The 57,671-nt window shown below is 39.9% G+C and carries 40 protein-coding genes (1 of these 40 running past the window's edge); 12 read left to right on the top strand and 28 right to left on the bottom strand.

Annotated elements, in window-relative coordinates; genetic code table 11:
- From pyk to BIZ36_RS11310, 5 genes are all read right to left on the bottom strand, one after another.
- Nucleotides 1-718, bottom strand: partial view of a pyruvate kinase gene (pyk, locus tag BIZ36_RS11330; protein ID WP_187458023.1) — the 5' end (the start) only. The gene continues 725 nt to the left of window position 1, outside the view; 718 of the gene's 1,443 nt are visible here — the first part of the coding sequence; the start codon lies at nt 716-718; its stop codon lies beyond the left edge, outside the window.
- Nucleotides 719-722: 4 nt separating this feature from the next.
- Nucleotides 723-1,187, bottom strand: a complete 465-nt coding sequence (locus BIZ36_RS11325) for an IPExxxVDY family protein (protein ID WP_187458022.1) — start codon at nt 1,185-1,187, stop codon at nt 723-725.
- 111 nt (nt 1,188-1,298) lie between these two features.
- Nucleotides 1,299-1,973 (bottom strand): ribonuclease III, encoded by a 675-nt coding sequence (gene rnc / locus BIZ36_RS11320; protein ID WP_286174712.1) that lies wholly within the window; start codon nt 1,971-1,973, stop codon nt 1,299-1,301.
- A 68-nt stretch (nt 1,974-2,041) separates the two neighbouring features.
- On the bottom strand, nt 2,042-3,295 hold the full coding sequence (gene fabF / locus BIZ36_RS11315) for a beta-ketoacyl-ACP synthase II (RefSeq protein WP_187458020.1): 1,254 nt from the start codon (nt 3,293-3,295) through the stop codon (nt 2,042-2,044).
- Nucleotides 3,296-3,409: 114 nt separating this feature from the next.
- Nucleotides 3,410-3,643, bottom strand: a complete 234-nt coding sequence (locus BIZ36_RS11310; protein WP_008269813.1) for an acyl carrier protein — start codon at nt 3,641-3,643, stop codon at nt 3,410-3,412.
- 248 nt (nt 3,644-3,891) lie between these two features.
- On the opposite strand from BIZ36_RS11310, the gene purN reads away from it, so the two are divergent.
- The 4 genes from purN to BIZ36_RS11290 all read left to right on the top strand — a co-directional run bounded on the left by purN (nt 3,892) and on the right by BIZ36_RS11290 (nt 8,474).
- Nucleotides 3,892-4,467 (top strand): phosphoribosylglycinamide formyltransferase, encoded by a 576-nt coding sequence (gene purN, locus BIZ36_RS11305; protein ID WP_187458019.1) that lies wholly within the window; start codon nt 3,892-3,894, stop codon nt 4,465-4,467.
- Entirely contained in the window at nt 4,468-5,103 is a 636-nt protein-coding gene (locus BIZ36_RS11300; protein WP_187458018.1) for a ribonuclease H1 domain-containing protein, read from the top strand.
- Between the two features lie 494 nt (nt 5,104-5,597).
- On the top strand, nt 5,598-6,524 hold the full coding sequence (locus tag BIZ36_RS11295) for a PfkB family carbohydrate kinase (RefSeq protein WP_187458017.1): 927 nt from the start codon (nt 5,598-5,600) through the stop codon (nt 6,522-6,524).
- 51 nt (nt 6,525-6,575) lie between these two features.
- Nucleotides 6,576-8,474, top strand: coding sequence for an amidophosphoribosyltransferase (locus BIZ36_RS11290; RefSeq protein WP_187458016.1), 1,899 nt, complete (start codon nt 6,576-6,578; stop codon nt 8,472-8,474).
- Nucleotides 8,475-9,385: 911 nt separating this feature from the next.
- Here the strand turns inward: BIZ36_RS11290 and BIZ36_RS11285 are convergent.
- Nucleotides 9,386-9,994, bottom strand: coding sequence for a superoxide dismutase (locus BIZ36_RS11285; protein ID WP_187458015.1), 609 nt, complete (start codon nt 9,992-9,994; stop codon nt 9,386-9,388).
- Nucleotides 9,995-10,068: 74 nt separating this feature from the next.
- Here BIZ36_RS11285 and BIZ36_RS11280 point away from each other — a divergent pair, with 74 nt between their 5' ends.
- The gene (locus BIZ36_RS11280; protein WP_222937357.1) at nt 10,069-13,227 is read left to right on the top strand and encodes a UvrD-helicase domain-containing protein; all 3,159 of its coding nucleotides are present in this window, start codon (nt 10,069-10,071) and stop codon (nt 13,225-13,227) included.
- Here the strand turns inward: BIZ36_RS11280 and BIZ36_RS11275 are convergent.
- Nucleotides 13,224-13,361 (bottom strand): hypothetical protein, encoded by a 138-nt coding sequence (locus BIZ36_RS11275; protein ID WP_187458014.1) that lies wholly within the window; start codon nt 13,359-13,361, stop codon nt 13,224-13,226. The two genes, BIZ36_RS11280 and BIZ36_RS11275, sit on opposite strands and share 4 nt — an antisense overlap.
- Nucleotides 13,362-13,473: 112 nt before the next feature.
- Between BIZ36_RS11275 and kbl the strand changes: the two genes are divergently transcribed.
- From kbl to BIZ36_RS11260, 3 genes are all read left to right on the top strand, one after another.
- On the top strand, nt 13,474-14,667 hold the full coding sequence (gene kbl, locus BIZ36_RS11270) for a glycine C-acetyltransferase (RefSeq protein ID WP_187458013.1): 1,194 nt from the start codon (nt 13,474-13,476) through the stop codon (nt 14,665-14,667).
- Nucleotides 14,668-14,780: 113 nt separating this feature from the next.
- Nucleotides 14,781-16,121 carry an OmpA family protein gene (locus tag BIZ36_RS11265; protein WP_187458012.1) on the top strand — a complete coding sequence of 447 codons (1,341 nt, stop codon included), beginning with the start codon at nt 14,781-14,783 and terminating at the stop codon, nt 16,119-16,121.
- Between the two features lie 65 nt (nt 16,122-16,186).
- On the top strand, nt 16,187-18,931 hold the full coding sequence (locus tag BIZ36_RS11260; RefSeq protein WP_187458011.1) for a PD-(D/E)XK nuclease family protein: 2,745 nt from the start codon (nt 16,187-16,189) through the stop codon (nt 18,929-18,931).
- Nucleotides 18,932-18,965: 34 nt separating this feature from the next.
- Here the strand turns inward: BIZ36_RS11260 and BIZ36_RS11255 are convergent, their stop codons facing one another.
- Entirely contained in the window at nt 18,966-19,679 is a 714-nt protein-coding gene (locus BIZ36_RS11255; protein WP_187458010.1) for an SDR family oxidoreductase, read from the bottom strand.
- 235 nt (nt 19,680-19,914) lie between these two features.
- On the opposite strand from BIZ36_RS11255, the gene uxaC reads away from it, so the two are divergent.
- The 4 genes from uxaC (at nt 19,915) to BIZ36_RS11235 (ending at nt 24,170) form a co-directional block, all read left to right on the top strand.
- Nucleotides 19,915-21,321 carry a glucuronate isomerase gene (uxaC, locus tag BIZ36_RS11250; RefSeq protein ID WP_187458009.1) on the top strand — a complete coding sequence of 469 codons (1,407 nt, stop codon included), beginning with the start codon at nt 19,915-19,917 and terminating at the stop codon, nt 21,319-21,321.
- A 62-nt stretch (nt 21,322-21,383) separates the two neighbouring features.
- A complete protein-coding gene (locus BIZ36_RS11245; protein WP_187458008.1) occupies nt 21,384-22,388 on the top strand; it encodes a TRAP transporter substrate-binding protein in 1,005 nt (334 codons plus the stop codon).
- Entirely contained in the window at nt 22,388-22,858 is a 471-nt protein-coding gene (locus BIZ36_RS11240; RefSeq protein ID WP_187458007.1) for a TRAP transporter small permease, read from the top strand. The genes BIZ36_RS11245 and BIZ36_RS11240 overlap by 1 nt, the downstream gene beginning before the upstream one ends.
- 7 nt (nt 22,859-22,865) lie before the next feature.
- Nucleotides 22,866-24,170 carry a TRAP transporter large permease gene (locus BIZ36_RS11235; RefSeq protein ID WP_502709165.1) on the top strand — a complete coding sequence of 435 codons (1,305 nt, stop codon included), beginning with the start codon at nt 22,866-22,868 and terminating at the stop codon, nt 24,168-24,170.
- Here BIZ36_RS11235 and BIZ36_RS11230 read toward each other — a convergent pair.
- From BIZ36_RS11230 to BIZ36_RS11135, 20 genes are all read right to left on the bottom strand, one after another.
- Nucleotides 24,116-26,047, bottom strand: a complete 1,932-nt coding sequence (locus BIZ36_RS11230) for a metallophosphoesterase family protein (RefSeq protein WP_187458005.1) — start codon at nt 26,045-26,047, stop codon at nt 24,116-24,118. The two genes, BIZ36_RS11235 and BIZ36_RS11230, sit on opposite strands and share 55 nt — an antisense overlap.
- Before the next feature lie 3 nt (nt 26,048-26,050).
- Complete coding sequence (locus BIZ36_RS11225; RefSeq protein WP_187458004.1) at nt 26,051-27,124, bottom strand: phosphatidylinositol-specific phospholipase C1-like protein; 1,074 nt, start codon at nt 27,122-27,124, stop codon at nt 26,051-26,053.
- Nucleotides 27,125-27,213: 89 nt separating this feature from the next.
- Nucleotides 27,214-28,959 (bottom strand): RagB/SusD family nutrient uptake outer membrane protein, encoded by a 1,746-nt coding sequence (locus BIZ36_RS11220; protein WP_187458003.1) that lies wholly within the window; start codon nt 28,957-28,959, stop codon nt 27,214-27,216.
- A 42-nt stretch (nt 28,960-29,001) separates the two neighbouring features.
- Nucleotides 29,002-31,992 (bottom strand): SusC/RagA family TonB-linked outer membrane protein, encoded by a 2,991-nt coding sequence (locus tag BIZ36_RS11215; RefSeq protein ID WP_187458002.1) that lies wholly within the window; start codon nt 31,990-31,992, stop codon nt 29,002-29,004.
- Between the two features lie 329 nt (nt 31,993-32,321).
- Complete coding sequence (locus BIZ36_RS11210; protein WP_187458001.1) at nt 32,322-34,091, bottom strand: alkaline phosphatase; 1,770 nt, start codon at nt 34,089-34,091, stop codon at nt 32,322-32,324.
- A gap of 256 nt (nt 34,092-34,347) precedes the next feature.
- A complete protein-coding gene (locus BIZ36_RS11205) occupies nt 34,348-35,760 on the bottom strand; it encodes a GH1 family beta-glucosidase (protein WP_187458000.1) in 1,413 nt (470 codons plus the stop codon).
- Nucleotides 35,760-36,773, bottom strand: a complete 1,014-nt coding sequence (locus BIZ36_RS11200; RefSeq protein ID WP_187457999.1) for a glycosyltransferase family protein — start codon at nt 36,771-36,773, stop codon at nt 35,760-35,762. The genes BIZ36_RS11205 and BIZ36_RS11200 overlap by 1 nt, the downstream gene beginning before the upstream one ends.
- A gap of 25 nt (nt 36,774-36,798) precedes the next feature.
- Nucleotides 36,799-37,662 carry a UDP-2,3-diacylglucosamine diphosphatase gene (locus BIZ36_RS11195; RefSeq protein ID WP_187457998.1) on the bottom strand — a complete coding sequence of 288 codons (864 nt, stop codon included), beginning with the start codon at nt 37,660-37,662 and terminating at the stop codon, nt 36,799-36,801.
- Nucleotides 37,663-38,063: 401 nt separating this feature from the next.
- On the bottom strand, nt 38,064-39,146 hold the full coding sequence (locus BIZ36_RS11190; protein ID WP_187457997.1) for a phosphoglyceromutase: 1,083 nt from the start codon (nt 39,144-39,146) through the stop codon (nt 38,064-38,066).
- Nucleotides 39,143-40,729, bottom strand: a complete 1,587-nt coding sequence (locus BIZ36_RS11185) for a purple acid phosphatase family protein (protein WP_187457996.1) — start codon at nt 40,727-40,729, stop codon at nt 39,143-39,145. The genes BIZ36_RS11190 and BIZ36_RS11185 overlap by 4 nt, the downstream gene beginning before the upstream one ends.
- 15 nt (nt 40,730-40,744) lie before the next feature.
- On the bottom strand, nt 40,745-42,103 hold the full coding sequence (gene pbfA / locus BIZ36_RS11180; RefSeq protein WP_187457995.1) for a (R)-1-hydroxy-2-aminoethylphosphonate ammonia-lyase: 1,359 nt from the start codon (nt 42,101-42,103) through the stop codon (nt 40,745-40,747).
- Nucleotides 42,090-43,349 carry a ComEC/Rec2 family competence protein gene (locus tag BIZ36_RS11175; RefSeq protein WP_187457994.1) on the bottom strand — a complete coding sequence of 420 codons (1,260 nt, stop codon included), beginning with the start codon at nt 43,347-43,349 and terminating at the stop codon, nt 42,090-42,092. The genes pbfA and BIZ36_RS11175 overlap by 14 nt, the downstream gene beginning before the upstream one ends.
- Entirely contained in the window at nt 43,346-45,067 is a 1,722-nt protein-coding gene (locus tag BIZ36_RS11170; RefSeq protein ID WP_187457993.1) for an alkaline phosphatase family protein, read from the bottom strand. The genes BIZ36_RS11175 and BIZ36_RS11170 overlap by 4 nt, the downstream gene beginning before the upstream one ends.
- A complete protein-coding gene (locus BIZ36_RS11165; RefSeq protein WP_187457992.1) occupies nt 45,000-46,553 on the bottom strand; it encodes a SusD/RagB family nutrient-binding outer membrane lipoprotein in 1,554 nt (517 codons plus the stop codon). Before BIZ36_RS11165 ends, BIZ36_RS11170 begins: the two co-directional genes overlap by 68 nt.
- Nucleotides 46,554-46,579: 26 nt before the next feature.
- Nucleotides 46,580-49,756, bottom strand: coding sequence for a SusC/RagA family TonB-linked outer membrane protein (locus BIZ36_RS11160; RefSeq protein WP_187457991.1), 3,177 nt, complete (start codon nt 49,754-49,756; stop codon nt 46,580-46,582).
- Nucleotides 49,757-50,020: 264 nt separating this feature from the next.
- Nucleotides 50,021-50,938, bottom strand: a complete 918-nt coding sequence (locus BIZ36_RS11155) for an alkaline phosphatase family protein (protein WP_187457990.1) — start codon at nt 50,936-50,938, stop codon at nt 50,021-50,023.
- A gap of 4 nt (nt 50,939-50,942) precedes the next feature.
- Nucleotides 50,943-51,938 carry a metallophosphoesterase family protein gene (locus BIZ36_RS11150; protein ID WP_187457989.1) on the bottom strand — a complete coding sequence of 332 codons (996 nt, stop codon included), beginning with the start codon at nt 51,936-51,938 and terminating at the stop codon, nt 50,943-50,945.
- Nucleotide 51,939: 1 nt separating this feature from the next.
- Complete coding sequence (locus BIZ36_RS11145; protein ID WP_187457988.1) at nt 51,940-52,833, bottom strand: metallophosphoesterase family protein; 894 nt, start codon at nt 52,831-52,833, stop codon at nt 51,940-51,942.
- A gap of 94 nt (nt 52,834-52,927) precedes the next feature.
- Nucleotides 52,928-54,427 carry a SusD/RagB family nutrient-binding outer membrane lipoprotein gene (locus BIZ36_RS11140; protein ID WP_187457987.1) on the bottom strand — a complete coding sequence of 500 codons (1,500 nt, stop codon included), beginning with the start codon at nt 54,425-54,427 and terminating at the stop codon, nt 52,928-52,930.
- A 10-nt stretch (nt 54,428-54,437) separates the two neighbouring features.
- Complete coding sequence (locus tag BIZ36_RS11135; RefSeq protein ID WP_187457986.1) at nt 54,438-57,596, bottom strand: SusC/RagA family TonB-linked outer membrane protein; 3,159 nt, start codon at nt 57,594-57,596, stop codon at nt 54,438-54,440.
- Nucleotides 57,597-57,671: the final 75 nt, after the last annotated feature.

Here is a 57,671-nt window from a genome sequence, read left to right as displayed (position 1 = left end):
CACAATAGGCAACAATTTTATCAATATTTTCAACCGCCTCTGGCTTTTCAATTTTAGCTATAATTGGAATTTTTTCGTCTGAATGCTCCTTGATCAAGTTTTGAAGATCGATCAAATCTTGGCTAAAACGCACAAAGGATAGCGCGATCCAGTCTACATTTTTAGAAATAGCGAAAATGGCATCGTTGATGTCCTTCTCCGTTAACGCCGGCAAGGAAATATTAGTGTTAGGTAGATTAACACCCTTCTTGGATTTTAAGGGTCCACCCTGTACTACCTTTGCCTTTACTTCATCTTCCCCGTTTGTAGAAAGAACTTCAAAAATTAACTTACCATCATCCAACAAAATGCGCTCACCGGGCTTTACATCCCTTGGAAAAGTGGCGTAGTTCATATACACTTTTTCACTGGTACCCTCAAAAGGATCTCCGGTCATGAAGGTAATCTCATCTCCTGGATCAACAACCACCTCGCCGGCCATAACCCCAACACGTAGCTTGGGTCCTTGTAAATCTGCCAAAATAGAAGAATATGTGCCCAATTCTTCATTGAGCTCACGAATCATATTTATTCTCTCGGAAACATCATCATAGTTTGCATGTGAAAAGTTGATACGAAAGACATCTACACCAGCCTCTATCATATCTCGTAATACCTCTTTTTTGCTTGTCGCCGGGCCTAGCGTAGCTACTATTTTAGTCTTTTTTTTGTTAGGCATTGGTTCAAAAAATTAAGTTGTTTTTAGATTTTAGTTTGTTTATATCAATTTTGTAGGCCGTTATAATTTGGGGTACGGCCAACAATGATTTTAATAGTTCATCCGTGTCATTAAATTCATCTTGCTCTAGCTTAAGAAAATAGTCTACATCCTTATGTTCCGGAACCATTGTAAAATTGGAATACACAGGCTCATTGCTAAAAAGATCCGTTCTAGCGGTCTGGTCTTCTTTTAAGCAATTGTTTGGAAAAAATGTCCAGTACCTGTCGTTAATATCATCCTTCCATTCAAAAATTGGAACCGTAGTATGGGTTGAAATATCAAGATCCTTGCGCCTTCTTCTAAAGGAAGCTTTAAGCGTAAGGTTTAAGGCGTAAGCTATGGCATAATCCTCAAGACTACTGTGCAATGCAATTAAATCGAAAGAATCTTCGTAAAAGTCCGCCGAAATTTTATGTACTGCCACCATAAGCACGGAAAGGAGCAAATATACTATTAATACGACACAACGCCTAGGTATGAACAGTCTAAAGCTAAAAATAGATAATCTATAACGTTTTAGTTACTTTGGCCGGTATTTTTAAGACTTTTCCATCTTATCTTGAAGTGCATAATAAGCCCTTTTTGAGGCTCTTTCCTCCGCTTTTTTCTTGGAGGTAGCTCTGGCCTTTGCCATTACCCTGCCACCAATACTTAATTTTACGGCAAAATGTTTAAGAGTGTCATTTCCGGTGTCTTCATAAACGTTGTAATCAAACGTTTTTTTCTGTTTTTGGCACCATTCAATAATAAGGCTTTTGTAACTAATGACCTTACCCTCTAATTGCTCAATATCCACATACGGTTCAATAACCCGTTGGGCAATGAATTTTTCACAATATTTATAACCGCGGTCAAGGTAAATGGCTCCTACCAAGGCTTCAAAAACATTACCATGGATATTTTCTCCAAAGTGGGATTTTGGGATGCGACTTTGAACAAAAGAAATAAGTCCCAAGTCTTTTCCAAGTTCGTTCAAATGCTTTCTACTTACAATTTTAGAGCGCATTTTGGTTAGGTAACCCTCATCACCTTCGGGAACTTGGTCATACAGATGTCTGGAGATAATGGTCCCAAGCATAGAGTCTCCCAAAAACTCAAGTCTTTCGTAGTTCATGGGCGCACCATTTTTATCTTTTTTGTTAGCCGACCTGTGTAGAAAAGCCCGTTTATAGATCTCAAGGTTTTTGGGTTTGAACCCCAAAATTTTGGTCATCCCCAAAAAAAAATCCCCATCCTTTTTGGAATGGGAATTGAATATATTGGAAGGAAAACCCATGGGAATTACTCGCTTATTTTTTTGAAGATAACGCAAGCATTGTGTCCGCCAAAACCAAATGTATTGCTCAGTGCTACATTGACCTCCCTTTCTTGTGCCTTGTTCAATGTAAGGTTGAGGCTAGGGTCTATATTTTCGTCTACCACCTCATGGTTAATGGTAGGCGGGACCAAACTATGTTTCATCGCCAAAATGGAGGCAATGGCTTCAATGGCACCTGCCGCACCCAATAAGTGACCTGTCATGGATTTGGTAGAGTTGATGTTGATGTTTGGCGCGTGGTCACCAAATACCTCACTTATGGCCTTGAGTTCCGCAACGTCACCTAAGGGTGTAGAAGTGCCGTGGGTATTGATGGCATCTACATCTTCGGGTTTTAAACCTGCGTCTCTCAAGCAATTTTCCATAACACGTACAACCCCAATACCATCAGGATGTGGAGCCGTCATATGGTATGCATCACTGGAAAGTCCACCACCGGCTACTTCCGCATAAATTTTTGCCCCTCTTGCCTTGGCATGCTCGTATTCCTCAAGGATAAGAGCTCCGGCCCCTTCGCCTAAAACAAATCCGTCTCTAGTAGCATCAAAAGGCCTTGATGCTGTTTCAGGGCTTTCATTTCTGGTTGAGAGTGCATGCATGGCTCCAAAACCGCCCATACCCGCAATAGTAACGGCAGCTTCACTACCACCTGTTACTACTACATCACAATGGCCTAAACGTATATAGTTCAAGGCATCTATAATGGCATTGGCAGAAGAAGCACAGGCCGATACCGTAGTATAGTTAGGCCCCATAAATCCATGCTTGATAGAAATATGTCCGGGAGCAATGTCGGCAATCATTTTAGGAATGAAAAATGGGTTAAATCGTGGTGTACCGTTTCCTTCGGCAAAATTCATTACCTCATTTTGAAAAGTTTCTAGACCACCAATTCCGGCTCCCCAGATTACACCTACCCTAAATTTATCCAAATTTTCTAGCTCCAGGCCAGAATCTGCAATGGCCTCATCAGAAGAAACAAGGGCATACTGTGCAAACCTGTCCAATTTGCGAGCTTCCTTGCGATCAAAGTGATCCTCGGCATTAAAGTTTTTAAGTTCACAGGCAAATTTTACCTTGAATTTTTCAGTATCGTAATAAGTTACGGGCGCCGAACCACTTTTACCGGTTTTCAGACCTTCCCAATACTCCTCAATATTGTTACCAATAGGCGTTAATGCTCCTAGACCGGTAACCACTACTCGCTTTAATTGCATTGAACTTAATTTTTCGTTTTGATTTAAGCCAACCGTAAATTAAAAAAAATTATCCATGCGATAAGGTTACCGCATGGATAATTTTGAATTCTCTATTTAAAGAATCATTAAAGATTACTTCGCTTCTTCTATATAACTAATGGCTTGGCCAACTGTTGCGATATTCTCAGCTTGATCGTCTGGGATTTGGATATCAAATTCTTTTTCGAACTCCATAATCAATTCCACTGTATCCAAAGAATCTGCCCCTAGGTCGTTTGTAAAGCTAGCTTCCGTTACAACTTCGTTTTCATCTACACCTAATTTATCAACGATGATAGCCTTTACTCTTGATGCAATGTCTGACATAATAAAATTGGTTTTAAATTTAAATTGTTGGCAAAAATAAAAAACTTTAGTTGAATTACACCATTTGCCGATAAAATGTCTTCTAAATTACTAAAATTAAAAATACAGGTATTACTTTACTTGCAATTATTTTTAACGATTATAGCATTAGCCTCATCTCCAATCTTAAGTGTTTTAACATGCCCAGATACCATAAAAAATATGGTAATTTGCATTGTAAATAGATAAACTTCTTAAGTAAGGTATTTGTGGAGACCAAGAAAATTGTACTATTCGCATCTGGTTCCGGTTCAAACGTCGAGAACATTTTCAATTATTTTCAAAATAATCCAAGGGTAGAGATTAGCTGCGTTTTTACCAATAAACGGGATGCTCAGGTCATTGACAGGTGCAACCGTTTAAAGATCAATGCTCTTTATTTTAACAGGCATTCATTTTACAATACAGGTCTTGTTTGCTCGATTCTAAAAAACTTGCAACCTGATTTAGTTGTTCTGGCTGGCTTTCTTTGGAAAATACCTCAGGACCTTATTGATGCCTTTCCTCAGAAAATAATCAATATTCATCCGGCATTGCTACCTAAGTATGGGGGGAAGGGCATGTACGGAGCCCATGTTCATAAGGCCGTGAAGGAAAATGCCGAAACGGAAACCGGTATTACTATACATTACGTAAATGAACATTATGATGAGGGCGCCATTATTCAACAGGCAAAAACAACTCTTACCGGTGAAGACACACCTGAAAGCATTGCAACTAAAGTACATGACCTGGAGTATGAATTTTTCCCAAAGGTAATAGAGCAATTGTTGAAAGAAGGTTAAATGGCAAAAAAGGAAAAATTCTATACTGTTTGGAAGGGTAAACACCCCGGCATATACGATACTTGGAAAGACTGTAAGGCCGCCATAGATGGTTTTAAGGGTGCGCAGTACAAGTCTTTTGGCAGTTTTGCCGAAGCAAAAAAGGCATATAATGGCAATTATTCCGATTATAAGGGAAAGAAAAAGCAGCCCGCTAAACTTTCCGCAGCCGATGCCCTAAAATGCGGAACTCCCAATTACAATTCCATTTCCGTTGATGCCGCCTCTAGTGGAAATCCTGGGGTTATGGAATACCAAGGGGTAGATACCAAAACAGGTAAAAAGCTCTTTAAACAAGGTCCGTTTCAACAAGGAACCAACAACATTGGTGAGTTTTTGGCCATTGTACATGGGTTGGCCTATTTAAAAAAGAATAATAGTGACCGTATCATTTATACTGATAGCCGAACCGCAATGAGTTGGGTACGCAAGAAAAATTGCAATACCAAATTGGAAGAAAACGCCAAGAATAAAGAACTTTTTGTGATGATTAGAAGGGCCGTGGAATGGCTTAAGACTAATTCTTATGGTACCCCGGTGGTTAAATGGGAAACCAAGGTTTGGGGTGAAATTCCGGCTGATTTTGGAAGAAAGTAAAATTTAACTCTTTTTTAAACCCCTAATTCACCACAAGGGAGGAGTAACGGGGGACATGAAGTAATACGATCTTTTTTGCATTGCCCAAAAAATGAACCAAAAAACGCTAAGCGGATTTAATCTTTTTTCAAATTTACCCGCATCGCCCAGAACGCTTTTGTGTGGGCAAAATGCTCTTAGTACACCTTCCTTTGTAGGCAGGCGCCTGCTCCCTTCTATGAAAACAGCTTGATTTCCTAGAAAAGCCTAAATAGGTCATGGTCTTTTACGTGGATTCCATATGTTATGCAGGCTCTAGTAACTTTTAACTACAAACTATCTATTTGAAACCATCAACCACCAAAAAGCTTTGCTTAAACATGGAGTAGATACAAGATAAATTTTACTATTTCTTACCGATAACATCCCGTTTACCGAATTTTATTATTTGATATCCGCCAGAGGGTATATTCGCTTTGCAAAAGCTTATATTTGCAGCAAAATTGCAAAACCTTATGGGTAAACTTTTAATTGTAGGAACCGTTGCCATTGACGAGATTGAGACCCCTTTTGGAAAAACAGGGAGGGTATTGGGCGGTGCCGCAACTTTTATTGGGCTGGCAGCCTCACAATTTCAGGTAGAATCCGGTATAGTGTCCGTTGTTGGTGATGACCTGCCAGATGCGTACCTAGATTCATTAAGGGCCAAGAATATAGATCTTGAAGGTGTGGAAATAGTAAAAGGAGGCAAGACCTTTTATTGGAAAGGAAAATACCATAACGACTTAAACAGTAGGGATACCCTAATTACCGAATTAAATACGTTGGCCGATTTTCAACCAAAGGTTCCCGATCATTTTAAGGATGCAGAAGTGGTCATGTTGGGTAATTTGCACCCATCCGTTCAGTTAAGTGTAATTAATCAGATGGAAAAGCCACCAAAACTTATTGTTTTGGATACCATGAATTTTTGGATGGATAATACTCTTCAAGAACTGAAAGAGGTCATTAAGCACATAGACGTTATAACCATCAACGATGAAGAGGCACGACAGTTGACCGAAGAATATTCATTGGTAAAGGCTGCAGCGGCAATCCAAGAAATGGGTCCTAAATATGTGGTCATTAAAAAAGGGGAGCATGGGGCACTGTTATTTCATGATGAAAATGTATTCTTTGCGCCCGCCCTGCCTTTGGAAGAAGTATTTGACCCTACTGGGGCCGGTGACACATTTGCCGGCGGCTTTACCGGATATTTGGCCGCGACGGACAACCTATCTTTCAAGAATATGAAAAATGCTGTTATCCATGGGTCCAATTTAGCCTCTTTTTGTGTAGAGCGATTTGGAACCGAACGAATGAAGGATTTAAAAAAAGAAGAGGTGAGCAGAAGGTTGCTTGAGTTCAAGGCCCTCACCCAATTTGATATAGAATTAAAGTAACACATGCCCCTATCTAAACAGGGGCTTTTTTAATAGAGAAAGGATAGTGTAATGAGTGATGCTATAAAACACGAATGTGGTATTTCGGTAATTCGTCTACTTAAACCATTAGAGTATTATAAGGAGAAATACGGGACCGCATTTTATGGGGTGAACAAAATGTATTTGATGATGGAAAAGCAGCACAACCGTGGGCAGGATGGCGCCGGCTTTGCCAGTATTAAGTTGGATGTAGACCCAGGAGAGCGGTATATGAGCAGGGTGCGTTCTTGTGCCCAACAACCCATTCAAGATATTTTTGCCCAAATAAACGACCGAATAAATAATACGCTAACGGAATTCCCAGAATACCAAGATGATGTTGCCTTACAGAAAAAGCACATACCTTATATTGGGGAAGTTTTGCTTGGCCACGTTAGATATGGAACTTTTGGAAAGAACAGTATTGAAAGTGTGCACCCTTTCCTGCGCCAAAATAACTGGATGCACCGTAATCTAATCGTTGCCGGTAACTTTAACATGACCAATGTGCACGAACTCTTTGATAATTTGGTGCAGCTGGGCCAACATCCTAAGGAGATGGCAGATACGGTGACGGTAATGGAAAAGATAGGTCATTTTTTAGATGATGCCGTTGCCAAATTATACAAGCAGATAAAAAAGGAAGGGTATACGAAACAGGAAGCTTCTCCCTTGATTGCAGAAAGATTAAAACTTAATAAAATACTTAAGCGGGCCTCTAAAAATTGGGACGGTGGCTATGCCATGGCAGGATTATTAGGTCATGGAGACGCCTTTGTACTCAGGGATCCGGCAGGCATTAGGCCAGCGTATTATTATCAAGATGATGAAGTGGTGGTAGTTGCTTCGGAAAGACCGGCCATACAAACAGTTTTTAATGTAAAATATGAAGACGTAGTGGAGCTGGATCCCGGTAACGCTATCATCATCAAGAAAAACGGAAGCGTATCCATCAAAGAAATCATTACTCCCGTAGAGCGCAAAGCTTGTTCTTTTGAACGGATCTATTTTTCTAGGGGAAGTGATAAGGAAATTTACCAAGAGCGTAAAGAATTAGGTAGATTGTTGTTTCCTCAAATCTTGAAGTCCATTGACCATGATATGAAAAACACCGTGTTTTCGTATATACCAAATACGGCTGAAACTTCCTTTTTTGGTATGGTCAAAGAAGCTCAAAACTATCTTAACAAGAAAAAGGAAGAGCAGATTCTAGAATTAGGACCAAAAATCACCAGCGAAGAATTACATAATATTTTATCCATTAGACCTAGGATTGAAAAGGTGGCAATCAAGGATGCCAAGTTGAGGACTTTTATTGCTCAGGACAGTGGAAGGGATGATTTGGTAACCCACGTATATGATATTTCTTACGGGTCTGTAAAAAAGGGTGATAATCTGGTAATTATAGATGATAGTATCGTTCGCGGCACAACTTTAAAAAGAAGTATCCTTCGAATTTTGGATCGACTTTCTCCTAAGAAAATTGTGGTGGTGTCTTCCGCTCCGCAAATTAGATATCCTGATTGCTATGGGATCGATATGGCCAAGCTGGAAGATTTCGTGGCTTTTAAAGCTGCCTTGGCACTTCATAAAGAAAGGTTGACCATGAACGTAGTGGATGACATATATGATAAATGTATTCAGCAAGTTTCTTCAAAGGATACAGAGGTGGTTAATTACGTTAAGGAGTTTTATGCCCCTTTTACAGATGAGGAAATCTCGCAGAAAATAGGAGAGTTGTTGAGTCCCGAAGGTATTAATGCTGAAGTACAGATTATTTACCAAAATATAGATAATTTACATCAGGCTTGTCCTAAGAACTTGGGCGATTGGTATTTTACGGGAGATTACCCTACACCTGGTGGTAATAGAGTGGTCAATAAGGCCTTTATCAATTTTTATGAAGGTAAAAACGAAAGGGCGTACTAACCCTTTTTATCGATAAAAAGCATGAACGAGGGTAGTTTGTCGATCATCTAAGTCGTTTAACGGCTTTTTGATTGTAGGAGAACTACCACCCTATAATTTTAAACTTGCCATAGCATAAGTAGGTTAAGTTCATGGTAAGATTTGGGGCAAAAAAGGTGGAGTCTTCTCCACCTTTTTTATTTTCAAGGACTTAGAACCTTGCTATAATTTTTCTGAAGCACATTTTTGACTTTAGAGTAGTTCATCTTATTTATAGGTCATTTGACAAAGAACTTTTAGCCCCAACGCATGTCGCTCTATATTTGGAGGACCATAGCATAAGTAGGTTAAGTTCATGGTAAGATTTGGGGAAAAGGCGGAGCAATGCTCCGCCTTTTTATTTTTTACTTTTCAGTCGATCGAAGCATTTTTCTCAACCATCTGTTATATTCGTATATTTTTTTGCTAACGTCCGTCAATTGCTAAAAATGGTATTTTGACCATGTATTTGTACGTTTATCCAATACCTTTTTCGCCGCTACTTATTCGCTTTATATTTGGAGGACCATAGCATAAGTAGGTTAAGTTCATGGTAAGATTTGGGGAAAAGGCGGAGCATTGCTCCGCCTTTTTATTTTATAGAATTATCACTATTTCACCATGTTATGGGTAAAAGCGACCCAATATGTTAACAAAATGCATTAAAATTTCTTAAAATTCTTTTTTTATTTCCCACAATACCAGTATTTTAGTCTTGCCATAGCATAAGTAGGTTAAGTTTATGGTAAGATTTGGGACGAAAAGGGTGGAGATTTCTCCGCCCTTTTCTATTTTTAATATTCGCTGTTTTAGAAACAAATAGCTGCTTTACATTAGCAAAAAAAAAAGCCGGTAGAAATTAATCTAACGGCATTCTTTTCAAGAAGATTTATTTATTTACCTGAAGCATACAGTTCAGAAACTTTATCCCAATTAATTACATTGAAAAATGCACTGACGTATTCGGGTCTTTTGTTCTGGTAATTGAGATAGTAAGCGTGTTCCCAGACATCCAAACCTAAAATAGGTAATCCTTCGCAACCAACTCCTGGCATTAAGGGATTATCTTGGTTGGGGGTACTGCAAACCTCTACTTTTCCACCTTTGTGAACACATAACCATGCCCAACCAGAACCAAATTGTCCGCCCGCGGCACTACTAAACTTTTCTTTAAAAGCATCGAAAGAACCAAAGGCATCGTTGATGGCATCTGCCAATTCGCCAGTTGGTTCTCCACCTCCATTAGGAGACATTACTTCCCAAAAAAGTCTATGGTTATAGAAACCTCCACCGTTGTTTCTTACGGCACTATTGCTTAAGTCAAGGTTCTCTAGAATTTCTTCTATGGACTTGCCAGCCAAATCTGTTCCTTCTATGGCACCGTTAAGTTTTGTAGTATATCCGTTATGGTGCTTCGTATGATGTATCTCCATGGTACGAGCGTCAATATGTGGTTCTAGCGCGTCGTAAGCATAGGGTAATTTTGGTAATTCAAAAGCCATTTTACTTATGTTTTTAGATTATTATTTAGTAAACTGAAAAGTACGGTTTTTAACAGTCAAAATACCTTAATTATTTGTTAAGAACTCTTTTAGAATCCTTATTTTGCGTAAAAAAGCACTTGGAAGATATTCCGTATAAAATATACAATGCATCGGCCGGTTCGGGAAAGACCTATACACTTACAAAAGAGTACCTTAAAATTGTTTTAGGATCCAAAGGTGGCTATAGGAAAATATTGGCAATTACCTTCACCAATAAGGCCGTAAATGAAATGAAATCCCGGATTTTACGGAGTTTGGAGGATTTTGCCACAAATGGTAGCCAAGGTTCATCTGCTAACTTGTTCAAAGAGGTGCAAGCGGAGCTTTCAACAACAGAAGAAGAACTTAAAAATAGGTCGGCCGTAACCCTTAAGGAGATACTTCATAATTACGCTTTTTTTGATATCTCAACCATAGACAAGTTTACCCATAGAATAATAAGAACTTTTGCAAAGGATTTGGGCATTCCACAGAATTTTGAAGTGGTTCTAGAAACGGATTTATTGCTAGATGAAGCTGTTGGCAAATTGTTGCAAAGGGCTGGAACGGATGAAAAGATTACAAAGGTATTGTTGGATTTTGCTCTAGAGAAAATAGATGATGATAAGAGCTGGGACATTTCCCAAGACTTATTTAATATTGGAAAGCTCATTTTTAATGAAAACCATTCCGGACATCTTGAAAAACTTAAAAACAAGAGCATCGATGATTTTCTTGAGTTAAAATCGGAGTTACGCAGAAATCAAAAGCTACTAGAGGAGAAATTAATTTCCACGGCCAAAAATATTTTAAGCTTAATTGATAAAACCGGCTTGGAGTTTTCAGATTTCACTAGAGGCTACTTTCCAAAATTTATTGAAGGGATAGCAAACGGCAATTTAAATCTAAATTTTGATGCGGGTTGGAAACAGAATTTTGAATCCACCGCGTTGTACAATAAATCTGCGCCTGAAAATATTAAAGCCACTTTAGATGATTTGCATCCAACTTTCAGCAAGGGATTTTTAGGTGTCAAAAAGTATTATTATCAACTTCAATTTTCCAAAAATATATATGGTAATGTGGTTCCACTTACCGTATTGAATTCTATAAGAAAGGAAGTGAAGGCCTTGCAAAAGGACCGTGATCTACTTTTAATTTCCGAGTTTAACGAGCTTATATCCAAAGAAATTAAAAATCAACCAGCTCCTTTTATTTATGAACGCTTGGGAGAAAAATACCGGCATTATTTTATAGATGAATTTCAAGATACCTCTTTGTCCCAATGGGGCAACCTTATACCATTGATGGGCAATGCCATGGAAAGTATGGATGCACAAGGTAAAAGCGGCTCCATCTTTTTGGTGGGGGATGCCAAACAGGCCATCTATCGCTGGAGAGGTGGTAGGGCAGAGCAGTTTTTAAATTTAGTGGGGCTAAGGACTAATCCTTTTGTAATTGAACCATCAACCTACAACCTTCCCGTAAACTATCGTAGCCATGAGGAGGTTATCAACTTTAATAATGACTTTTTCACCATCACGAGCCCGTTTTTGAATAATCAATTATATCGTGCTCTTTTTGAAGAGGGCAATAAACAGAAGACCAATTTTAAAAAGGGAGGACATGTAAATATTAGTTTTATTGAGGAAGAGGAAGGTTTTTTAAAGGAAGAAGTTTTCGGAAAAGAGGTTATAAACAGAATAGGGGAAATTACGGATAAGGGCTATAGCCTCCATGATATTTGTATATTGGTACGAAGCAATAGACATGGGGTTTTCCTTGCAGATTTCTTGACCCAAAATGACATTCCTACTATATCCTCGGAAAGTTTATTATTAGTGAGTAGCGATAAGGTGCGTTTTCTAGTAAATCTTTTACGTTTTGCGATTGACCCACAAAATAGTGAGGTGGCTTATGAACTAGTGAAGTTTCTCGGTAGTAGAGAAGATAAGGGCCATTCTTATTTATATGCTAACTTGGATAAAGTTGAGGGCTTATTTGTTGATGGCTATGATTTTGATATTAAAAAATTGTCCCGTATTTCTGTTTATGACGGGGTGGAATGGGCCATTAAACAATTCAAGCTCGCGGAATCATCCGATGCATATTTGTCGTTTTTCCTTGATGAAGTTTTTGATATTGAAAAAAAGGAAGGCACTGGCATCTATTCTTTTTTGGATAATTGGGAAAAAAGAAAGGAAAGATTAAGCGTAACTGCTCCCGAAAATTTGGATGCAGTTAGGATTATGACCGTTCATAAGTCCAAAGGACTGGAATTTCCTTTTGTTATTTTTCCCTTTGCCAATGAGCATATTTATAAACGGATAGGAGGTAAGAAAATGTGGCTTCCGGTGGCGTCTGATTTTGTTAAAGGTTTTGAGGAGGTGTTGGTCAATGAAAAGAAGGAACTTACGGAATATGGTCAAGATGCAGAGGACCTATACCATCAAGAAGAACATTTAATGGAACTCGATTCCTTCAATGTACTCTATGTGGCTTTGACCAGAGCTGAGAAGGGGCTGTATATTATAAGTGAGTTGGACCTTGATAAATCAGGTCAGGAAAAACCTGAGTATTATTCCGGACTTTTCATTCATTTTCTTAAAAGTAAGAATCTATGGAGTGAGTCAAAGAGACATTATGATCTTGGCTTTTTGGATATGAATACAAGGGAGCCTACAATATCCAGGGAGAACCATGTAGATTTCGCCTACACCTTTAAAGAACGCGATGCTTTTAAAATATTAACGCAATCTGGGTCACTTTGGGATACAGAAGTGGAAGAGGCTAGAGCCAAGGGAAATCAGATTCATCATGTTCTGGGGCTCATAGAAACGAAGGATGATATAGAGAGTGCGCTAAAAAAATCCATTGCAACCGGAGTTGTAAATCAAGATGAGGTCTCAAGAATTGAACAGGAACTACTGGCAGTTATGCAACATCCCAGTCTACAACCTTATTATAGTAAAGGGAAGGTTTATATGAACGAAAAAGATGTGATTACCTCAACCGGAACTATTTTGAGACCGGATCGTGTTGTTATAGAAGGTAAAAAAGCTGTTCTCATCGATTATAAGACTGGTAAAAGAAATCCAAAATATACAGAACAGATTTATTCCTATGCCGATGCCCTTCAAGAAATGGGGCTTGAGGTAACCCATAAAATCTTGGTTTACATCAATGATACCGTAAAACCGGAATTTGTTTAACCCTTGGATTTATTTTTCTTTTTATCCTTGATGTATTTATAACCTAAGTATGCAAATTGTGCCCCTACCAAGGCTAGTGTGTATTTTCTGCTGCGTACCAATGTAGACGCTAATCCTAATAGTTTTGACTTCATAAGTTCTGTTTTTATTTACATGATAGATATTTTTTACATTTGAAAAGAACCCAATCAGTTCAAAAAATATCTTATTCATTACAACAAATTAGTTGAAAAACACCTATATAATATGTACGGGAAGATTAAAGACCATCTACAGGAAGAATTATCACAAATAAAGGAAGACGGGCTTTTCAAAGAGGAGCGTATCATAACCTCTATGCAGGGTGCGGATATCCAATTAGCCGATGGGACGGAAGTAATAAACTTTTGTGCCAACAATTATTTAGGGCTTTCCTCCCATCCGGAAGTTATAAAAGCTGCCAAAGATACTTTGGATACCCACGGATTTGGAATGTCATCGGTCAGGTTTATTTGCGGTACCCAAGACATCCATAAAAAACTTGAGAAAACCATTGCTGATTTTTATGGCACTGATGACACCATATTATATGCAGCCGCATTTGATGCCAATGGCGGGGTCTTTGAACCTTTGCTTACCTCGGAAGATGCTATAATTTCAGATTCTTTGAACCACGCGTCCATAATTGATGGGGTGCGCTTATGTAAGGCTAAACGTTACCGCTATGCAAATAGTGATATGGCAGATTTGGAAAAGCAACTGAAGCAGGCCAACGAAGATGATGCAAGGTTCAAAATAATTGTTACGGACGGTGTTTTTTCTATGGATGGGTTGGTCGCTCCATTAGATAAGATTTGTGATTTGGCAGATGCTTACGATGCTATGGTCATGATAGATGAGTGTCATGCTACTGGCTTTATTGGTGCTACTGGTAAAGGTACATTGGAAGAAAAGGGGGTCATGGACCGTATAGACATTATTACCGGAACTTTAGGAAAGGCCCTGGGTGGTGCAATGGGCGGTTACACCACTGGGAAAAAGGAAATTATTGAAATGTTGAGGCAGCGTTCTAGGCCCTATTTATTCAGCAATTCCTTAGCGCCTGCTATTGTTGGCGCTTCCATAAAAGTTTTCGACCTGTTGCGTAATGATACTTCGCTAAGGGATAAGCTCCATGAAAACACTAATTATTTTAAGGAAGGTGTCAAAAAAGCCGGTTTTGATATCATTGATGGGGAATCTGCTATTGTACCAATCATGCTTTATGATGCCAAGCTCGCACAGGAGATGGCCAATCAACTTTTAAAAAGGGGAATTTACGTTATCGGTTTCTTTTATCCGGTAGTTCCTAAAGGTAAAGCAAGAATTCGCGTACAACTCTCTGCTGCTCATGAAACTAGACATTTAGACCGCGCAATCGCAGCATTTACGGAGGTGGGCAAGGCTTTAAAAATCGTTTAAATGCATTATTTTTCCCATAAAAAGCGTTAAAAAAAATAGGAAATTGATTTTGTTAATAATATTTAACAACTTACATTTGCAGCTAATAAACACTTAAACTTAAAAATTTGAACATGAAACATCTTAGCAAATTATTGGTTGTTGTCCTACTAGTTGTAGGGGCTAACAGCATACAAGCGCAAGACGAGAATAACCCTTGGCAGGTTAGCTTTGGGGTTAATGCCATAGACACCTACCCAACTGGTGACGATGGCGGTTTCGGTAGTCAGCTTTTCAATGCTACTGACCACTGGAACATTCTTCCTTCTATCTCTTACGTTGGTGTATCAAAGTACGTTGGTAACGGTTTCTCCGTAGGAGCCAGAGGTTCTTTGAACAAACTTGACAAGCTTGGAGATACAAGTGTAGACGATCTTTCTCACTACGCTATAGATGGTACTGTAAAATATAACTTTATTGAAGGAACTGTAATCGACCCATTCGTAGAAGTAGGTGGGGGTTATACTTGGGTAGACGAGATTGGCGCCGGTACTGTTAATGGTGGTGTTGGTATCAACTTCTGGTTTACTGATAACATCGGTTTAACTGTTCAAACTACTTACAAGCACGCTTTCGAAGATTATTTGGCTAAGCACTGGCAGCACCTTGCTGGTATCGCTGTTAAATTTGGTGGTACTGATACTGATGGTGACGGTGTGTATGACAAAGATGATGCATGTCCAGAGGTTGCTGGTCTTGAGGCCTTCAACGGTTGTCCAGATGCAGACGGCGATGGTATCGAAGACAGCAAAGATGCTTGTCCTAACGAAGCTGGTTCTGCTGAAATGAACGGTTGTCCTGATTCAGATGGGGACGGTGTTGCTGACAAGGATGATAAGTGTCCAGATGTTGCTGGTCTAGCTAACTTGGCTGGATGTCCTGATGCTGACGGTGACGGTGTTGCCGATGGTGACGATGAGTGTCCTAAAGAAGCTGGTCCTGCCGAGAACAAAGGTTGCCCATGGCCAGATAGCGATGGTGACGGTGTTCTTGACAAAGATGACAAGTGTCCAGACGTTGCTGGTACTGTAGCTAACCAAGGTTGTCCTGAAGTTACTGAAGAGGTACAGAAGCAATTGAACGACTATGCTAGAACTATCTTGTTCGATACTGGTAAGTCTTCTATCAAAGCTGAGTCTACTTCTGTAATGGTAGATATCATCACTATCTTGAAAGAGTACCCAACAGCTAAGTTTACAGTTGAAGGTCACACTGATAGCGTAGGTAGCCAGAAATTGAACCAAAGTCTTTCTGAGTCTAGAGCTCTTTCTGTGAAAGAATTCTTGGTAGACAAAGGAATTGAGGAGTTCAGATTATCTGCTATCGGTTACGGTGAGGATAAGCCAATCGCTTCTAATGCTACAAGAAGCGGTAGAAAAGAAAACAGAAGAGTTGAAATTAACTTGGTGAAGTAATTCAACCCTACTAAATAATTTAAAAAGCCCCGACATAAATGTCGGGGCTTTTTTATTTTTGGACTATGCAGAGTTTTTTAGAACAGGTAGCCCAAGAAGTAAGGAGCAGTAAACTTCCTTTAGATAAAACCGTTTTTGTACTGCCCAGCAAAAGGGCCGGAACCTTTCTCAAGACCATATTGGCTAAAACGGCTAATGCTACCTTTTTCTCTCCTGATATCTATAGTATTGAGGGCTTTGTAGAAGAAATTTCAGAGCTTTCATTTGCGTCACATACAAAACAGTTATTTACCCTTTATGAGGCTTACCTAGAACAAACTTGGGAACGAAAGGATGACTTTTTTGCTTTTTCCAAATGGGCATCTACTCTTTTGCAGGATTTTAATGAGATTGATAGGTATCTAATAGAATCCAATAGCCTATTTGGTAATTTAGCAGCAATTCAGGAGTTGAATCATTGGTCTCTTCAAGCCGAAAAAACCGAAATGATGAAAGATTATCTAAGTTTTTGGAATAATCTGGATAAGCTATATAATCGGTTCAATGATAAGTTACTCAGTAGCGATTTAGGCCATCAGGGACTAGTGTATAGAATAGCTTGTCAAAAATTAAGTTGGTACTTGGAGTCCAACGCAGATAGCCATTTTGTTTTTATAGGTTTCAATGCTCTTAATACTGCGGAAAGCACCATTATACAAGAGGTACTTAAGAAAGCCCAAGCAAGAATCTATTGGGATTTGGATGTATATTTTCTTAATGACGAGATACACGATGCAGGTTTGTTCATACGCCAACATAAAAAAGAGTGGTCTTATTTTGAGCACAATGAATTGAAGGGAATTAGTTCTAATTATCTTCAGAATAAAGCGATAAAAGTCATTGGCGTGCCAAAAAATATATCCCAGGCTAAATATGTAGGGCAGTTGTTAAATGAAATTCAAAGTGGTACTTCCATCGATTTAAAGAAAACGGCAGTTGTATTGGGTGATGAGAGTTTAATGAACCCCCTATTGAATTCAATTCCCGAAGAAATTTCAAGGGTTAACATCACTATGGGCTATCCTTTGGTTCAAACCCCTATGGCTTCCCTTTTTGATCAATATTTAAATCTTTATTTAAACAGAACTGACCAAGGTTGGTTTCATAGATTGTTGGAGTCGTTTTTATCCCATCCCTATATTCAACTGACTTTGGATTTTGAAGAGGAAAATAAGGTAAACAGCTTGTTGTCCTATCTTAAAACCAATAATTACGCCTACATAGGTTCTCAAAAACTTAGATATCTCGTTAACAGTGATTTGAGTGAAATTTTGTTTTTGGATAATACTCCAACACCAATTCAATGGATAGAAAATTGCCAAGCACTCATCTTACAAATGAAAGGAGTACTTCAACAAAAGAACGATTCCTTAGGTATGGAATACCTCTATAGATTTCACAAGGTCTTTAATCAATTACGGGACGTTATCAAGGACCATCAGTTTGTAAACGATTTGAAATCTTTACAATCGCTTTTTAGGGAAGTAGTGGGAGCTGAATCTTTGGATTTTCAAGGTGAACCTTTGGAAGGTTTGCAGATTATGGGAATGTTGGAGAGTAGAAATTTGGATTATGAAACGGTCATTATCACTTCAGTGAACGAAGGCATCCTTCCTTCAGGGAAATCCAATAATTCATTCATACCATTTGACTTAAAAGTAAGGTTGGGTCTACCTACTTACAAAGAGAAGGATGCTGTTTATACCTACCACTTCTACAGGCTTCTTCAAAGGGCGAAGAATATCTTCATATTATATAATACGGAGCCCGATGTGCTTGAAGGGGGGGAGCGAAGTAGGTTGATACATCAACTTTTAACGGATGTCAATATGAAACCGTTTATGACGGAGTCTATTGCAGCACCGATCATTCAGCCTCAGGTTAAAAAAGAGGAAAAGGTGATTAAAGACCAACACTTGCTAAAATTAATTAAAGAACATGCAACCAAAGGCTTTTCCCCCACTTCCCTAACCAATTACATAAGGAATCCCATAGATTTTTATAAACGTAATCTTTTGGGTATCGATGATGTTCTGGAAGTGGAAGAAACCATTGCCGCAAATACCTTTGGCACGGTGGTACATGATACCTTAGAAGAACTTTATACGCCTTTTATAGGTTCGAATCTGTCTATAGATAAGCTTAACGGGCTAAAGAATTCCATTTACGGGACCGTTCAAAAGCACTTCTCCAATTCTTATTTGGGAGGCGATATTTCAACAGGGCGAAACTTAATCGCTTTTAACGTAGTGGTGCGGTATGTTGAGAACTTTATTGCGATGGAAATTGCTGAACTTGAACACCATAAAATCAAGATTTTAGGACTGGAAAAAAGTATGAAGACCATCCTGGAAATTCCAGGAATTGATTTTCCAGTTGCTTTAAAAGGAAAGTTAGACCGTATTGATGAAATGGATGGAGTTATTCGCATTATTGATTATAAAACAGGTAAAGTGGTTCCTTCACAGGTAGAGATTGTGGAATGGGAAGAAATTATTCTGGATTATAAGTACAGTAAAGCTTTTCAACTTCTCTGTTATGCCTTGATGTTTCATAAAACGGAAGGTATCAACAATTTGGAATCCGGTATTGTTTCCTTTAAAAACTTGGTGGCAGGTCTTATGAGTTTTGCTACCAAGGAAAGTAGCAGGAGTAGGACAAAAAACAGGGAAATAAATCTTGAAACATTGGGAATTTTTCAGGAGCATTTGGCCATTTTAATTCGAGAAATTTGCCATCCGGAAATTCCGCTCCTCGAAAAGGAAGTATAAAAAAAGGCAGCAAAGCTGCCTTTTTTGTTTTATTCTATTTTTTATCCGGTCTGCTAGGCCGCACTTCCACTTTACTAGGAAGCGTTCTTGGGTGAATTTCTAATAGGTCCACCACCATCTGTCCAATATCTTCCGGTTGAATCTTCCAAGCATCCTTATCATCCGGTTGGTTACCCGCAAAATGAGTAGCTACGGAACCTGGCATAATAGTAGTTACCTTAATGTCAAACTTTCGCAGGTCTAACATCGCCGCTTGTGTAAAGCCTACTACTCCAAATTTAGTTGCATTATATCCTGCGCCATTTGCAAAAAAGTTCGTGCCGGCCAAGCTTGCCAAGGTCATATAGTATCCCTTCGACTTTTTAAGTGCTTCAACAGACGCTTTTAAGGTATGAAACACCCCATTAAGGTTGGTGTTGATCATCTGGTGCCATTCCGTTTCCGTCATTTCATCGACTGGAGCAAAATTACCGACTCCCGCATTTGCTATGACCACATCTATCTGCCCCCATTTTCCAATGATTTTTTTAACGGCTTCCTCCTCATCCCTGAGTTTGGATACGTCTGAAGATATGGCAAGTACCCTACTATCATCACCAAGTTGTGCAGCCGCTTTTTGTACCGTTTGAAGGGTTCTTCCGCTAATGGCCACTTTCATTCCTGCTTCCAACAATTTTTGCGCAACCCCAAAACCTATTCCTTTGGAGCCACCAGTTATATAAGCAACTTTTTCTTTCAAATTTTCCATGGTTATATTTTTTTCTGAATGTAAAACGACCAAGGGAAACCCAAAAAAAAGCGACGTTATAGTTTTCTTAAAAAGATTTTAGTTAAGCGACGAACGCTACGAAGCCTCTTTGTATTCTTTTTCTTTTTTCTTGTTTAAAAGGTAATAGAGTTCTATTTTTAAATCCTTGCAGATTTAAGAATGACAAGGATAAAAATCTGCTAATCCTAAATCAAATTAGTACATTAATTGAAATATGGTAAAACAACCTAGTTTAATAAACGATAATTTTTTGTTGCAAAGCAAGTATGCTGAAGAGCTCTATCATGACTTCGCCGTACACATGCCTGTAATCGATTACCATAATCATTTATCGCCTAAGGCCTTAGCGGAGAATACAGTTTTTGATTCTATAACGGCCGCTTGGATAGATGGGGACCATTACAAGTGGAGGGCCATGCGTACCTTGGGGGTAGATGAGAAATTCATTACCGGTAATGGTACCGCAAAAGAAAAATTTTCTCAATGGGCCTATACCGTACCCTATACCATGCGCAACCCTCTTTATCATTGGACTCACATGGAACTTACCCGCTATTTTGGTATTACGGATTTGCTTTCCGAAAAGAATGCGGACTCAATCTTTGATGCTACATCAGAAAAATTACGATCTCCGGAATATAGTTGTAGAGGACTTATATCTAAAATGAACGTTGACGTACTTTGTACAACGGAGGACCCAACTGATACGTTGGAATATCATCAGCAATTGGCAAAAAGTTCTTTTGGTACCAAAGTGAGTACCGCCTTTAGACCAGATAAGGCCATTGTTATTTCAGATAGTGGTTATAATGCATACATAGAAAAGCTTGAAAAGGTGACGGATATGAACATCTCCAGTTACCAAGACCTGTGTGATGCCCTGCGTAACCGAATTGAACATTTTCACGAAAACGGATGCCGTGTTTGTGATCATGGACTAAACCATTTGTTTGCAGAAGATTATACGGATTCTGAAATCAAGTCCATTTTTGAGAAGAGACGTGGTGGGGCCGATGTTACAGCAGAAGAAAATGCTAAGTTTCAAAGTGCTCTTTTATGGTATTTGTGTGAAACCTATCATGAATTCGGTTGGGTACAGCAATTCCATTTGGGCGCCCTTAGAAATAACAATAAGAGAATGTTGGCCCAGTTAGGCCCCGATACCGGATGGGATTCTATTGGAGATTATCCACAAGCGCAGAGTATTTCTAAATTCTTGAATACTTTGGATGGTAAGGACAAGCTTACCAAAACCATTCTTTATAACCTGAATCCTAGTGACAATGCCATGATGGCAACCATGATTGGTAATTTTAACGATGGTAGCGTACGTGGAAAAGTACAATGGGGTTCTGGATGGTGGTTCTTAGACCAGAAAGACGGTATGGAAGAGCAAATGAACACCCTTTCCAATATGGGGCTTATCAGTTGTTTTATTGGTATGTTGACCGATTCCCGTAGCTTCCTTTCCTTTCCAAGGCACGAATATTTTCGAAGGATTCTTTGTAATCTTTTTGGGGAAGATATTAAAAATGGCGAATTGCCCAATGATATGGAATGGATCGGTAAAATGGTACAGGATATTTGCTATAACAACGCCAAAGCCTATTTTGACCTTTAAACCATAGGTACTCTCAGACCAATTTCCCTAATTAGGGTAAACCTACTTGAAACTACAAACGGATGAAACACTTTTTTAAATTGATGTCTTTTCGGAAAATCTTAAGCATCATCTTCGTAGGGACATGGTTACTTTTCAACCTTTCCTGCGCCTCCAACAGTGATGAAAAAATACTGTTTTTCGCTCATTCCTTGCCTACATCCCACCCGGTTCACAAAGGTATTGTGGCTATGCAGGAATCATTGAACGAGAAATCGGGAGGCAAGTTGCAAATTAAGATTTTTCCTGATGGACAATTGGGCTCAGAGAGGGAAACCATTGAGTTGTTGCAAATTGGGAGTATTGCCATGACCAAGGTAAGTGCTTCAGCACTTTCGAATTTTGCACCCGAATACAAAATAACGGTAATTCCCTATTTGTTCCGTGATAGCGACCATTTGTTCAAGAATCTGGAAGGTGAAGTGGGCGAGCAACTTTTAGCTAGTGGAACCGAATACTTGCTCAGAGGGGTTTGCTTTTATGATGCGGGGGCTAGAAGTTTTTATACGAAAGATGCTCCAGTAAATTCTCCCGATGATTTAGACGGACTAAAACTTAGGGTGCAGAACGACCAGATGTCCGTGGATATGGCCAATACCTTAGGTGCCTCCGCAACGCCTATGGCGTTTGGAGAGTTGTATACAGCATTGCAACAAAATGTGGTAGATGGTGCGGAGAACAACATTCCTTCTTTTGTGAGCTCCAACCATTTTGAAGTCTGTAAATATTACATTTTTGATGAGCATACCATGGTACCCGATGTAGTAATAATTGGTACCAAGTTTTGGGATTCATTAAACGAAGAAGAAAAAGTTTGGCTAGAGGAAGCGGCAGACGAAAGTGTTGCCAAACAAAAACAGTATTGGAAGGAGACTGTAGATGAAAACATGAAAATGCTGAAAGAAAAGGGGATTGAATTCATATACCCCGATAAGACGCCTTTTGTTGAAAAATCCAGACCGGTAATGGAAAGGCTACTCGAGGACCCACAGTTAAGACCTATCATTGAAAAGATAAATGCTAACTAATGGATAAGATATATACTACTTTAAATAAAGTTATTGAGGCCCTATTGGCCGTCATCTTTGGGTTATTGGTAATTGATGTAGTGTGGCAGGTAGTTTCGCGCTATGTAGTGGGGCAGTCAAGTTCCTTTACGGAAGAGTTCGCTAGATTTTCCCTTATTTGGTTGACCGTTTTAGGGGCGGCACACATAAATGGAAGCAAAGATGGTCACTTGTCCATGGATTTTTTATTGACCAAGCTTCCCGAAGAGAAGAAGATCAAAAGACAGAAGATTATTCAGATTATGATGGCGGTCTTTGCCCTGGTGATCATGGTGATTGGCGGTGGTAATTTGGTTTATATCACTTTATCCTTAGGTCAGACCTCCTCAGCTTTGCAGGTCCCACTAGGATTTGTCTACGCCATCGTTCCCGTATCCGGATTGATCATTATATTTTTCTCTTATTATAATATTAAGAAACTAAACTTTTAAAATGAGCATAGAGACTATTAGTATTATCGTTCTTTTTGTAAGTTTCATTGGTTTGTTGGCCTACGGAGTTCCTGTAGCCTATTCCATTGGTATTTCTACCACACTTACCTTAATTCTGAATATTGCCTATTTACCGGCTACCACTACCGCTGCCCAAAGAATGACAACGGGTATTGATAATTTTGCGCTTCTGGCCATACCCTTCTTTATTTTGGCCGGTGAAATCATGAATACCGGAGGCATCGCGAAACGGCTTATCGATTTTGCCAAATCACTGATTGGTAGTTTGCCCGGTGGTCTGGCCTTTGTAAACATTATCGCCGCCATGCTTTTTGGTGCTATTTCCGGATCGGCGGTGGCAGCGGCATCCGCGATAGGTAGTACATTAACGGAGAAAATGGAAAGCGAAGGTTACCCAAGGGAATTCAGTGCGGCCGTCAATATTAGTTCTTCTACAACAGGTCTCTTGATTCCACCAAGTAACGTATTGATCATTTTTGCATTGGCCAGTGGTGGTACCGCTTCAGTAGCAGCTTTGTTCATCGCAGGCTATATTCCTGGTATTCTGGTAGGTCTAGCCCTTATGATAATGGTATTTATCTACGCCAAAAGAAAAGGCTTGCCAAGGGCGCCCAGAGTAGGCTTTAAGCAGTTGTTTACTGATTTTAGAAAAGCATTTTTAAGCCTTACCCTATTGATTATTGTTGTTGGGGGAATCGTAGTAGGCGTATTTACTGCAACGGAAGCCGCTGCAATTGCCGTAGTCTACGCCATGTTGTTAGGCTTTATCAATAAGGAATTAAAGGTGAGCCATTTTAAACCTTTGTTGTTAAGAAGTGCACGAACTACGGCCATCGTAATGTTTTTGATTGCTACTTCTATGGCCATGTCGTGGTTATTTTCTTTTGAAGGAATTCCGCAAATGCTAACATCGGCATTATTGGATAATGTGAGCAATCCTATCTTTATTTTCTTAATGATCAACCTGATATTGTTGATTGTGGGAACCTTTATGGATATGACTCCTGCTGTGTTGATTTTCACACCAATTTTCTTGCCAGTGGCCATGGCTTTGGGCATGCATCCTGTGCAATTTGGAATGATTATCGTGCTCAACCTTTGTATCGGTGTTTGTACGCCACCTGTAGGAACATTGCTCTTTGTTGGTAGTGGCGTTGCCAAGGTGCCGGTTACCAAAGTAATCAAGCCGCTAATGCCATTGCTTTTGGTAATGGTAGGAGTACTGATGGCTATTACCTATTTCCCGGAATTATCATTGTGGTTGCCAAGAGCATTCGGACTTATAGATTGATCGTTTACAACTTGATGTGGAATAAGCATTTTCTTTTGCAGGTCTATGGTAAAATTACCGGACGGTTCCGAATGAAGTTGATATTCAAATATTTGCCCGAAATTTTTTAGCTGTTTTAAGCTATCTGCCTTGTTTAGAGCAAGATTTTGAATAATGAGTCGATAAGCTTTAATACGGCTATCGGATATGGTATTTTGGGCTAATTCATCTCCGCTTCTAAGTCGGTAAAAATCGGTTATCCAGTCAAGACCTGTCCAATTGGTAAAATCACTTTCAGACAAGTTGGAAGAAGACAATTGTTCTTGTGCTTCTTTACTGGCAGTTTGCCAAGCCTCGGTTGTCTTGAAAGCTTCTGTGGCGATTTCTGATTTTAAATGGGAAAGTACAAGCAAGTCCATACCCGAGTTCTCTAAAAGCAGCGATTTTAGGTTTTCTGGCCAATCCGAAGGTAAAAACCGCAGCCTTACCAGTTCTTGAAGGTGAAAGTCTGTAAAATCGAGATAATCTTCAGCATTTAAAACTTCCTTGTTCCAAATGTTTTGAGATTTTGAGTGGGTGAGATAATCATGTTCCCGGTCGTAAAGTTCAAAAAACTCGTCATAGTTCTTCACTTTGTCAAGAACAACAGTTTTCACATCCCAATAGGGACCCGTTTTCTTCTCCAGAATTTTGTAGGCCGGTTGGTAGGCCGCCAGGGAGGGTACTTGAATATTTGCAAGGGTATTTCCTTTGTTTGTGGTAATTATTCCGGAATCGTTAATGTGCATATGTCCCCCAAAATGTATTTGTAGTCCGGCATCGGCGAATATTTGGGCCACTTCATTTTTTGGAATTCTATGGGCCTGCAAAGCCTTATCTCCAAACAGTTTTTTCATGGTAGAAGAAGCGCCATCGTTAAAATCAATCATGGGATAATGACTGAAAGCTACCACTTCTTTATCATGCTTTTTGGCTTTCTGAACAATGCGTGCCACCCAATCTATCAAATGTTTTTTATACTCAATGACCTGATTATAGCCAATGCTGGCACCGTGAAAATGCAGTCCGTCTTCTTTGGGAACATATACATTGGCATCAATGGCCACCAGCCACAAGCCTTCAACGGGCTCTACCAAATAACTTACATCGGGTTGTGGGGTAGAACCTTCGGTAATTTCATAGGTTCTGTTTTCAAGTGAGGCATTCTTTTTGGCTTCAGAGAATGAATAGGTATCATAGGAATAGTTGGAAAACGGTGTTTCCCAATAGGTATAGCTTTCCAAAGGGAAAAAACCATGTTGGGATAGTTCGTTTACGATTTCCTCGTATCCCATTGCTTTAATGTCTTTACTTATAAGTACAGGAAGCTCTCCAGATATGGAATGATAAAGGTCCTGCGCACTCATAATGGGTTGCCGCTGACCTTGGGGGCCCATAAAGTCTTTTTTGCCGGCCTCTTCCCCAAACGGACTGGTAGGATCATGGTTTCCTGTAGTAATGAAGAAGGAAATTCCATGTTTTTGGGAGTACTCGTTCAAAATCTTATTGAGCCCTTTTACATTGATCGGTTGGCCATCATCACTAAAATCACCGGGAAGCGCCACCAATTTAATTCCCCTTTTAACCACATCATCAAGGGCTTCTTTGAATGCAAAATAATTTTCATTGAAAAGTCTGGTGGAATGTAATTGGGCCTCCATGGTTCTAATCAAGACCTTCTCACCCGTTTTGGGGTTGTCTATGCCGCTGTATGCAATATCTTCTAATGTACCCTTGACGTCGAGCAGATGAACATCGGAAATAAAGGCAATCCTAAAATTTTCCTGATTGGGATGGTTTTCTTTTTTACAGGAAAGTATTAGAAAGAAAATTAGAATGTAGAGCCCGTTTTTCAACATAGTTTATGGTTTGATTCTCTCGAAAGTACCGTCTTTAAAACGAACTTGAAAATCTGATTTGAATAAGTTGCTCGGCAAATAATAATCCGTTGTAATGATATTAGCTCCAGAGGCCTTTGCTTTTTGAAAACGTGTATATTCATTGTTCCTAGCTTCAATGGTATTAGCATCTGACCTTGTGCGCACCATATAGCCTTTGGTCACCAATTCTTTGATTTTTTCAAAATTCTGAATTGGGTCGTTCACTATTCGAAAAGCAGCATTGGGCTTACCCTCTTCCTCATTCAAAAAAAGCACCGCTCCTTTTAAAAGGGGGAAATTGGATAAGTAGGCGTCAGCCTTTTCGTTACCTTCATCCAGCACAAACAAAAAGCGGTTTTTAACTTCATTTAGATAGGGCCATCCCTTTTCCAAGATTGCATTTTCTAGACTAGCATAATTTCCACGTACCAAATCTGGAGTGATTAAACGGTCGTTTTCGAAAACAGATTTAATTTCCTTATCAATGGTTTTAAGTGCTTCCGCATCAAATGGCATGGGTTTTCGGGTTTGTGGAATTTCGGCATCTTTAGCATTTATGGTAATAATAATTGGTGTATGCCTTTCATGAGCTAGCGACCACTTCTTTAATTCTTGTAATGCTTCGGTGAAAATTAGCTGATGACTTCTAAAATCAAACTCTTGAACATGAAAAACTTTGAGACCCGGTTTTTTAAGTTTTTCTTCCTCATCAAAAGGCATAGGATTGACACCTTGCTGCTTCACAAGTTCAAGACCTTTTGGATTTGAATAATAACCGCCCTCCGGATCATAAAAAATATCAAGTTCAAGACTTCGTAGACCTAAGTTTAACTGATCGGTCAAGGGAATATGCTCATATTGCAAACTACTAAGTTTTGAGTCTTTTTGCACCAATAGATTTAAAAGAGGAGATCCAATACCTATTTTATAACTGTTATGACTGCCAATAACTTGAATATCGTTTAGCCTTGGTTCTTTTTGTATTTGTTCGTAATCTGGAATTAAAATGCAAATTGAAATAAATGCCAATACACATAGAGAATAAAGAACTTTCATAGAATTAGGATATTTAGAATTATACGTTAAAAAACAAGGCAAGAAAAACACTTTTCTTGCCTTGTTTAAAATTCTTAAGTTTTAGGGGGTTAATATCCTGCGTTTTGAACTAGAAAGCCTTGCTCACTAGAGGCTCCGTCAATAGCTTGCTGTGGTATTGGGAATAACCTTTTGTTCACATCGTTGTTGTCTTTTTCTGTCCAACTGTCCTCATACTTTCCGAAACGAATCTGATAATTTCTTCGGAAACCTTCCCAGTATAATTCAAAACCAGACTCACGGAATAAGATGTCAAGGTCAATTTCTGTCAACGCCTCTGGAGTCTGTTCAGGTCTTGCCGACCTTGAGGTTCTCAAAGTATTGATATCTTCCAAAGCTCCGGCAGTATCGCCGTTTCTTAATTTGGCTTCAGCTCTCATCAAATAAATTTCACCTAATCTAATTAATACCAAATCTACACTGCTATAGTGGCAACAGTTGGTGGCGGTACTACTAAACTGGTACTTTGAAAAACGATGCCCCGTATTGTGTAAGCTACCTTCGGCCGTAAAGTCTACTTGTAGGTTGTGGTCTACATATCGAATATCGGCACCACTGGTTCTTCTGTTAATGACTGGATAAATTCTTACCGCTCCATCTTCACACGTCATAATGTTGCCACTTTCATCTTTTCTAGGCCCCCAAATAATACCACGAAGAATACCTCTGTCTACTTGAAACTGTTCCGCTTCAACACAGTAAAAATGGTTCTCATCATTGGTAGGGTTAACTCCAGTTAAGTCTTTTAACTCTTCCGGTATAACTGTATTTTCTTGGAAGAACCTGGCATCGGCCTCTGCAGGATCTACGCTTCCGTAGGCGTCAACCCATGTTTGATAAAAATCAGGGGTGGCAGCAACGGCATCGGTACCTCTAGAACTTGGTTCTTCTGGTCTTGGAACTTGATCACCGGACATAGACCAATAGGCCCAACGACTGTGCTCCGTTTGAAGAACTCCCCTTTGGTCAAGCGCAAAAATAAGTTCGGGATTGCTGTGGTTGTCATCACTGAATAGGTCAAAATACTCTTCTGAAAGGGCATACGGACCTGAGATTATATCACTTGTATATTGAATGACCTTGTCCATATCCGCCTGTTGAAAATCGGGTGAACCATAAGGGTCTCTGTAAACTGCAGCGTTCAAGTACAATCTGGCTAAAAGCGCCTTGACCGAATTTTTGTTCAATCTTCCTGGGTCGGTATCATCCGAAACAAGCTCTGCAACTGAAAGCAGTTCACTTTCAATATAATCTATAGCTTCTTGTGCCCTTAGAATTTCTGAAATCTCTTCAGAGCTCTCTTTTTTAAATACGAGCCCCCAGTTATCAAGGGCAAGCAAATTCAAATACGCTTTCATGGCTACCATTTCGTAGATAGCATCTTGCGCCTTATTATCTCCGGCATCAGCCTCTGGTCGTAATCTTTCAATAGCGATTACAGCCCGGGAAATGGTTGCGGTAATATAATTCCAAGTGTCACCTACGAGGCTGTTACTAGGGGTCATTAAGTGCTGGTGAACAGCTATGAACTTACCTCCATCGAACCAATCGGTCCCACCGCGATAGGGAAGAATACCCTCATCTGAAGCTACCTCTTGCAGGCCAAAGTTTTTGGTATGTTGCCAAACGTAGCGTAGGTTACCGTATACCGGTGCTAAGGAACCACTGACAACTTCTGCTTGTCCTGTACCCGTTAATGACTCATCTAATACTTCCTCTTCTAAATCGGTACATCCGAAGAAGGCCAATATGAAGATGACCAATGAAAGGTTTTTATTGAATAATTTATTTTTCATTTTATATTTTTTTGAGACTGTTTTTATTTGAATCTTCACTAATTAGAAAGTTAGGTTTAGACCCACCATGAAGGTTCTTGCCTTAGGATAAGTGAAATAATCTACCCCGAAGGTCTGTATTCCACCTGAGGTAGAACCTGTGTTTACTTCAGGGTCAAATCCTGAATAATCTGTGATGGTAAATAAATTCTGGCCGGTAATTGAAAACCTGATATTTTGAAAAGCATCATCAAGCCCTAGTTGCTCAGGTTTAAGATTATAGGCTAAAGTGGCGTTATTTAACCTCATAAAAGAACCGTCTTCTAGGTAACGGGTGGAAACAGTATTGCTATTACTGGTCGATTCATTTGGGAATTGAACGGCAAAGTCAGTGGTATTGACCGATCTGGACAACTGTGCTTTGGTGAAAAGAGACATTTTAGTGTGGTTGTACACTTTGTTACCCGAAACACCATTGAAGTTCAAGCCAAAATCGAAGTTTTTATATTTAAAATTGAGGTAATACGCATATATGAAATTCGGAATTGCGCTTCCGACAACAGTACGGTCATCATCTAAAATGGCACCATCTCCAGTGGTATCCTTGAATAGATTTAGACCATCTGCACCAATACCTTCAAATTCGAACATATAGAAAGAGCCTATGGATTCACCGTTAATGTATCCGTTGATGGTGGCTCCTGTTTGACCTGAGCCTTGAGCGGCTCCCGTGGTCAGTACAGAGTAAGGAGAATCTTTTACTTCGTTTTGAATGTATGTGATGTTACCTCCGATATTATAGGAAAAATCACGGCTGGCATCACTGTTGTAATCTAGCGCCAACTCGATACCGTTGTTCAAGATTTTCATATCATCAATATTGTCCCAATAGGTGGCTGTGGGTTCTACAGGATCGGCAGGTACAACTTCCAATAAGATATTAGAAGACGTTTTGCTGAAATAATCCAAGGTACCGGAAAGTCTATAATCGAACATGGCGAAATCTAGTCCTACTCCTAATTGGGTAGAAACTTCCCACTGAAGATCAGGGTTGGCCAATCTTGTAAATACAATTCCATAGGGATAACCGTCAATGGATGTGGCATCTGTGTCTATAGGATACGTGTTTAAACTTTGTCCGCCCGAAATAAGACGGTCTTCAGAGTAGCTTGCCTGAGTAATTTTGGAAGGAATTTCTTGATTACCCGTTTGACCCCAGCTAGCACGTAATTTCAAATTATCGAAGAATGAATCTTGCATGAAGTTTTCATTGCTGATATTCCATCCCAAAGCAAAAGAAGGAAAGTAACCATACTTTCTGTTATCACCGAACTTAGAGGAGCCATCCGCACGAAAAGTAGCGGTCAATAAATACTTGTCATTGTAGGAATAATTAACTCTGCCAAAATAGGATTGAAGCTCATTTTTAACCGCAGAAGAGCTTACCGAAGTAGGATATTCATCAGAACTTGATTGGTCTTGATAAATCGGCTCAATGTTATTATCCGCAAATCCACGGTAGCTGAATTGTCGCGTCTCATCCATGAACTTTTGGTAAGAGTGACCTGCCAAAACAGTTAGATTATGAACATCTTGACTCCAATTGTAAGTTAGGGTGTTTTCGGTCAATTGATTTGAATTTTCATTGATTGTAGCGATAACTTCCCCATTTGAAATATCTGATTCGTTTACTACGGAAGTATAGGGTTTGTACTGTCTATCTCTATTGGTAGCCGAATAATCCACACCAAAGTTCAACTTATAGGTAAGGCCTTTCACAATCTCTATGGAGGGTGAAATACTGGCCAAAATTCGATTGTTTACAGCTTCATCACTGTAAATGTTATACCTCGTAATCGGGTTAAGAGCGTTTGTATTCAATAGTGTAGGCTCTCCATTGGTATAGGTAGGAACAGTAGGATTTAAACCCAGCATATCACTAATAGTAGAGTTGATGCTAGGGCGAAGGTTTTCCGTATGTGTAGCGGTCAGATTATAATCGATACTAACTCTACCGTTAAATGCCTTTTGGGTCATATTCAATTTACCCGAGTAGCGCTCTAAATCACTATTTTTAAGAATACCTTCTTGGTCTTGATAACCAACTGAAGCGAAGTATGAAAATTTTTCGCTATTGGCACCGCTCATTGAAAAATTAAGGTTTTTTGAGATACCGGTTTGTGATAGCTCATCTTGCCAATCTGTATTGCCTCCAAAATCTTCTAAAGCACCTCCAGTTGCTGCAACTTGAGTACGGAACTCATCCGCTGAAAAAACATCAATGGTATTCGACATCGACGAAGCAGCAGTAGATAATGAAAGATTCATCTCCGTTTTTCCGGCCTTTCCTCTTTTTGTGGTAATAACAACTACACCATTTGATGCTCTAGACCCGTAAACGGCCGTAGCAGAGGCATCTTTTAATACGTCGATACTTGCAATGTCGTTCGGATTCAAAAAATTCAATGGATTGGTGGCAAAACCGGAAGAGGAATTATCCAATAGAAATCCATCGACCACATAAAGAGGTTGTGTACCGGATCTTAAACTTCCTATACCTCTAATGATTACATTTTGGGAAGCACCGGGCTCACCACTATTCGATGTAATGTTAACACCTGCCATTTTACCTTGTAAAAGTTCACCTGGGTTCGTTACGACCCCTTGATTAAAATCTTCACTTTTTACCGATGATATTGCGCCGGTAATATCAGATCTTTTCTGTGTACCGTAACCCACGACTACCACATCTTCTAACTGAGTGGCATCTGGTAACAGTTGTACTGAAATAGATGACTGGCCGTTAATAGTGACCTCTTGAGGGGCATAGCCCAAATAAGAAATGATTAAAGTAGCATCATCTGCCACCTCAATACTAAAATTTCCGTCAAAATCTGTAGTTACTCCATTGGTCGTTCCTTTTTCCACTACAGAAGAACCAGGTAGGGGAATATTTTGATCGTCAGTTACCGTACCGGTAACGACAGTCTGCGCCCAACTCGCCGAGACGAAAAGTAGGCCGCACATTAACAATAATAACTTTGCGTTTTTCATATAAGTGTGGATTAATTGGTTATTAATTTGTTTTGGTTTCAGTTGAGAAGTGAGTTTGTTTTTAAAAGGCCTAATTCTATCGAAATAGCTTATTTTGAAAGGGGCAAAAGTAGTAGAAGGGGGAAGGGATAAGGTTAGGGAATGTTCATACTTATTTTACCAAAAAGTATGATTTTGAGACCTAATGTTATCTAAATGTTAGACAAGTTTTTTTAGAAGTCTGATACTCAATTTACTAAAGGAAATGTGGGTAAAAATGGACAGAAAACAGTTTTGAAATCTCAGAATTTTGATTCTATACAGGAGGAAATAATTAGTAAGAAAAAGGCTTATTGTTTTACATTCAATGCTTCCAAAATCTTATGGAAAACCTCATTGTTCTCGTAGACTCCTTGAAATAATTGAGATTGCGGACCATAGGCAAAGATAGGAACCATTACTCCCGTATGGTCATGGGTGGTAAAATCCCCCTCAATTTCATGCGCATCCATTTTTCCTTGTGGAATGGTGAGTCCACCAGTTTCGTGGTCGGCCGTAATGACGACCAAAGTATTCTTGTTCTGATCCGCGAATTTTAGTGTTTCGGCAATGGCTTGATCAAAACCAATTCCTTCATTGATAACCCCGTCAATTTCATTGGTATGTCCATGGGAATCTATTTTCGCTCCTTCCACCATCAAGAAAAAGGGGTTTTTGGTATTCTCAAGATACTTTAAAATGTTTTTCGTTGTAATTGCGAGTTCCTTCTCTTCCTTATCATCAACCTTCCCCATAAGAAAACCTATGTAAGTATTAGTTAAAGAAGCCAGTTCTTCGGGTGTTTTAACAAAAGTATACTTCGAATCTTTAAAACTTTCGCTTCGATCTGTGCTGGCAATAACGGCTATATGGCTTTTTTCTAAATCTTTTCGAATGCCATCTGATAGGGAACGATCTATTTGATGGGCGTAAAACGATGATGGTGTGGCACCCGATATTTCATCAGTGGTAATAAGGCCGGATACAAATCCTTCTTTGTTAAGTATCTCTGTAATATTTTCCACTTTTCCATTGGCCGTCATTCCTATGGCCCTATTTGGAGCTTTGTGGCCCGTAGCCAAGGCCGTGCCTGCCCCGGCGGAATCTGTGGTAAAGTCGTCAGCAGATTGTGTTTTTAAAAAACCGATGCTTTTCAATTGGGTCAAGGTGGTTTCCCCATTGTTAGCTAAGGCGGTTGCCGAGATTTGGGTCAATCCGTTACCATCCCCTATCAGTAGAATTACATTTTTGACCTTCGATTTTTTCTGATCGGAGGCAAAAGTTGGTTTGTAAACTTCGGAAAAAACCTGATTTTGATATTCCCTTTCTGGTAAAGTTGATATGTAGGCCACACATTCAAATGGCATATCTGTATTAATGTAGTCAACTCCTAAATGAGCCAAGGCTTTCCAAGCTGTTTTGGAATCGGGAGTGGCCCAAAAACGAAAAGGTTTCCCTAGTTTATGAGCTTTTTCAATGACCGAAGTTACTTTTTCCAAATCCCCTTTGGTCAATCGGCCTTTTCCGTTCCAAGCGGTTACTCGTTTAAAGCTTAGGCTTACCAATGCGATTTTGTCCATTATCTTTTGGTTCTCCAAGGGCTGTACACTTTGATAATCGAACCAAATAAAATCTGGATAGTTCACATAGTCCTTTGGCTCGGGCCTATTTCCGGAAATAACGATGGATATGTTTTTGTTGCTGGTTATTTTGGGATAGTTATTCAATACGGTAATCAACTTTTCTAAAGTCGGCTTGGCTTCGGATTTAATATCGACCAAAAGTTGAAAAGGAGTGTCGAATCCTTTACCGTATTCTAAATTCCTTTGAATTGGTTGCAGGTAGAGACGCTCAAAATCACGGTGTTCTTCAATTTCCGAAGCGGTATGAGCTACAAATAGGGAGTCGTTTACCAAAAACAAATCAGCTTCAACGGAATTGGCCCCTGCCGAAAAGGCCTTCCAAAAAGGTACATCTTGAAGATAATCATTATGGGAGTGTACTTTAAAGGATGTCGAATTTTGAGCAAATGATAATTGAATGCCAAAAAACAGGCCGGTAATTAGTAGTAGCTTTTTCATTTTTGGTTCGGTTGGTTTTCAAAGGTAGTCAAAAGTTAAAATGCAAGAAACCGGCGACGAGAGCGACACCGGTTTCATAAACTAACTCAAACTTTGCTAACTCAAATTATGATGCCGCAAAAATCGGTACTAAAAGCGGATTGAATATTAAGTAAAAGTAATCTGATTATTATTAAAAAATCACCAGCCCTAAATTTCTTCAAAACAGCAATATTTGAAGATTTGGTTTTTAAGGATAGCCGGAATTTGGATTGCCTTAGTTTGAGAGGATATTTTTTTCTTGATTCGCAAGAACTTTGGACTCCTTTAAAAATGAACGGTACCATTTTCCGGAGGCCTTTACCGTTCTTTTTTGTGTTTTAAAATCAATACGAACGAGTCCAAATCTTGGGTAGTAACCTTCTGCCCATTCAAAATTATCGGTGAATGTCCACACAAAATAACCCGCTACTTTTTTGTTCTCTTTGGTGGCTCTATGTACTTGACCGATATAATCTTGTAAATACTTCGTACGCTGTAGGTCGTTCACCTCACCTTCATGGTTCAATCGGTCTTCAAAAGCGGCGCCGTTTTCGGTCACAATAACTTTTTTAATTTTTTCGTAGGCACTGAATTTGGTAATCATTTCGTAAATACTCGGCGGGTATACTTCCCAATCCATCAAAGTGGTCTGCACCTTGCGTTTGGTAGCTTTTACAATTTTTGCCCTCAAGTAGGGTACGGTATAACTATGCCTCACCACCTCGCGAGTATAATTCTGAATGCCTATAAAATCAAAATCGAACACACAGCTTTCCATATCACCTGGCTGTATGTATTTCTTAATTTTCTCAAGTATAGGAACACTTTCAACCGGGTAACTTAAGCCAAGTGTAGGTTCAACAAATAAGCGATTCAATAAGGCATCGGCTTTTTCGGCGGCCCTCAAATCTTTCTTCTCGTTGGAATTCGGAGTTATTTGTGAACAGGAAAAGGTAGTGCCAATATGGGCATTGGGCACATTTTTTCGAATGATCCTTCCGCCAAGAGCTTGGCTTAAAGTAGCATAATGTACGGCAGGTAAGAAATTCTGTAGGCCTTTTTTTCCAGGAGCGTGCACCCCTAAAAAGTAGCCTGCACCAGTAAAAACCATAGGTTCATTTAACACCATCCAATTTTTTACTCGGTCGCCAAATGCTTTAGTGCATACCTCCACATAATTTTCAAACCATTGGAGTATTTCTCGGTTGCTCCATCCGCCCTTATTTTCTAAGGCTTGGGGCAAATCCCAATGATAAAGAGTAACCCAAGGAACAATATCCTGCTCCAGACAAAAATTAATTATTCTGTTATAGAAATCGATGCCTGCCTGACTTACAATTCCTTCCCCATCGGGAATGATTCTCGTCCATGCCAAGGAAAACCGGAAGTTTTTAATGTTCATTGATTTCATCAACAAGATGTCTTCTTGATAACGATGATAAAAGTCACAAGCTACCTGGGCGGTTTGGCCACCGTAGATTGCACCTTTTTTTGTCACAAATTTATCCCAGATGGAAGATCCCTTATCGTCGGTATTATAAGCCCCTTCAATTTGATAGGCAGCAGTAGAAACGCCCCAAACGAAGTCTTTAGGAAATGCGTTTTTATCGATGGGAGCACCGTCTTTTTTACTTTTGGAATGCAGCATTAAATAGCTTGACTTGTTTTTCCTGCATAGTTTTCTTGAAGCACACGATTAATTATTTGTTCCGTAATATCCGGATAATGAATGTCTAGTTTATACTCACCGTCTATCCAATCACGAATTTTATCTAGATGTTTGAGCTTTAGGGATTTTATAACCGGTACGCCCAACTCCTTTAAGGCGGCAGCATTGCATTGCTGTTCGTATTGACTTTTCATAGGAATGACCATTAACTTTTTTTGCATGTGTAGGGCTTCCGCTGGAGTTTCAAACCCTGCGCCACAAAGAACTCCTTTGCTGCTGGCCATACTTTTAATAAAAGCCTCATTATTTATAGGGCTAATGGTCATGTTTTTCCAGAAAAACTTAGTGTCGTTATGCTTGGAAAAGACTTCCCAATAAGTGTTTTTAATATTGGAAAGGACATGAAGTATTTTCTCATCACTATAGGAAGGTAGGTATACCGTATAGTGATTGCCCATAGTACGGGTAGTATTTCTTATCTCTTGCCTAATGATGGGGGTGTAGGTTTGATCATCATATTTTCTAAAGTGAAAACCGTACTGTTTTGTTGTAGGCGCGTATTTAGCCAAAATTAGCTTACCTAAGGGGTCGTTCTTTTTGGGTTTTGGCGCGTTTGGAGCTATCACTGCCGCCTGATGACTTAGGGAAATGCAGGGCTTGTTCTTTAATTTGCAGGCCCAGGCAGAAACAGGTTCAAAATCATTGATGACCAAATCATAATCTTGAACGGGAATGGTTCTTATTTCTTTCTGCAACCTGTGGGAGTTGGTCCTTACATAGGTGCGCCACATATCTACGCCACCCTTTTTTCCAAAGATAAAGCTCCATCCGCCCAATTGGTATTTTACGGGATAGGGTAATGGAATATCCGCTTGGGTGCCACTAACCAATAGGTCTAATTCAATATTCTGTTTTTGAAGGGCAGGAATAACGTCTCTTGCTCGACTTAAATGTCCATTGCCCGTTCCTTGTATTGCATAAAGCACTTTCATTTCAAAGCAATATTTGGTAATGGAATTATTTGGTTGTTTTTGATGCGGACATGCTATTGAATTCAGCCAAAAGACTCTCGAAAAGCGCTTTTTTTTCAAGCATTTCCGAGGGGTCATTAACTTCAGGATCGGAACTCATAAGCTGCGCATCTTCTTCAAACTGGTAAAGGCTCCATTTTCCCTTGGCATACTCCAGAGAAGTCAGGTTTTCTATCCAATCGCCAGAATTTAAATACTTCACGGAGCCGTTATCAGTCTTAATTGTTTTTATTTCAGGCTGATGAATGTGTCCGCAAATAACATAGTCAAACTCATTTTCTATGGCAATATCGGCTGCTGTTTGTTCAAAGTTATTGATGAACTTAACGGCAGACTTCACTCCATTTTTAATTTTTTTACTCATGGAAACAGGACCTCGACCTAATTTCTTATAACAAAAATTCACTCCCCTATTTAAAAGGATAAGTGTATCATAACCAATGGCACCTAATTTGGCCAGCCATTTGGAATGTTGCATGGTTACATCAAAAACATCACCATGAAAAATCCAAGCTTTTTTGCCGTGAACGTTCAATACCAATTTGTTTACAATACTAAAGGAGCCCAATTGAAAACCCACGAATTTTCGTAGCATTTCATCATGATTGCCCGTAATGTAATGTACTTTCACTCCTTTGGCAATCCACTCCATAAGAAGTTTGACCACTTTCATATGTGATTTAGGCCAATACCTTTTGCTGAACTGCCATATATCGATGATATCTCCATTGAGTACCACCTGTTTGGGTTTGATCGATTTAAGATATTTGATGAGTTCCTTGGCATGGCAACCGTATGTGCCCAAATGCACATCGGAAATGACCACAATGTCAACGGGTCTTTTTTTCATGTAACGGATTGGAAAGGGGGTTTCTTGATTTTCTTGAACTTAAGAGGCGAAAAGTAGCTTCTTAGTCGCGAGATAAAGAAGTTGACCAAAAGGGTGGACAAGTAGACTACTATTAGCTTCATAAGCATGAAAATAGGGTACTCCAAATTTTGCAAAATTAACTTAACCAAGTTGTAAACGCTTGATTAATTAATTGTTAGATAAAGGTCATGTTTACTTTTCTTATATGTCATTAACATTAATGGACCTTGCTTAAAAAGACAAAACCGGTGTATGAGACACACCGGTTTTTTTCTAACTAACTCAAACTAGACTAACTCATATAATCCGTGACAAAAGTCGCTTATAACAGCTTGATCAAGGTTAATTGAATATCAAGCAATGATTATAAAACTATCTTTTTAATTGTTTGACATTAAAGGTTTACCTTGAATATTTTCTTTGTCGTAGCTAATTTTTAAAGTTTCAAGAATAGTGGGAGCAATTTGGGTAGTGTACAATTGTTCTTTTTGAGCAACCTCCCCTTTTCCAGAAACTCCTTTTCCAAATAAAATCATCCAGACATCCCCCGCGTTTTTTACTTTACTGCCGTGGTCTTTCCAAGATTTTAAGGGGTCAGTCCCACGGCCATGGTCGGTTGTTATAATGAACAAGGTTTGGTCTTTGTAAAAAGGGTCATTTTGGGTAAAGTCCCAAAGTTCCTTGATCATGGCATCGGTCTGCTGGGCAGATTTTAAATAGGCATCGTATTCCCCGTCATGGGCAAAATCGTCCGTTTCACCATAAGCCACGTACACCAAGCGAGGGTGTTCCTTTTGCATGTTCTCCAAGGCATAGTAATGCGTAAAGGCATCTAACCGTACCGAACCCCATGGACTGGGAACTTTAGGCTGCATTTGATTGAGAAAAACTTCCTTATCGGTCAGCTTATCACCCTTGGCTATTTCAAAACCGGCATTGACCGGTACACCGGAGCGTTCTTCGTTTATGATAAAGGGAAAAACATCCCAGCTAGCAAAAGCAATAACCTTCCCTTTGTACCGCGAATCGTTATTGGCAAGTTCCAGTATTGTAGCATTGGGATTGTTCATTTTGGCATTGCTGGTAATACGTTCGTCATCTGCAAAACCACTGAGAATTTCATGATATCCCGGATACGAAAACCACATGCTATTTGTGAGGTTCACCTTGCTCCCTAAAGCTCTGTTTCCGTGAATTTCACCCATTTGGGAAACTTCGTTCCAAATAAAAGGTAAAAGCGTTTTTCTTCTTTTTTCTGCATTTTCGCTCCAAAACCGAGTTTTTAAGTCTGTGGTGTCATGAACATATTCGTTGTTGGCCACCAAAAGCGGATCTGCTCCTGTAAATAGCTCTTGCCAACGAAAACCATCCAGTGTGATTAAAACTACTTTGGTATCTTCCTGTGCAAAAAGGTTTAGCGAGCTAATAATTAGCAGGGTAAGGGTGATGGTCAACTTTTTCATTGGGCTTCGGTTTTAAAGGTTTCGGTTGCAGACCAATCACTCCAGTTGAGGTTTTGGTCTCGGTAACGTACGCGCCAATAATAGACGGTATTTGCTGAAAGCCTTTTGGTAGGCTCATCTGTCAAATCATCATCTTTTTGACGATTCTCAAGATAATACCAGTTTTCCGACTGCTTCCAACTGTCCAAAACCAATTTTTTGAATTCCTTGTCTGTGGCTACTTGCCAGTGAGATGCATCGTGATATGCCCCTTCAAAATTGGAAGTAAATGGTTTTGCTTTCAACATGGCTCCAGTAATAGCCACGCCGGAATTTATTTTCACCGCCTCTGGGGTGTTGGGTTTACGCTGTTTGGCATAGATGGTAATTTCATCGGTCTTTTCGTTGTTCCTAAAAATATTTTCATTGCCCCTGCTTATTCTTTTCAAAGTGAATTTAGGTTGTGAAGGGTTGGCGTCTACCTCAACCATCACAAAACCGTATTCGTCTTGGGTAACGGTAAATTCATCGTAGTCGCGGCCCTCAAATTCACCCCAATTGTCAATGGCCCCACCAGCACTGGCTACATTTACCCACAGGTGTTTATGGTCTTTAGACTGCCCCCTTGAATAGCCGTGGGTGTGGCCAAAAAAGTGAAGACTGGGTTTTCCGGTTTTGTCCGTGAACGTTTCCAACATCTTTACCACCTTACCGGTGGACTCTTCTTCTCCGGGAATCCATAATTCCGATTTATGCGGATGGTGTAATTGGGCGAAGACAAAATCGATATCCTCATTTTTTTCAGCATCGTTCAATACCTCCTGAAGCCAATCGTATTGTTTTTGAATATTACGGAAACCATCATTGGAATCAAGTCCAATAATTCGAACGTTGCCATAATCTTTATACCACCAGTGCTCTGCATAGGCAGGGGTCCCGTTTTCCGGAAGACTAAAATACTTGAAATAGTAGGTGGTGTTCTTCTCGTGATTTCCTAAAACCGGATACACGGGTACTTCAGCAAAGAGATTTTTGGATGGTTCAAAAAAATGGTCGGTCCAGTGGCTATAGTTAGTACCGTCAGAAACCAAGTCACCGGGAATCATCACCAAGGCCAGGTTTTGAGGTACTTCATCACCATATTCATTTTTGAGGAACGGGAGTATACCTTCATTAACGATTTCAGAAAACTTGTCAGGAAATTGCCCGTCAATCTGCATATCGCTCATGGCCAACATGTTGAATGATTGATTGTCACTGCCAAAAGGAGGGGTTTTAAACTGAAAGATATCGGAAACCAATTTGCCCGTACGAACCCGGTAAAAGTAGGTAGTGAACCTTTTTAAACCTCCTATTTTCACTTCATGAATGCGGGAAGAACTAAAGTTGATATCGTAGGAAATGCCGTTTGCTTTCTTTCCTAGTTTGGAACTGGTGCCCCATTCTACGATGCTTTCTTCGCCATGCGAAGTTTCCCATTTAATAATAATAGAATTGGGGGTAGCATCTTGTAAAAAGGGGTGTATCACAAATTCTGGGGTGGGTTTTTGTGCTTGTAGTGCACACACTAAGAGTAGCAGTACTAAGGTAATCTTGTTTTTCATTTTAGGTAGTTTGGTTTATAGTTGTTCTAATGCATTGCCAATAATGCCAATGGCTTTTTTTAGTTCTTCTCTTGATATGGTGAGGGCGGGTGCTAATTGTAACACATTGCCTGCAGATACTTTAAAGCTAAGTCCGTTTTTAAGGCAGTAATACATCACTTTTTCTGCTTCTAGAATAGCTTTTTCCTTGGTATTTCTATCTTTTACTAATTCTACGCCCCAAAGTAGTCCGGCACCCCGGATATCCCCAATTAGGGAATGTTTTGCTTGCAGTTTCCTTAATTCTTCTTTCATGAAAACGGCATCTTTTTGGCTCTTTTCAAGTAACCGTTCTTCTTCGATTATTTCTATGGTAGTCAGGGCGGCCAAGGCTCCCAACGGACTTTTTTCATGGGTGTAGTGACCCAATGAAATGTCTCCGAATTTATTATAGGAATCTCTGGTGACCATCGCCGCTTGCGGAAAAATACCACCGCCTAGACCCTTGCCAAGGCAAAGAATATCAGGTTCTATGTCAAAATGCTCAAAAGCGAACATTTTACCGGTTCTTCCCAAAGCAATAGGTATTTCATCAAGAATTAATAGTACACCGTATGTATCACAAAGCTTTCGGGCTTCTTGCCAAAAAGATTTCGAAGGTATTTGCACATCGGTATTTCGAACGGTTTCAGCCAGAAAAGCACCAATATCTCCTTCTTTGGCAAAAACGTACTCCATGTACTCCAAGCACTTTTGCTCATTGTTTTCGTAAATGCCGCGATAGGTCACAGGAGGCGGAATGCGCTCAACGCCGGGCATTAGTGGGCCCATATATTCCCTAAAAACAGCTTCGCCTCCTACGCCAATGGCATCGAGCGAGGCCCCATGAAAAGAATCCCAAAAGGAAACCACTTTAAACCTACCTGTTACCGCTCTTGCCAGCTTAAGGGCAATTCCAATGGCGCTGCTGCCGTTGGGAGTCATTAAGGTGCGGTTTAAATCCGAAGGTAATAAAGAGGCCAATTTTTCTGCAAAGTTAATGGCAGTTTCGTTGGTATATCTTCGTGTAGAAAAGGTGAGCGAGTTTAACTGCTCGTTCAGTTTTTTAACCAATTTCGGGTGCGAAAAGCCCAGTTGGTGTACATTGTTTCCATGAAAATCAAGGTATTTTTTACCGTCAATATTTTCGATATGTGGCCCTTCACAATGATGTAGAATATCTAAACACGGACTAGAAAGTGACTGATGCAGAAAGTATCGAGCGTCTTTTTCTAAAAGGGCTTTGGCTCTTTCACTTACTTCTTCCGCCATCCATTTAGCTCTCTCAGGGGTAAAGTTGATATCACCCTCAGTTCGCTTGTTCAGGCCAATTTTATTTTCGTCATCTTGATTCATAAGGTCCGTGCTGTGCTATTATTTCTCGTTTCTCGGAGCGGTCGTTTAAAATAAAAATTTCGTATTTATTTCCCTTTTCATAAACCCTTAAGACTACGTGGCCGTTTTGGCTTTTGTATTGATCCAATCGGCCTCCGATAACATCTTTGAGGGGCTGTAGCATGACCGTAGAAAAAATATCCCTTTCGCCAGGGTATAGTTCTTTTGAGGTAATACGTCTTAAAACTTCTTCTCCGGGATGGTCAGAAGACCAGTTCTGTTGTATCCATACCCGAGGTCTCACGGTTCGCACATATTCGGTGCTTTGAGAATCTCTATTGCCGTGATGGTTGAGAGTAGCTACATCTACCGGGCCGACTACTGGCGCAATGTGAGATTCCATGGAACTGAAGTCCGTTGCACCAAAAGGCCCTATTCCGCTCACATCACCGCCTGTAAAGTAGTCAAAGGGACCGTAGGAAATTTTGATACAGGTGCTTAACGGATTTTCCCCAGGGTAATTACCTTCTTGAAATACGGAAAAGGTAGTGTTCTTTTCCCCTGTCCAGACCTTTCCGTTTACGGCGATATTTCGAATACTAAAATCAGGAAATGAACCATGCTTTTTACGAAGCGCTATTTGATTTTGAGCTCCAGCCTTAAGCGTCTCATGGGTCATCCCATTCTTTTGGGAATGAAAGTCGATAAAATTCCAGAGATTATTCAGGGTCGCTATCATGCCAAATTCATCATTTCTACTCAATTTGGCCTGTATTTCGGGTTTTTTCAGGTCGATGGGAAAATCACTTCCCCGGTCAATTATTGTGTGAATAGGCAAGTGGTGCCCCACTTCTACTAAACCCGTTAAAAAGTAACCTTCCTTAACCTTTTTCCTTTCGGAATCCATTTCCCCAAAATGGTCATCGTGATAATGTGTAATCAGGGCGTAGTCTAAAACGCCTTTCTCCCTAAGTGGATGAAATTGTTGGATATAGTCCACAATCCATTCCATGGCATTTTTAGAACGATTTGGAACCAATTCTGCATTTCTGACCGAAAGAGTTCTAGGCCTTGTCTCGGACATATCTCCGGCGTCTATCAAAAGAGTGGTTCCATCAGGAAGAATAGCAAAGGCTGCATCGCCACGCCCCGTATTGATATGGTGGATATCCATCATACCTTCTTGCCATGCCGGAAGTTGTTCTTGGGCAATTGAATACAAACAGGTAGTCAGAAGGAAAATCAAAAGGAGCTTTGTTGGTCTCATTCCGTTGTTTTTTGAAGTTGCTTTGTTGACAGTATTTGTTTGCTCATTTTTCCGTTTTCAATAAAAACATCCAACCAACCATCACCGCCGCCGTTGAACCAAAGCACTTCAATTTGGTGGGTGCCGGCCTTTAAAAGAATTTGTCCGCTTTTTTCCTTTACCCCGTGGTCTCCGTCGTTATCTACCACAAGCTTACCGTCGATCAAAAGTTTGCTACCATCATCAGAACGAATGTAAAATCGGTAACTGTCAATATCAGGCACTTGAAATTCTGAGGTAAATCGTACTGCCGTGTTCGATTTTATTTTATCGCCCAACTCATCAGACGTAATTTCAAAAAGGTGTCCGGTAAGGTCAGGCTTTTTGTTTTTCAATTCTGGTATAAAAGTTAAGTCTTTCAAATAGAAAAGCTCATATTTTACCGGTTTTTCAGTTGCTTCCTTTTTAATTCTGAAATAGGCCTCCGCTACCAAACTTCTTATTTTTCCATTTTCAAAAACTGCACTTTTTATGATTGAGTTGTTACTTAAGATAAATGGACCTTCATAAATTTGAGAGGAAGCTGTTGGAAAACCACCATCCGTTGTAAACCTGATTTCACCTCCTTGGTTGGGGTTTTCAATTTTAACTTCGGCCTTATCCGTGAAGAGAGCACCCGCTTTTTTATACCCTTCGGCTTTAGGGTGAATCACAGGTTCTTTCAGCTGCACCAATATCGGGTAGGAATCCGTTTCTTCAAAGCCTTCAAAGGCCGACTGAATAGGTTTGCCGATCCATGCACGAGGGGTTTCTATTCCCATGGCATAGGCTACCGTAGCTGCATTGTCATATTGGTACACAGGGTGTTGTATGGTATACCCTTTTTTTACCGATGGTCCCCAAGCGATAAAAGGAATCTCAACTTCTTGAAGCGACTCCCCACCGTGGCCGGTGCCTAAACCGCCGTGGTCCGAACTGACAATGACTAAGGTGTTTGCCGCCATTTCACTTGTTTCTATGGCTTGCAGAACTTCTTTTAAAAGTACATCGGCTTTTTCAACGGACTTATAATAATGCAGGGTACCGTGACCAAAAGCATGCCCGGCATGGTCTACATGATCAAAGTGAATAAAAGTAAATTTAGGCTGCTGGGTTTTGATATATTCAGATGCGACTTGGGCCGTTTTTTCTTCCGACTCCGGGTTTATATCATAATCCACCGCACTTTTTTCAAATAGTCGACCGAAACCTCCCCAGTGGTAAATAGCACCCACTTCGGCATGGTTTAATTGGTCTTTTATCAACTTAAAAATAGTGGGGAAAAGAAAATCTTCATTTTGGGTGACCGCAGGCAAGGTAAAATTATCCCGCTCCCATGCGTTGGAGGTAATGCCGTGCTGTTCGGGTCCTGCCCCCATGATCATCGAGGCCCAATTACTGCTAGAGCTGGTGGGTAAAACGGCTCTTGCGTGCATGGTGGAAGCACCTTCAGCGATGAGACGGTCAAAAGTGGGAGTTTTGGCCGTTTGTAATCCATCGGGACTCAAACCATCAAAACCTATGACAACTACATGCTCAATTCCTTTTATGGCTTGTGTTTGGGCATTTATGCAAGTTGACCATAGTACACAAAGTACTATGGTCGCCTTGATTGTTTTTTGAACAGTTGGTTTAATCAACATCCCACCAAAGTCTAGTGTTAATGTCATCTGCTCCTTGTCTGGAAACGGCCGCTTCATAATTGGTGTTATTTGTTGACTTTACCGAGTTTGGATATTGAAAACGTACAGGAACCCTCATATCATTGGCAGAATCTGGGCCAGGCGTAACTTCTGGCATACCGGTTCTCCTCCAATCGGACCATCCTTCAAAACCGGTGTAGAATAGAGCAATCCACTTTTGAAGTGCTATTTTTTCCAGTTTTTCCTCAGTTGCCCCCGAATAGACTACCTTCTCTTGTGCAATGTAAGCATCCAAATCGGTCGCTTGCATGGCAGTCGCAATTTCAGACCACCCACCAGCGGTAACCCGTTGGGTATAATAGTCAAAAGAAGCACGAATACCGTTTTCGTAATACGCTGCCGCATCACCCACGGAAATCCATCCATTTTCCCTGGCTTCGGCTAGAATAAACTGTAATTCTGAATAGCTCATAATAATGGTTTGAGAAGCGGTAGCAGAGGCTTGCTCCGGATTACAGGCTCTACAAGCCAACAGAATTCCTAATCTAGAAATATAATTGGACCCTGATTCTTCAGGATTGCCGCTTGGGCTGTAACCCAATGCAGCTTCATCATCCAACCCGTTAGGCATCCCTACATAATCGTCAAAATTATCGGAATAGATGCCTTTCTCAGAAGCAGTTGTGGGTTGGGCAAAAACAACCAAACGATTGTCGTTCAACTCTTTTAGCCTTGTTTCCAATGTTTGGCTTAATCGAACTTCATCAAAACTACCCGACCTTGTTTCATATTTTGGTTGTGGGTTGAGAGCGTTCCATTGTACTAGGGCCATATCTTCATTACCTTCAAAAATTGGATAAGTAGTTGGATCACCCACTATTTGTTGCATTCCTGACACCGCTTTGGCGTTGGCTACATCACTAATTCGTAGCAGTAAACGAAGACGCAAGGAGTTGGCGAATTTTTGCCACTTGGCTATATCTCCATCATAGAAAATATCTCCTGAAATATTACTTTGACCCGCCAAAACGGTGTTTGCTGTCTCCAAATCTGACAAAATACCATCGTAAATCGTTTCTTGGTCATCAAAGACAGGCGTAATATTACCTTCGCTAATACCTTGGGTTGCCTCCGTATAGGGTACTTCGCCATAAGCATCCGTAAGGTAGGAGTAAATCCAAGATTTCATCACTAGGGCAACACCATAATAGTTTTGGGCTTCTTCTACATCTTTAGTATCCCTAAGAATGTTTTCCACATCCCTCAAAGAGGCATAAGCATTGTCATAAGGGTCACCGGATGGAGACCAGTTGTAGGTATCCCCACTTGTAAATTGAAGCCTAGCGGCATATTGTACAACGGTGAAGCCTTCTTCCCAACCTTGGTCTCCCCAGTTGTATGCCATTTCTCGTTGTATGCCGGGTAAAAGGAGTTCAGGTTGTGCAGATGCCGGGTAATTGGGGTTTATATTCAGTTCCTCAAAATCTTCCGTACAACTTACGGCTGATAGAACTAAGGATAGGACTGCTATTATTTTTTTCATGATCTTTAATTTTTTGCAATGAAACGTTAGAAACTTAACTGTAGGTTGAAGGTGAAAGAACGTGTGCTGGGGTAGGACATGTTCTCGATACCTGGCTGAAGTGTTCCGCCGGAAACACCTACCGTTTCTGGGTCAAAATGCGGGTTGTCCGTCCATAACAGTAAATTTCTGCCTGTGAGCGATAAACGTAAGTTGGTAAGCGATAGACGGTCTGTTATTTTCTTCGGGAAAGAGTAACCTATGGAAGCCTCTCTTAATTTGGTGTAAGAAGCATCGTATTTGGCCGCTTCCACGTTATCTCTTTCGTAATATCTATTGTTGTAGGTTCTCGCATCTACATTAATGGTGTTTTCAACATAATTGGGGTTCTCGTCCGTACCCGTATTGATAACACCTTCCGCAACGATACCCGTTTCCCGGCCCTCTAATGTTTCCATTAGCTGGCCAGAAGTACTACCAATGGTCTTGGTTCTTGAGACAACAATCCCACCTTGTCTGGTATCGATCAAGAAACCTAAATCAACATTCTTGTATTTAAAACTGTTTTGAACCCCCAAGGTAAAATCCGGAGCATAATCACCTTGGTAAACCAAATCATCGGTACGAACCGGAATTCCTTGGTTGTTGATGATTTTTTGACCGAAGAACGGACTTGTTTCATCTTCTACCCTTTGGAATCCTCTACCGTAAATAGCACTGATGGAACCACCTTCCCTAGCTTGAATATAGGCGCCATTGGCACTGGTAAGGGTAAAATCTACCCCACCAAGGTCTTTAACCTCACTTTGGTTGGTTGCAAAATTGAAAATGGCATTCCATTTAAAATTATCGTTGACTACCGGTACAAAATTGGCGATGGCCTCAAAACCATAATTACGAACCTCTCCGGCGTTAATAAGTTGACTGGAATATCCGCTGGCAATATCGGTACTGATATTGATAATCTGGTTTCTGGTAGAACTGTCGTAATAGGTCAAATCAAAATTTGCCCTGCTCTGAAAGAGACGTAGATCCAATCCAAATTCGTAAGAACCCGTGATTTCTGGTTTCAAATTGGCATTAGGAATCAAGGCCGATTCCGTTAAGATAGGAGTTGAATCATCAAATGAAGATTCATTTTGATAAAAACTTCTCAATCGATAAGGGTCGGTATCATTACCAACTTCGGCATAAGCGGCCCTCAGCTTTAAGAAGGATAACCAATCGAGTTTCTCCATCATATCACTAACCACAGCACTTAGTGTAGCGGACGGATAGAAGTAAGAATTGTTATCGGTTGGCAAGGTGCTAGACCAGTCATTTCTTCCCGTAATATCCAAAAAGATGGCATTGTCATAGGCAAAACGCGCATATCCGTAGAGACTGTTAATGCGTTTGGCGTAATTGTCAGACGATACTTGAACCGCTTGTCTGCTATTGTTAAACGAGTAAACACCTGGATTGATCAATTGTGGGGCAACTGTTTTCTTGAAGTCTTGGTTTTGACGCAAATGGTTGCCACCTACGGACAGGTTTACGTTCCATTTCTTGTTGAAGGTATTGTCATAGGTCAATAAGAAATCCGTATTGCTTTCTTCAAAGAAAACATCATCCTCTTGATACGTTCCAAAAGGGAAACGTTGTGTACTGAAAGCTCTTTTTCGTTCTCTAAAATCGCGATAAAAATCACGACCACTTCTAAAAAGGAGGCTCCAGTTTTTATGAATGTCGTAGGTTAAGCTTACATTTCCAAATACCCTGTCTTTATCCTGGGCATTGGTGTTTTCGTACATGGTGAAATAAGGGTTGTCATGGTAATTATAATTGTAATTAAACTGTTGAACGCCTTCCAGTCCGGGTTGCCAGTAATCCTTTAAGTTGTTCGTATTTAGCTGTCTACCGTACCAGATGAAGAGATACATAATACTTTCGGTACCGTAACCCACAGCTGGCCTATTGTCACTATCGGTCTTGACATAATTTAAATTGGCATTCACTTTAATCTTATCGCTGAGATTTAGGCTTCCCGTAAAGCTTAAACTATTTCTCTCTAGGTCCGTATTGGGAAGGGTGCCTTCTTGATCCAAGTTTTGATAAGAAACGCGCATATTACCCATTTCTCCCGATTTTGAAACGGCAATACTGTTGGTTTTGGTGATACCCGTTTCAAAAAAGTCTTCAGTATTGTCAGGGTTAGAAACCCATGGAGTGGCCGTTATTGGAGCGTCGCTTACAAAGGTGTCTCCACCACGGGTACCATCCGCTCTAGGCGAGTCGAATTGGGGAATTAACAGCCCGGTATCTAAACGTGGTCCCCAGCTTTCATCAACACCATCCGCAATACCGGAACCACTACCATCAACAAATTCAAATTGTTGGTTGTTTCCTTGACCGTATTCATTTTGCCAATCAGGTACCATAAGTATATTTTCGATCGTTACCCCGGAATTTACCGTCACCCCCAGTTTGGAACCTTGGGATTTGCCCTTTTTTGTGGTTATAATGATAGCTCCGTTTGCGGCCCTTGATCCGTAAAGAGCCGCCGCAGCGGGACCTTTTAACACGTTCATGGACTCAATGTCTTGAGGATTTATTTCAGAAGCACCGTTACCATAATCTACACTTTGGGTACCTGAACCACTGGACCCTACAATTTCATTACTAATGGGCGTACCGTCAATAATAAATAGGGGAGAGTTACCATTGATGTTCAAGGAAGCATCCCCGCGAATGGAAACTCTTGCGGAGCCTCCTAATCCAGTGGGGCTATTGGTTACCTGAAGACCGGCCACTTTACCGGAAATACTGTTCAATAGATTAGGTTCCCTCGCTTGGGTAACTTCTTCGGTGCCTAGTTCTTGGGAGGCGTAACCTAAAGATTTTTTCTCCCTTTTAATACCAAGGGCCGTAACTACCACCTCATCAAGTTTCTGGGAATCTGGTTGTAGTGTAATAGTAGCGGAAGATTTTCCGGCGGTATTAAGTTCGGTGGATACATAGCCAATGTATGAAACTACAAGAACCTCATCTCCATTAGGAAGTTGAATCTGAAAATTACCGTCAAAGTCAGTCGCAACACCGGTAGAACTTCCTTTTATTACTACGGAAGCACCGGGCAAGGGCACATTGTTTTCATCGAATACGGTACCCGTGAAATTGTTCTGGGCACTTGCTGCAATGGTTACCAAAAAGGTAAAAATCGCTAATAGTAAGGTTTTTTTCATTTTGCGTATTTGTAAACTATTGGTTGTTCAATAGCCGCAAATATCAAATGTCTTCGTTTGATTTAAGATACGTTAATATTAATAAAAGTTAACGTTTTTAATATTAAATGTAAGGTTAGTGTTATCTTAATGTAATTTACTAATATTCAATTATAATGAGCTGCTAATAGGTGACCTGTAACTATTGTAAACTAAGGAATAAAAAATAAATTAAAGGCAATAGCGATGGATGTTAGAAATTAGAAATGGGTTATTCAAAGAGTTCTAATTGACCAGTGCCTCTGTTATAACTTTCCCTCTCCAGTGTTCTGGAATACTTAAACCTAAAATTTTTGCGATAGTTGCACCTGTATCATAGGTAACCACTGTGGATTTTAACTTCCCTTTCTTAGGAATGTTTTTGCCATATATAATCCAAGGAATTTCTACTTCCAATAGTGTTTTGCCACCATGACCTTTGTCTATCCCTCCATGATCGGAACTAAAAATAATAATTGTGTCCTCAAGCATATTTTTGCTTTTCAGATTTTCAATAATAGTACCTATAAGAGTGTCAATTTTTTCAACAGCGGTATAGTACTGTGGAGTGTCATGACCAATTTCATGACCTTCGTTATCTGGGTGTGAAAGATGAATAAAAGTAAAAATAGGATTTTCATTATTTATAAATTCTAAAGCCCTTTCTACTGTTTCCTCATCTTCAGGTCCATTATAATCCAAATCGACCATATTTTTTTCAAAAAGGTAACCTATTCCCCCCCAAGTATAGGATACTCCTTTTTTGGCATTGGGTAGTTGTTTATCGATTAAACTAAAGATTGATGGATACAGTCCACTTTCTTCACCTAATACAGCAGAAGGTAATTCCGGGGTTTTACTACCCCATTCTGTAAAACCATGTAGTTCTGGGCCGGAGCCCATGATCATAGAAGCCCAATTTACTGCGCTGGAAGAGGGTAATACTGATCGTGCGTTAAGGGAGAATGCTCCTTCTTCCATCATCTTTCTAAGATTGGGTACTTTCGCCTTTTCAAACGCATAGGCCCCAAAACCATCAGATCCTATTAGTATTACGTGTTTGGCAAGAGGCTCTTGATTTACAACTTTTTGGGTTTTACAAGAAGTAATTAAAATAGCGGTTAATATACCAAAGGCTGCTTTTTTTAAGAAGGATGACATCATAGTTTCAAAGTTTATTGGTGTTGAATTGTATTGATTTATTATTGATGGATGCTGAAAGGCGTGCCGCATCGGGGTGATTAAGTTCAAGAGGGGTAGGTGATCGAAATTGACCTGATCGGCCCTCTATTTCTATTTTTCCGGAAGGATCAATTGTTAAAAAGGCAAAAATAGGCTCGTCATAAATAGCCATGTTACCGGAGGATCCGTAACCTTTACCTGCCCAATAGTAGGAAGCACTGTTCATTTGAAAATAATGAACATCATTTATGATACTATGGGCATCTAAGTGATGGTGACCGCAGAAACATGCAATGACCTTTTGAAATTCATTATTGTTGGCATCATCAATAACCTTTCTTACTGAAAAACGGCTAGGGGATGACCAACCGTCCCATATTTCATCAAATGCCTGATGCGAAATGATAATCGTTGGTTTATCGGTTTTATCTAGATCCTCTCGTAACCAATCGATTTGGTCTGGGTGGACCAGACTCCTGTTTTCTTGTTCTATATAAAAGTTGGCATGACCATAATCATGGTAGGAACCATCTTTTTTTATGTAGTTTCCATCCATGACAATGAAATGAAAATCTTCCTTGTCAAATGAGTAATAGCTATTTGCCATTCCATAGAATGCCATCGTTTCTGCTTTTGTGGCTTTATCCATGTCATGGTTTCCGAGAACGTGGTACTTATCTCCACTAAAGGAATTCCACAAGTCTATACATTCTTTTCCTTGCTCATTCGGATGACAAAAATCCCCTCCCTGAATAATAAAATCAAGCTCTCTTAAATAAGCCTCGTTTAAAAATATTTCTAGACGCAGCAGAGCATCTGGGCACAAACCATGGTGAACATCGGTTATAAATCCAATTTGAACTTTGTTACCGTTTTTTAATGGCTCACTAGCTTTAAATACAAAGGATTCTGGGGTAACTAGTGTTGCAGTGCTTCCAAGGCCAACCTTTTTTAAAAAATTCCTACGGTTATTTTTACTCATATTAGTAGGTATGATAGGTGTTAATTAAAGTTCCATCCTCCATAAGTTCAAGAATGGCATACCCAGGAGGTGTTTCCCTATACCAATATTTTTGGGCAGAGTTTGCATCTCCCTTTTCCCACCAAAATCCACTTACCGCTCCATTGCAATAATAATGGGCATTGTTATAAACAGCTGAGTCCAAGAGATGAACATGCCCGCTTAAACAATGAAATTTTTTGTCACTATGCTTATAAAATAAATCGGTTATGTACTTGCTATCCGTATGGTTCCCACCATCAATGATTGTACAGACGCCTAATATAGGATAGTGCGATAATACTACCACCGGAGTATCTTTATTTAAGGAGTCAAGGTCTTTTTCTAACCATTTTCTTTGTTCCTCGTCCAAAGAACCAGCATTTTCATTATTGCTATCCAATACCACAAAATGCCACCCTTTTCTAGAAAAACTGTAAAACCTGTTTTTAATTCCCAATTGTTCAACTGCATAACCTTTTCCATACATAGAATCATTTTTGTTGGGAGCTGCCCACCACATATCATGATTTCCCAAGCAGCTGAAAACCTCAAATTCTTTAAAACGAGACCGTAACTCGTTCCATATGCCCCATTGCTCGTTGACTCTTTCTCTTGAAATGTTATCGTAATCTGCTGCGTAAATGGTATCTCCTCCATTTAAGAAGAAATCTATATTATGATTTTTGACCTCTTTTATGCACTTTAAAAACCTTTCCGGGGCATTCTCTTCCGGTCTTATATGAATGTCCGTGATATGTGCAATTTTTAGGATGCTTTTTTTACTGCGTGTGGATTTTACTGCAAAGTTGGTTGGAGATACCATAGTAGCTCCTGCTCCTAGGCCAAAATTTTTAATAGCGTTTCTTCTGTTCATATTTCTGAGTTAAGGTTTTTTTTACTATAAAGGCTGATGGCCCGGTTACCATGAAATTCATGGAAGTCCGGGCACTAACTAACTCAACACATTTTTACTCTTGTATTAGCCACATAATTTGATCTCTATCATCTACTTCCTCTCCAAATTGACTCTGTAATGCGGCTCTATAATTCTCATTGTTATCTGTATCTTCCGAAGTGGGGTAGGCCCACCTTACAGGGAATCGTTCAACATCATTTACACCTGAAAACTTAAATTCCGGCACTCCGGTCCTTCTTTGTAAAAACCATGCTTCCCAATTTGAATTTTCTGCAAAGGCCAAGTATAATTGTTGATGAATTCTTTCTAAACCTTCTTGCCCCTCTAAGTAAGGTGAGTTGCTCTGTAAATAGATTTCAATGTCAGCATCTGTTACGTTATAGAATTGCATCGAGGCTTTAATACCATTTTCATAGTGCATTTGTGCATTTGAGGTAATCCATCCTCGGTTGGCAGCTTCTGCCAAAAGAAGCTCCTGTTCCGCATAGCCCAATAGGATTGATGGTTGACCTGTAAAGTTCAAATAGCGATCTTCGTTTGGTTTTGAAAATTCACCAGCACTTTTTTTAGCACCGTTGACTTCAAGATTCTCAGAAATATCAGACCCGGCATAGGAGTCAAAACTCATTCTTACCGCTACATCATTATCAGGATTCGCCTCCATGGCTTTTTGCGTAGGCTCCGCCACTTTGAATAATCTAGGATCCTCAAATTCTTTTAGTAGTTCTATGTAGACATCAGCATATACAACAGATTCAACCGTTATTTGTGAATTAGGGTTGTAGCTGCCCCTAAAACCATCCTCATCCCTATGCGTAATTTGCATATTGTCCTCCAGACCTGTGAATAAGGGATATCTATCCGGATTACTTACTATGGAGGCCAGCCTTTCTTGTATGTTAAGGTCCGGGTCATTAGCTTTTTTGCTTAGGGTTACCAATACGCGAACCGTAAATGCATTAATGGCCTTTTGCCATTGTTTTAGATTTCCATTGTAATAAAGATCTCCTGCTATTATCGTTGCCGGATTTCCTGCTATAAAGCCACCTAGTTCACTATTGGCTTCGTCCAACCAATTAAGACATTGGATGTATACTTGTTTCTGGGAGTCATAGGAAGGTGTTGGGTTCTCTGCTCCTAACATAGCTTGGGAAAGAGGGATGTCTCCCATTCTTCTTGTCATTTCAACGTAGTAGTACGCTTTTAGAAACTTGGCCAGTATGGCATATTCTTGGGAACCTGTAACTTGAGATTCTTCAATCATTTTGTCAATATTTCTTAATTGACCGTAACTAAAGGAGGCACTACCATACCTGTAATTTACAGGAGGCGAAACTCCAAGATCGGCCGCAATGGCGTTATGGTATTGTGAATCTCTATAATTGCCGGAAAATGCAGATGCAGGCAATGGCGTAACGTTTGTAAAGAGTAGACTAGGAGGAACAACAGTTGGGTCATTTGGGTTTTCCCTTAGCTCATCATATTTTAAACAGCTACTTACTGTTGCGATTAGAAGACAAACTCCTATAATTTTTGATATTGTTGCTTTCATTGGGATGCTGTTAGAATTGAAGATTAAAATTGAAACCATAGGTTCTTTGAGCGGGAGACTGTAAATTGGTATCGCCCGTTGTAAGGGTGTAGGTGTCCAAGTCTGCATAAGTGTCCTTGTCCTTGGTCCAGTAGGCCAAGTTTCTACCTACTAATGAAACGGAGGCATTTTTAACAAAGCTATTTTCCAACCAGCTTTTAGGAAGATTATAGGTTATGGTTACCTCCCTAAGTTTTATAAAGGTTTTTTCAATTTTGTTATTCTGCCAGGCAGCTTTATATCTAGAAGCCCAGGTTTGATATTCTGCTTTGATATCATTAGGTTCAAAAACCCTTGTATCCGAGACTATATTTCCTTCAGGGTCATAGGAAAGCTCACCACTTACAATTTTTACACCTTCAATAAGCATGGTGCGTGCGTCTGTACCTTCTGCATATGCTATGTTTGAAAGTTCCCTCTCTGGATGAATGGCATCTGGGTGTGAACCTGACCTCCATAAATCCCTTTCATAACGATCGTAGGTTACCCCGCCAAAGCGGCCATCGACCAAAAATGACAGGGATAAATTTTTATAAGCAAGGTTATTAAGTACACTAGAGGTGAAATCTGGTTGCGTGTTTCCTTGGTTAAGGTATACATCGGTTACTTTAGGCACTCCGTTTTCCTGAATGACCAATTCGCCCTCTGGTGATCTTTCCCATTCGCTATAGAAATAGTCATTTAAACGCCCCCCCACATGAACACGTCCATCTTGAAGTTGAGGTGTTCCATCCGGTAGTGCAGGTAAGGAAGTAAGATAGTCCCTATAAGCACTAAAATTGATGGTAGAATTCCAATTGAAATTATCGTTTCTTACTGGTGTAAGGTTAATTGTAAAGTCAACCCCTTTTCTCTGGGTGGTTCTACCGTTTAATCGAATACCGTTGTACCCGGACGTTTCGGAAAACTGTTGAACAAATATTTCTGGGCCGTAATTATTTTCAAAATAAGAGAAATCAAAACCTATCCTATTATTGAAGAATTTCCCCTCAATCCCGTACTCGTAGGAGGTATTGTACGAAGGGGAGAGATTAGGATTGTCAAGAACATCAGGATAACTGGCTATTGGCAGGTTTCTTGTCCTACTTCCGGTTTGGTAGGTGTTAATGGCCGAATAAATACCGTTACTTCCGCCAGCCAAATCATTACCAAGGTCACCACCTACCTTGGCATAAGCTGTTCTAAGTTTTAGAAAATTAATAAAACTTGGTAGTTTAAAGACATCAGTCAATACTGTGCTGAAATATACTGAGGGATAAAAGAATGAATTGTTATTCTTTGGTAGTGTTGAGGTGTTGTCCATTCTACCGGTCACGCCAAAGTAAAACTGATTTTTATATGCAAGGTCCATTGTGGCATAAGCACTATAAACCCCTTTTTTCTCTTTATAACTCGTAGGTGTAACACGATCAACGGAGTTGCTTAACTTAAATACGTTGGGTACAATTAGTTGTGTAGTACTGGCAAAGAAATTGTTATATCTAAAATAGCGTTGGTTGCCTCCTAAAGTGGCATCTACTGAAAAGTCATTATTGAAAAATCTGTTACTATAGGTAAGTAAGAAATCGGTATTCGATTCAAAAAGGTTGTCCTCTGTGTGCCGGTATCTGCCACCTCGATCTGGTATGTCATAATCATATAAGTCTACAGCAATTTCTTCATCTCTTGTTCTGGACCAAGAATTAGCGCTAGTTCTTATAAAAGCACTTAAATTTTCATTAAAATTGTAGTTGAGTTTCAAGAAACCTAATACATCATTTTTGGTGTAAGGACGTTTCCAAGCATGTGCTAGAGCGTAAAGGTTATTGTATCTCCAGTTTTCTACCCATTTCTGTTTTACGTTTTCTTGCCCTTCAACCCAGTAATCTTTGAAGTTTTCAATATTGAAATGTGTTCCCCCCCAAATGTTCAAAAGGTAAATGGGAGACTCTGGTCCGTAGGTCGAACGAGGAAGGTTACTAGCGTATTGATAGTTGTATTGTAGGGAACCATCCAATGAAAGTCTATCAGTAATATTTAACAGCCCTCTTAGACGTGTCGTATTTACATCTAATTTAGCGCCAGGTACTGGGGCTTTTGAATATTTGTAAGTGTTGGATATGGTAAAATTTCCTCTTTCCCCATTAGTTTGAACAGTAATATTATTATTGCTAACTATACCAGTCTCCATAAAACTACCCAAGTTGTCAGTTGCCCTGGATACCCATGGAGTAGGAATGCGCTCACCGGTTTCTGGGTCTATGGGAGAATCAAATTGTTTTATCAATCTTCCATCAAATTTTGGTCCCCAAATGGAGTAATCAAAATCGTTTGTCCCACCTCCTCCGGCAGCCCCCGTACCGAATTCATAGATTCCGGCATTACCAGGTCCGTATTGATTTTGTGGAATGGGATATCTTATGAAGTCTGTTTGAAAAGTTGTGGAGGAGTTTACTGAAACGGAGGTGCCTTTTGGGGCTTGGGCCCCAGATTTCAGTGTAATTTGTACAGCGCCATTAAGACCTAAAGACCCATATAAGGCGGAAGCTGAGGCGGCCTTAAGCACAGAAATGCTTTGTATATCATCTGAGCTTATGTTCCACATGTCCGTACTTGGGCTTGGTACACCGTCAATGACTATTAATGGTTTACTGCCTCTTAAGAATATTCCAGGATCCGTAAAGAAGTCATTATTATTGGTTATGGTCAATCCGGCAACTTTTCCCGTCAGGGATTCTACCACATTTGGAGCTATTGCCTTTTGAACAGATTCTCCATCTACTTCTTGTACGGCATAACCAATTCTTCTCTTTTCTTTTTTAATTCCAAGGGCCGTGACTACCACTTCTTCCAGGGCTTGGGAGTCCGGTTTTAAAGCGATAGTGATATTTGATTGCCCATTGATATCAATTTCTTTGGATATATAGCCTATATATGATACGTTCAAGACTGCATTACCATTGGGTAAATCCATCTTGAAATAGCCGTCAAAATCGGTGGCAACACCAGTGGAACTGCCTTTGATTACTACAGATGCTCCGGGTAGTGGCGCATTGTTCTCATCTAAAACTTGCCCCCTGATAGAAGACTGGGAGTAAGCCGTCAGAATTGTAAAAACAATTAAGACTAAGGTTAAAATTGGTTTTTTCATTTTTTCGTATTTGTAAACTTTGGTTTATTATTACGAAACAAATATCACTGGGAGAAGTTAGTTTTACTTCTCATT

It is taken from the genome of Cytophaga sp. FL35 (assembly GCF_014349235.1).
Taxonomy (GTDB): domain Bacteria; phylum Bacteroidota; class Bacteroidia; order Flavobacteriales; family Flavobacteriaceae; genus Euzebyella.
This window is presented reverse-complemented; position numbering and strand designations above follow the sequence as displayed.

Coding starts and splice junctions, on each gene's coding strand:
- BIZ36_RS11160 (WP_187457991.1), bottom strand. CDS start 49,756: ATGAAAAAAACCTTACTATTAGCGATTTTTACCTTTTTGGTAACCATT.
- BIZ36_RS11230 (WP_187458005.1), bottom strand. CDS start 26,047: ATGTTGAAAAACGGGCTCTACATTCTAATTTTCTTTCTAATACTTTCC.
- rnc (WP_286174712.1), bottom strand. CDS start 1,973: ATGACCAAAATTTTGGGGTTCAAACCCAAAAACCTTGAGATCTATAAA.
- BIZ36_RS11165 (WP_187457992.1), bottom strand. CDS start 46,553: ATGAAAAAAATAATAGCAGTCCTATCCTTAGTTCTATCAGCCGTAAGT.
- BIZ36_RS11210 (WP_187458001.1), bottom strand. CDS start 34,091: ATGAAAAAGCTACTACTAATTACCGGCCTGTTTTTTGGCATTCAATTA.
- BIZ36_RS11245 (WP_187458008.1), top strand. CDS start 21,384: ATGAAACACTTTTTTAAATTGATGTCTTTTCGGAAAATCTTAAGCATC.
- BIZ36_RS11265 (WP_187458012.1), top strand. CDS start 14,781: ATGAAACATCTTAGCAAATTATTGGTTGTTGTCCTACTAGTTGTAGGG.
- BIZ36_RS11200 (WP_187457999.1), bottom strand. CDS start 36,773: ATGAAAGTGCTTTATGCAATACAAGGAACGGGCAATGGACATTTAAGT.
- BIZ36_RS11310 (WP_008269813.1), bottom strand. CDS start 3,643: ATGTCAGACATTGCATCAAGAGTAAAGGCTATCATCGTTGATAAATTA.
- BIZ36_RS11260 (WP_187458011.1), top strand. CDS start 16,187: ATGCAGAGTTTTTTAGAACAGGTAGCCCAAGAAGTAAGGAGCAGTAAA.
- BIZ36_RS11150 (WP_187457989.1), bottom strand. CDS start 51,938: ATGAGTAAAAATAACCGTAGGAATTTTTTAAAAAAGGTTGGCCTTGGA.
- BIZ36_RS11175 (WP_187457994.1), bottom strand. CDS start 43,349: ATGAGACCAACAAAGCTCCTTTTGATTTTCCTTCTGACTACCTGTTTG.
- BIZ36_RS11300 (WP_187458018.1), top strand. CDS start 4,468: ATGGCAAAAAAGGAAAAATTCTATACTGTTTGGAAGGGTAAACACCCC.
- BIZ36_RS11290 (WP_187458016.1), top strand. CDS start 6,576: ATGAGTGATGCTATAAAACACGAATGTGGTATTTCGGTAATTCGTCTA.
- BIZ36_RS11205 (WP_187458000.1), bottom strand. CDS start 35,760: ATGCTGCATTCCAAAAGTAAAAAAGACGGTGCTCCCATCGATAAAAAC.
- BIZ36_RS11170 (WP_187457993.1), bottom strand. CDS start 45,067: ATGAAGCGGCCGTTTCCAGACAAGGAGCAGATGACATTAACACTAGAC.
- BIZ36_RS11190 (WP_187457997.1), bottom strand. CDS start 39,146: ATGAAAAAGTTGACCATCACCCTTACCCTGCTAATTATTAGCTCGCTA.
- BIZ36_RS11255 (WP_187458010.1), bottom strand. CDS start 19,679: ATGGAAAATTTGAAAGAAAAAGTTGCTTATATAACTGGTGGCTCCAAA.
- BIZ36_RS11135 (WP_187457986.1), bottom strand. CDS start 57,596: ATGAAAAAACCAATTTTAACCTTAGTCTTAATTGTTTTTACAATTCTG.
- fabF (WP_187458020.1), bottom strand. CDS start 3,295: ATGCAATTAAAGCGAGTAGTGGTTACCGGTCTAGGAGCATTAACGCCT.
- uxaC (WP_187458009.1), top strand. CDS start 19,915: ATGGTAAAACAACCTAGTTTAATAAACGATAATTTTTTGTTGCAAAGC.
- BIZ36_RS11325 (WP_187458022.1), bottom strand. CDS start 1,187: ATGGTGGCAGTACATAAAATTTCGGCGGACTTTTACGAAGATTCTTTC.
- BIZ36_RS11225 (WP_187458004.1), bottom strand. CDS start 27,124: ATGAAAGTTCTTTATTCTCTATGTGTATTGGCATTTATTTCAATTTGC.
- BIZ36_RS11285 (WP_187458015.1), bottom strand. CDS start 9,994: ATGGCTTTTGAATTACCAAAATTACCCTATGCTTACGACGCGCTAGAA.
- kbl (WP_187458013.1), top strand. CDS start 13,474: ATGTACGGGAAGATTAAAGACCATCTACAGGAAGAATTATCACAAATA.
- BIZ36_RS11275 (WP_187458014.1), bottom strand. CDS start 13,361: ATGAAGTCAAAACTATTAGGATTAGCGTCTACATTGGTACGCAGCAGA.
- BIZ36_RS11185 (WP_187457996.1), bottom strand. CDS start 40,729: ATGAAAAACAAGATTACCTTAGTACTGCTACTCTTAGTGTGTGCACTA.
- BIZ36_RS11155 (WP_187457990.1), bottom strand. CDS start 50,938: ATGATGTCATCCTTCTTAAAAAAAGCAGCCTTTGGTATATTAACCGCT.
- BIZ36_RS11145 (WP_187457988.1), bottom strand. CDS start 52,833: ATGAACAGAAGAAACGCTATTAAAAATTTTGGCCTAGGAGCAGGAGCT.
- BIZ36_RS11195 (WP_187457998.1), bottom strand. CDS start 37,662: ATGAAAAAAAGACCCGTTGACATTGTGGTCATTTCCGATGTGCATTTG.
- BIZ36_RS11215 (WP_187458002.1), bottom strand. CDS start 31,992: ATGAAAAACGCAAAGTTATTATTGTTAATGTGCGGCCTACTTTTCGTC.
- BIZ36_RS11140 (WP_187457987.1), bottom strand. CDS start 54,427: ATGAAAGCAACAATATCAAAAATTATAGGAGTTTGTCTTCTAATCGCA.
- BIZ36_RS11220 (WP_187458003.1), bottom strand. CDS start 28,959: ATGAAAAATAAATTATTCAATAAAAACCTTTCATTGGTCATCTTCATA.
- BIZ36_RS11295 (WP_187458017.1), top strand. CDS start 5,598: ATGGGTAAACTTTTAATTGTAGGAACCGTTGCCATTGACGAGATTGAG.
- pbfA (WP_187457995.1), bottom strand. CDS start 42,103: ATGAATCAAGATGACGAAAATAAAATTGGCCTGAACAAGCGAACTGAG.
- BIZ36_RS11240 (WP_187458007.1), top strand. CDS start 22,388: ATGGATAAGATATATACTACTTTAAATAAAGTTATTGAGGCCCTATTG.